Here is a 46,808-nt window from a genome sequence, read left to right on the forward strand (position 1 = left end):
GACAGGGAACAACTTGCCCGGCCCAAATTTATCGGAACTGATGTTGACTGCTTTGACGGAATCATAGGAGGCCGCCACTTCGTGTAAATTATCATAGGAGAGATCGGTTTTATACAACAGAATAACCGGAACCGTCACGACCAATACGGCCAACAGAAACACGACCGGTTTTTTGACGGAGGCGGAAGAAACGGTTTCCCACAGCCGGTTGCGCTGATGGCCTGCGCGGGGCTTTGTGGGCCAGAAAAGCCGCGGACCAAGCAGGCGCATGAAGCACGGCAGCAGGGTCGTCAGCTCCAACAACAAGATTACAACTGCGATTGCAACCGCCGAAACCGCCTGATAGATTGAAAATTTTGCGAATCCGAGGACGGCAAACCCGATCAAAACCGTGAGCGAACTTAAAAATACGGTTTTGCCCGCTGTTCGATAGGTGCTCACAATGGCATCCTCTACGGATTTCATTTTCAATTCTTCCCGGAAGCGCATCATCAGCAGGAGTGTATAATCCGTCCCGATGCCGAACAGAACAAGAATGAGGAACGTCGATGTGGAGGACGAATACGGAAAATTCAGCTTATCCGCCAGCTGCGTGACAATGCCCTGCGAGCAAAGAAACGTGAGGGCAATCGAAAACAGAGAGACAATGGGGGCGACCGGTGAACGGAATACCAGAAGCAGAATTAGGAAAATGGCCGCAAAGGTGAAAAGCTCCGTTTTTTTCGTGCCCGCCTGCGAAGTGGCAATCATGTCGTTGTTGATGAGGTCGCCGCCCGTCAGGTAATGTTTCACGGAGACAGAGGAGAGGGCCTTGTCGATGCCATCCCGGATGGTGTCGATGCTGGTGCCGGTTTTATCAATATCCAGACTGACCAGAACCGTCGTCCCGTCTTTTGAAACCATCTCATCTTTGAGGTCACTGTTATCGAAATAGTCCGTTACATTGGTGATATGTAGCGCCTTTTCGTCCGTTTTCAGATCATCAATGCCTTGGTGGATGGCGTCAAGCTCGCTGTCCGTCAGCGCCTTTTTACTGTTGAATACCACAAGGAGATTGGATTCCTTTGAGCCGCTACCCACATTGTTCTTCCGGTTCAATAGTTGACTTCCGGTATAAGACGTATAGCTGGAGGGAATTTGCGGCTGACCCTTGTCAATGGCAAGTTGCGTCAAGTCGGGCATGAGGTGGTTAAGTACGATGGCCAGGATGATCCAGACGCCTAAAAGCAGCCATCGGGACTTGATGATCTTTTTCATGAGGAGCCCCCCTGTTTGGTTTGGACTTGTCGGTCGCGACCAGTCGGTCTACACTTTTGCCTATCATGGCACCACAATCTGTGGATGTCAACGCATACCCTTGTAAAAAGAAACGAGGATAGAAAAAGAGCTATTGCTGTTGCAAGACGTATGGATGTATAATAGGCAAAAAAAGGGTGGTTATCGTGCCAAACAAAACCTTTGATCATCTGCCAAACGAAAAAAAAGAGGCGGTCATTCGTGCCGCCCTGAGAGAATTTACCGCGCATGATTTTACATCCGCATCTTTAAATGACATCATCGCGGGCATTGGTATTGCCAAAGGAAGCTTTTACCGATATTTCAACAAAAAGCAAGAGCTGTACGATTACCTGATCAGTTACGGCCTTGAAAAAAAGATACAGTACGTAAAGCGAGGCAAAGAACCGGCTGATGATCTGTTTCAATTAATTCAGCGCATGGTAGGCAGTTATATTCAGTTCAATTTAGAAAACGCGGAGCTGGCCGCATTTATGCAGAAAGCAGCCGGTGAAAATACCGCCGTGCGCGATGACTATTTGTTTTTGAAGAACGGCAGAAAAATACTATCGGGAAAAATTAAAGAGAGCCAAGAACGTGGAATGATAAGCACCCGGTTCAGTGAAGATTTCGTATTTTTTTGCATTTCTCAGTTGTTAATGGGCTCCTCCGACTACATCAAGAATAAATATTTGCGAGAAAGAGATATTTCTGAATACCTGCTTCATCCATCTGATGATCAAATAAAGGAAGGAATTGTACTTCATTACCAACAGCTTGTTGAATTTTTAAAAAACGGATTTGAGTCTTCTGAAGAAAATAAAAAATGAATTGGCGATTGCTTGAGGATCAGCAGGATTGACGGAGAACTGTGCCTGACCCTTGACAGGTCGAAGGGCATTACATATGTCACGATGTTTGACATGCTCAACGCGTGGCAAAAAGAGGCTGAAAAGCTGAAAAGTGGAGAAATCACCCAAGAGCAATACGATGCTTGGCGCTACACTTACCCCAAAATGGAAGCGGAACGCTCCATGGCAAAGCTGGATGCCATACGGGCCGAGCAAAAAGCCCATCCCGGTGAAGAGGAATAAAGGCATATAAAAAGAGCGAACTGACCAGAAAATCAGTTCGCTCTTTTTCTATGGATAATGAAGCTTATGTTGCCAAACCGTTGCCACAGAGCTTCACGGGTGCCCGCGAAGCCGCTTCAGCATTGGGTTTGCACGGATTTCCAGATCATTCCCACTCGATGGTGGCCGGCGGCTTCGAAGTCACGTCGAGGACGACGCGATTGACCTGCCGGCACTCGTTGGTGATCCGCGTGGAGATCGTCGACAGCACGTCGTAGGGGATGCGGGACCAGTCGGCGGTCATCGCGTCCTCGGAGCTCACGGGGCGCAGAACGATGGGCATGCCGTAGGTCCTTTCGTCGCCCTGGACGCCCACGGAGTGCACGTCGGCGAGCAGCACGACGGGGCACTGCCAGATGTCCCGGTCGAGGCCGGCCCGCGTCAGCTCCTCGCGGACGATGGCGTCCGCCTCCCGGAGGATATCGAGACGCTCGCGGGTGATCTCCCCCACGATGCGGATGCCGAGGCCCGGTCCGGGGAAGGGCTGGCGCCAGACGATCTGGTCCGGCAGGCCGAGCTTCGTGCCGATGGCGCGGACCTCGTCCTTGAACAGGGTGCGCAGAGGCTCGATGAGCTCGAACTTGAGGTCCTTGGGCAGGCCGCCGACGTTGTGGTGGGATTTGATGTTCGCGGCGCCGTCGCCGCCGCCGGACTCGACGACGTCGGGGTACAGCGTCCCTTGCACGAGGAAGCGCACCTCGGAGCCGGTGCGCCCCGCCTCCTCGATGACCTGCCTCTGGGCCTTCTCGAAGGTGCGGATGAACTTCTCGCCGATGATCTTGCGCTTGCGCTCCGGCTCGCTCACGCCCCTGAGGGCGTCGAGGAACTCGTCGGAGGCGTCTGCCTCGATGAGGCGGATGCCCGTGGCGGCGACGAAGTCGTGCCTGACCTGCTCGGCCTCGCCCTTGCGCAGCAGGCCGTGGTCGACGAACACGCAGGTGAGCTGGTCGCCGATCGCCCTGTGGACCAGTGCCGCCGCGACGGCGGAGTCCACTCCCCCGGACAGCCCGCAGATGACCTGGGCGTCGCCGACCCGACGGCGGATGGAGGCGACCTGCTCGTCGATGATGCTCGAGGCGTCCCAGTCGGAGGGCAGGCCGGCGCATTCATGGAGGAAGGTGTCGATAAGGCGCTGGCCGAGGGGGGTGTGCCGCACCTCGGGATGCCACTGGACGCCGTAGAGGCCACGGGACCGGTCCTCCATCGCGGCGACGGGCGCCCCCTCGGTGTGGGCGAGCACGTCGAAGCCCTCCGGCGCGCTTTCGACGGCGACACCATGGCTCATCCATGCGCTCTGGTCGGCCGGCGACCCCGCGAGGATGCCCTCGGCCCGGTCGATGCTGGCATGGGTTTTCCCGTACTCCCCCATCGCCGCGCGGTCGACCTTCCCGCCGAGCTCGTAGGCCATGACCTGGAAGCCGTAGCAGATGCCGAGCACGGGAACGCCCGCGGAGAACACCCGCGGATCGATGCGCGGCGCCCCCGGCTCGAACACCGAGGCCGGACCGCCGGACAGGATAATGGCTCTGGGGTCCTTCGCCAGCATCTGGTCGACCGACATGGAATGCGGCACGAGCTCCGAGTACACGTTCGCCTCGCGCACCCTGCGCGCGATGAGCTGAGCGTACTGGGCTCCGAAATCGACGACAAGAACAGGACCCCTGGCCATGGCTCTCCTCCGGGACGATGGGACGGACGGACGCCGGCCGCCCGACGCCGCCGACATACGCGACACCGTCCCATTGTGTCCGGCGAAGCCGACAACGACCGGGCCCCGGCGCGGAACCCCATCCCGCTTCACCCACGGAGGGACCATCACCATGACACGCGGGGACGAGGGAACGGCCATGGGCGCCTCACCGTCATGCGGAAGAATCCGCACAGGGATGTCGGATGCGACCGAACAGGGGCGAATCCGCATGACGGCGCCGTTTTCGTCATGCCCTCACCGAGCGTCGAACGGCGTCGAGATGGCCGGAGCATGACGTACAAGGAAACAATTCCGAACACAGCAGCAAAAAAAACGCCAAAAGTCGCAAGTCCCCCGTACGATGAACATCGATTGGACGTGGATGCCCGTGGCACATCCGGTGTCCCGGGCCCCGCGACCTACCACCAACAACCAATCGCATGGCGCCGTCCGGAGCCATGCAGGAGTACAGGAGTACACATGACGAGTCCTGTTATCGGCACCCCTTGGAAGAAGCTCGATGCTCCGGTTTCCGAGGAGGCCTTGGAAGGCGTTGACAAGTACTGGCGCACCGCCAACTATCTTGCCATCGGCCAGATCTATCTTCGTAGCAACCCCCTGATGAGGGAGCCCTTCACCCGCGAAGACGTCAAGCACCGCCTTGTGGGACACTGGGGCACCACTCCTGGCCTGAACTTCCTCATCGGACACATCAACCGCCTCATCGCCGAGCACCAGCAGAACACCGTCATCATCATGGGACCCGGCCACGGTGGCCCCGCGGGCACCGCGCAGTCCTATCTGGACGGCACGTACACCGAATACTTCCCGAAGATCACCAAGGACGAGACCGGACTGCAGAAGTTCTTCCGCCAGTTCTCGTACCCCGGCGGCATCCCCTCCCACTACGCCCCGGAGACCCCCGGCTCGATCCATGAGGGCGGCGAGCTCGGCTACGCGCTCTCCCACGCCTATGGCGCGATCATGAACAACCCCAGCCTGTTCGTGCCCGCCATCGTCGGCGACGGCGAGGCCGAGACCGGCCCGCTGGCCACCGGCTGGCAGTCCAACAAGCTCGTCAACCCCCGCACCGACGGCATCGTGCTGCCGATCCTGCACCTCAACGGCTACAAGATCGCCAACCCCTCCATCCTGTCCCGCATCTCCGACGAGGAGCTCCACGAGTTCTTCCACGGCATGGGCTACGAGCCCTACGAGTTCGTCGCCGGTTTCGATGACGAGGACCATCTGTCGATCCACCGCCGCTTCGCCGATCTGTTCGAGCAGATCTTCGACGAGATCTGCGACATCAAGGCCGCGGCCCAGACCGACGACATGACCCGTCCGTTCTACCCGATGATCATCTTCCGCACGCCCAAGGGCTGGACCTGCCCGAAGTTCATCGACGGCAAGAAGACCGAGGGCTCATGGCGCGCCCATCAGGTGCCGCTGGCCTCCGCCCGCGACACCGAGGCCCACTTCGAGGTCCTCAAGCACTGGCTCGAGTCCTACAGGCCGGAGGAGCTCTTCGACGAGAAGGGCGCCATCCGCCCCGAGGTGACGGCCTTCATGCCCAAGGGCGAGCTGCGCATCGGCGAGAACCCGAACGCCAACGGCGGCCGCATCCGCAAGCCGCTGAACCTCCCGAAGCTCGAGGACTACGAGGTCGGCGAGGTCAAGGAGTACGGCCATGGCTGGGGCCAGCTCGAGGCCACCCGCCGTCTCGGCCTGTACACCCGCGACATCATCAGGCTGAACCCGGACTCGTTCCGCATCTTCGGACCCGACGAGACCGCGTCCAACCGTCTGCAGGCGGCCTACGAGGTCACCAACAAGCAGTGGGACGCCGGCTATCTGTCGTCCCAGGTGGACGAGCACATGGCCGTCACCGGCCAGGTCACCGAGCAGCTCTCCGAGCATCAGATGGAGGGCTTCCTCGAGGGCTATCTGCTCACGGGCCGCCATGGCATCTGGAGCTCCTACGAGTCCTTCGTGCACGTGATCGACTCCATGCTCAACCAGCACGCCAAGTGGCTTGAGGCGACCGTCCGCGAGATTCCGTGGCGCAAGCCGATCTCCTCGATGAACCTCCTCGTCTCCTCCCACGTGTGGCGTCAGGACCACAACGGCTTCTCGCACCAGGACCCGGGCGTCACCAGCCTGCTGCTCAACAAGACCTTCAACAACGACCACGTCATCGGCATCTACTTCCCGGTGGACGCCAACATGCTGCTCGCGGTCGCCGAGAGGTGCTTCACGTCGACGAACATGATCAACGCGATCATCGCCGGCAAGCAGCCCGCCGCCACCTGGCTCAGCCTTGACGAGGCCCGCAAGGAGCTCGAGAAGGGCGCCGCCGAGTGGACCTGGGCGTCGAATGCCAAGTCCAACGACGAGACCCAGGTCGTGCTCGCCTCCGTCGGCGACGTCCCCACCCAGGAGACGATGGCCGCCGCGGACAAGCTCAGCAAGCTGGGCGTCAAGTTCAAGATCGTCAACGTCGTGGACCTGCTCAAGCTGCAGTCCGCGAAGGACAACGACGAGGCGCTCTCCGACGAGGAGTTCGCCGATCTGTTCACCGCGGACAAGCCGGTCCTCTTCGCCTACCACTCCTATGCGCATGACGTGCGCGGACTCATCTACGATCGCCCGAACCACGACAACTTCAACGTTCACGGCTATCAGGAGCAGGGTTCCACGACCACGCCGTACGACATGGTGCGCGTCAACGAGATCGACCGCTACGAGCTCACCGCCGAGGCGCTGCGCATGGTCGACGCCACGAAGTACGCCTCCGAGATCGACAAGCTCGAGAAGTTCCGCACCGAGGCCTTCCAGTTCGCCGTCGACAACGGTTACGATCACCCGGACTACACCGACTGGGTGTGGTCGGGCGTCAAGACCGACAAGGCCGGAGCGGTCACCGCGACCGCCGCGACCGCCGGCGACAACGAGTGACCTCGTGACGCAGGAGCCGGAGGTCTGAGGGTTCCCGGTTCTCAACGCGGAGGGGATGCACGGCAGTGCATCCCCTCCGTCGTTGTTGTTCCCCTCGTCGTCGTTCTCCCTTTTCGTCAGCGCTTCTCTTCCCGCTCCCCACTCGTCTCCCTCGCCCACCATCCTTCGCACCCCATCACCGGCCGTCGGGGAGCCCCGCACGACGTGGCGGAACCTGAACCCCTCGGGCCCTCCGGGACTCGCAGGACCCGGCGGCGGTCGGCGGGCCCCACCAGGACGATGACGGTCCCGCGGACCCGTCACGGACGCAGCCATCCCCTATGGCCGGAGCATCCCGTGAAGCAAGCTCGAACGGGGAGGGCCCGTCGCCGCGCCCGGACCGCCGGGTCGCAGGGCATACAATGTGGGTGATTCACGGAGGTTCAGCGTTGATCCCCCGGCGAGCAGCGGACTAAGGAGCGAAAAGTGACGCAGGCCATCTATATCGCCAGCCCGGAGGGACGCAGCGGCCGCAACGCCGTGGCATTGGCCGTGGTCGATTCTCTGGCGCGTTCCGGAGAGAACGTCGTCGTGCTTCGCCCGGTCGCCCCCGAGAACGATGCTCTGGGACGCGGTCTGGCCTCCGTTGCGCATCCTGACGCCCCTCGCGAGGCCCTTGCGAACGGCGTCACGGCACGGGACGTCAGGGCGGATCCCCTGTCCGCCAGGTCGGACGTCATGTCCGCCGTCCATCGTCTGGTGAGATCCGCATCCCCCGATGTCATTGTCGCCGTGGGAACGGATGGACCCGCCGATTTTCTACCCGACGCCTTCCGCCTTGACTGCGCCATGGCCGCCGACCTCGGAGCGCATGTGCTTCTCGTCATCTGCACCCGGCATCGCTCCCCCGGCCAGCTGAGGTCCAGCGTGGACTCCTGCCTGGCGACGGCATCGCAGGAGGGGTCCTCCGTGACCGCGATCGTCGTGACGGGATGCGCCGATGACGGACAGGCGCAGACCCGGACCGTCCTGGCCGACATCGGTCTGCCCGTCTGGATCGTGCCCCCCACCGACGTCGAGCTCGGCGACACGTCCTCCGAAGAGGCGGCGATCCGCCTCGTCAGGAGCATCATCCCGTCGGAGGACATCGTGCGGCTCGTCGCATCCCCCATCAGCAGGGTGATGACGCCCGTCGCCTTCCAGCAGGACCTCATCCACCGCGCCTCCCTGGACCGCCGGCGCATCGTGCTTCCGGAAAGCGGCGAGGAGAGGATCCTGCGCGCCGCCGACTATCTTCTCGCCCACGACATCGTCGACGTCACCCTTCTCGGGGACCGCGACGAGATCATGGACCACGCCGGTGCGCTGGGACTCACCTGCCTCGGCGGCGCCGAGGTCGTGCCCATGGACGACGCCATCCTGCTCCCCGCCTTGACCGACCGCCTCTGCGAGCTGAGGGCACGCAAGGGCATGACCCCGGCTCAGGCCCGCGAGCTTCTTGCACGGCCGAACTACTACGGGACCATGCTCGTGGAGACGGGTCGGGCGGACGGACTCGTCTCCGGGTCGATCACCTCCACGGCCGACACCGTGCGCCCCGCGCTGCAGATCATCCGCACGCGTCCGGACGCCTCGGGCGTCTCCGGAGCCTTCATCATGTGCCTGCCCGACCATCCGGTCCTGTTCGCCGACTGCGCCATCATGACCAATCCGAACGCCGAGCAGCTGGCCGACATCGCCATCCAGTCGGCGCACACCGCCCGGGCCTTCGGCATCGAGCCCCGCGTCGGCATGCTCTCCTACTCGACCCTCGGATCGGGAAGCGGTCCCGACGTCGACCTCGTCACCGAAGCGACCCGGATCGTCGCGCTGCGAAGCCCCGACCTTCCCGTGGTCGGTCCCATCCAGTTCGACGCCGCCTGGTCACCGACCGTGGCGGCGACGAAGGCGAGGGGGAACGAGGTCGCCGGCCATGTCACGGTGTTCGCCTTCCCCGACCTCTCGGCCGGCAACATCGCCTACAAGGCCGTGCAGCGCTCCTCCGGCGCCCTGGCCATCGGACCGGTTCTCCAGGGCCTCAACAGTCCGGTGAACGACCTGTCCCGCGGCGCAAGCGTGAAGGACATCATCAACACCATCGCGCTCACGGCCATAACCGCCCAGCACTGAATAGGCGCCCAGTACTCATCGGCGGCGCCTCGCGGCCGGAGCATCGCGTGGATTCCGCATCCAGGCGTCGGGATTCCCCGCCACACGTATCCTCCCCCGCGGGTATCCTCGTGCTCGGTAGCCGTGCCCCACGCGCGGATGTCCCAACAACACAATGGAGGAAGCCCGTCATGGCGAAAACCGTCCTTGTCATCAATTCCGGATCCAGTTCGATCAAGTACCAGCTGGTCGACCTCGAAACCGGCGAGGGTCTGGCGTCCGGTCTGGTCGAGATGATCGGCGAGCCGACCGACGGCCATTACAAGCACGAGTATCGCGGCGAGAAGCATGAGCTCCGTGAGCCCATCCACGACCACGAGCAGGGACTGAAGCGCGTCCTCGGACTGTTCGACGAATACGGCCCGAAGCTCACCGAGGCCGGCATCGTCGCCGTCGGCCATCGCGTCGTCCAGGGCGGATACGTCTTCCCGAAGCCGGCCCTCGTCAACGACAAGACGATCGGCAAGGTCAAGGACCTCGCCGTGCTCGCCCCCCTGCACAACGGTCCTGAGGCCACAGGCGCCGAGGTCATGCGCTCCCTTCTCCCGGACGTCCCCCAGGTGTTCGTCTTCGACTCCTCCTTCTTCTTCCAGCTTCCCCCGGAGGCCAGCACCTACGCGCTGAACAAGGAGATCGCCGACCGCTACCACATCCGCCGCTACGGCGCCCACGGCACCTCCCATGAGTACATCGGCTCGGTCGTTCCCGGCATCATCGGCAGGCCCGCCGAGGGACTCAGGCAGATCGTCCTGCATATCGGCAACGGCGCCTCGGCGTCCGCGCAGGTCTCCGGCAGGCCCATCGACACCTCCATGGGCCTCACCCCGCTCGAGGGGCTGGTCATGGGCGGCCGCACGGGCGACATCGACCCGGCCGTGGTGTTCCACCTCATCCGCAACGCCCATATGAGCGTCGACGAGCTGGACACCCTGTTCAACAAGCGCTCCGGCATGACCGGCATGACCGGCTTCGGCGACATGCGCGAGGTGCACCGCCTCGTCGCCGAGGGCGACGAGAACGCCCGGCTGGCGCTGGGCGTGTACATCCATCGCATCGTCGGCTACATCGGGAACTACACCGCGCAGATGGGCGGGGTGGACGTCATCACCTTCACCGCCGGCGTCGGCGAGAACGATGACATCGTGCGCCGATTGGTCTGCGAGAAGCTCGCGCCTTTCGGCGTGAAGCTCGACAAGGAGAAGAACGAGACCCGCTCGAAGCAGCCGCGCATCATCTCCACGCCGGACAGCTCGGTGATCATCGCGGTCATCCCCACGAACGAGGAGCTGGCCATCGCCCGCAAGTCCGCCGAGATCGCCAAGGTCGGCAGGGACTCCTACGGCAACGAGTTCACCCGCTGAACGTCCCGGACCGGCCCTTCGCTGAATGACTGGCGTCGTGCGCCGCCCAGGCCGTGACCGTACGAGGGCCCGCCCCTTATCAGGGGCGGGCCCTCGTCGTATCCGGCGCATGGTCCTGCGCCGGCGGTGCCGCGCAGCGTCCTCCCCGCGGACCCGCTCCTGCGCGGCTTCTCGTGGGGTGGATATGAGAGTCGACAATTCGGCCGTCAGCCCCGTACGGCCCCGATCATGCGCGCCCACATGCCGGTGAAGTCGGGGATGGTCTTGCGCGTCGTGGCGATGTCCCGCACCCGGATTCCCGGTATCGCCAGTCCCAGCATGGCGGCGAAGGTGGCCATCCGATGGTCGGCGTAGGTCTCCATGACGTCCGGGTGCAGCCGTTCCCATGGCACGGGGGTGATGGCGACGCCGTCCTCGAGCTCCTCCGCTCCGGCACCCACGCGGCGTATTTCGGTCACCATCGCGGCGAGCCTGTTGGTCTCGTGCCCCCGCAGATGGCCGATGCCGACGAGCTCGGTGGGCGAGTCGGCCAGCGTCGCCAGAGCGGCGATGCTCGGGGCGATCTCCCCCGCGGCCGACATGTCGAAGCGGCCGAGTCCGAGGATGTGCCGGCCCTCGGCATGGGCGGCCAGCACGCCGTCCGCCGACGTCACCTGCGCTCCCATCCGTTCGAGTATCCCCGGCAGCAGGCCGCCTGGCTGGGTGGTGGATGCGGGCCATCGGGGGACGCGCACGGTGCCGCCGACGACAAGGGCGGCGCCGAGGAAGGGCGCGGCGTTGGACAGGTCGGGTTCGACGGTGACCTCGACGGGCAGCTGCAGGTCGGCATGCTCCACGATCCAGGTGGCCGTGCCGGTCATGCGCACGGTGCCGCCGGCGGCCTTCACATCCGCCATGGTCATGCGGATATGCGGCAGGCTGGGCAGGCTCGCACCCGTATGCCGCAGCCCGAGACCGTGCGGAAGACGGGAGGCGACGAGGAGCAGTCCCGAGATGAACTGGGAGGAGGACGAGGAGTCGATGGAGACGACGGGTCTCGCGCCCGACCATCCCTCAGGAACTCCACCCTCCCCCGCCAGGGTGCCATCATGCATGGCGTCCGGGTCGTCGCGCCCGTCCTCCGGAGGCGTGACCACGAAGGGAAGGAAGCCGGGTCGTCCCTCGTAATCGACATGGGCTCCGAGTTGCTCCAGTCCATCCAGAACCGGCTTCATCGGACGCCGGTAGGCCTGCCTGTCGCCGTCGAAGCGCAGCGGGCCGTCGGCGAACAGGGACAGCCCCGGCAGGAAGCGCATCACCGTCCCGGCAAGTCCGCAGTCCACCGTGCGCCCGCCATGGAACCGACCGGAGGGGGGAGGCGTGACGCGCACCGATATGCCCTGCGCGTCGAGTCCCTCGATGGTGACGCCGAGCCCGCGAAGCGCGGCGATCATGAGATCCGTGTCCCGTGACCGCAGCAGACCGCCAAGCGTGACGGGTCGGCGCCCCAACGCGGCGAGAAGCAGGTAGCGGTTCGACAGGGATTTGCTTCCGGGGACCTCCACGGTGGCGTCGAGGGGACGCGTCGGCGTCGGGGCCGGCCATGCCGTCTCCGAAGGGGCCGACGGCGGGGATTGCAGGGAGCTCCGGGACGTCGGAGCGGGGATGCCCGAGGGCTGGCTGAAGGTCATAGCCGCCATTCTAGAGCCGTCGTTCCCAAGACGTCGTGGAGGCTCCTTCGAGGGCGCCGCCTCGCGGTCCCAGACGTCCACGCGGGCCTTCGCCTTGGACGTCCCCCTCGGCCAGAGCCGGTCGACGAGGACGCGCCATCCGTCCGAATCCTGCGGCGGGTCGTACACGCATCTGACGCTGATGTCCGTCATCCTTCTCCTCCCCCCATGCCGCCGGCCGGCCTATGGGTCACGCCATCCGCGCGTGGCGGATCCGCGATCCATAGGCCCGCCGATCCGGGACCCTGACACTCAGGCCTTGGCGAACTGCCTGACGAGGGCCGTCATCCAGTCGATGAGGTCGTCGTACCGGCTGGGCATCTGCTCGGTGAGGTTGACGATGGGGACGTCGTTGGTCCTGGCCGACGTCGTGATGGTGTCGGTCACGCTGTCCGCCTCCTGCGTGTTGACGATGAGCATCCGGATCGCCCCCTTGGCGAGCTCCTTCTGGAAGGAGGTGATGTCGGAGGCCGACGGTTCGCCCTCGTTCGCCACCGCCTGGGCGTAGCCGGAGGGCGTGGCGTCCGTCATGCCGAGGTCGTCGGCGAGATACCAGGCGACGGATTCGGTGGCCGCGTACTCCTTGCCCTTCGTCGTCGACCGCGTGGATGCGATCAGCTTGTCCAGCGCGTCCTCGCGCTTGTGCCAGGCGGCGTTGAGACTGGAATACCGGGACGCATGGTCGGGGTCCGCCTTCCTGTACGCCGTGGTGATGGCGTCCGCTGTCCTGCTCCGCACCGTCGAGGAGAACCACACGTGGGGGTTGTCCCCGGACGACTTCCCGCCCGCGGTGGCGGCGTCGACGAGATCCGCCGACGTGGAGGACGCGGCCTTGGACGCCCAGGAGTCGTAGTCCGCGCCGTTGACGACGACGACCTTCGCCGAGGAGAACCTCGCGACGTCCTGCGTGGTGGGCTCGTAGTCATGCGCCTCGACGTTCGTGTTGGTCATGATGCTGGTCACCGAGACAAGGGAGCCTCCCAGGTCCCTGGCCATCGACCCCCATTGGTTGATGCTGGCCACGACGGCGAGCCCGTCGGAGGCCGCGGCGTCGGTCGACGCCGCCGATCCGCATGCCGGCAGAACCAGCAGCGAGAGCGCCGCGGACGCCGCAAGGATCCCTCTTCGGATCCGGCGAACGAGCGCGGCCCGCAGCGTCCGGTCCCCGTCTGCGCACATTCCGGGTGTTCCTCGCCTGTCTTCGGAACCGCTCATGCTCCCTCTTCCTGTTCGGGGCCAGGTCTTGCCTCGTCGTTCTCCAGAAACCGTTCCCGGCTCATGGTCCCATCATACACTGTTGAGAATCGTTATCATTTATTGCGTGTTCCGACAGGCCGTTTCAACGCCCAGAGCTCGCGGCTATCATGCCAGTGCAGGAAACATCGTCATGCCATGGATGGGAAGGGGCGTTATGGACACACTCGCCGAACCGCTCTCCCGGAAGCGGATCCGATCCTGCAAGGACGTCGAGGAAACCCACGGCGCACCCTCCCTGCACCCTCCCACGTCGAGGTCGCTCTCGGCTTCGACGCTGTGGCTGGTCCTGGGCGTCCCGCTCGTCGCCTTTCCCATCGCCGCCGCCCCCGCCATCCAGTCGCGGCTGGGCTGGCTTCCCCTCAACTCCATCGTCCGCGGCGTCGCGGGACTGCTGCTTCAGGCCATCCCCTTCGTTCTCATCGGCGTGCTCGTCTCGGCCGCCGTGGAGACATGGGTGAGCCCCTCCACGCTTCGGCGCCATCTGCCTCGGACGACGGTGGGAGGCATGGCCGTGGCGCTTCTCGCGGGACTGCTGCTGCCCGTATGCGACTGCGTCATCGTGCCCACGTTCGCGGGGCTCGCCCGGCGGCGCCTTCCGCTTCCGACGGCGGTCACCTTCCTGTGCGCCGCCCCGGTGATGAACCCAGTCGCCCTCTGGTCGACGTGGTACGCCTTCCCGCATGCCCGATGGATGGTCGCCGCACGCGTGGGCATGGGGGTCGCGGTAGCGCTGGCAGCAGGCGCAGGCATGGCGGCTCTGCCTCCGCGCACGTCTACGGTGAGGACCGAGGCCCACGGGGACGTCATCCCCGACCACGATGCGCCCGACGGCAGGGCGACGAACGCCGGAACGGATCCCGGACTCCCCCGCCGCACGCCGCTGCGGGCGCTGGGCGACTTCCTCGTGCACGTCCACGCCGACTTCCTTCGACTGATGCCCATCGTCCTGGCCGGCATCGTCATCGCCGCCTCGCTGCGCACCGCGATGGGATCCGACCCCTCCTCCCGCTTCGGCGGCCTGGGGTTCCTTGCGGCCATCGGGCTCATGATGGCCTTCGCCTATGTGGGCTCGATCTGCTCGTCCTCCGACGCCGTCATCGCGGCGAGCCTTGCAGGGGTCTTCCCCGCATCGGCCATCCTCGCCTTCCTCGTCCTGGGTCCGATGCTGGACGTCAAGAACACGCTGATGCTCGTGCAGGAATGCCACCCACGCTTCACGATCCGGTTGATGGGCACGATCGTCACGTTATGTCTGCTAGCGGCCGTGGTCGCGCAGCTGCTGCTCACGGCATTCGGAGCGACGATCACGGCGGGAGCGGCATGACGACCACGTCCTGCGCATGCACGACTCCCAGGCCCCCAACCGAAGGCGCCTCGCCGAGACCGGCCTTCGCCGACATCGTCGAGGCGGCGGTTCTGGCCGCGTTGGACGCAACACTGATGTGGGCGACGGCCTCCGGCTCCTACAGCGGCTTCGCAACCCCGCGCACCAGGCCGTATCTCATCCTGGCGTGCGTTCTCCTCGGCCTGCTTACCCTAGCCGCCGCATCGGGGCTGTTCCATGCGACGGCCGAAGGCCTCCGGCGTCTTCTCGCCGCCGTCGCCGTCCCCGCGCTGCTGGTGGTCATCCCCCTGGCGGCGGCGCAGCAGTCCTCGGGCTTCGACTCCTATGCGGGGGGCCGTGCCATCGCCATCACGACGCTGGACGGCCGGGGGCTGCACGGCCTGGACGCGTCGGCCCGCACGCTGACGATATCCGACGACGAGTTCGGCGACTGGTACGAGACCATCGACCATGACCCGGCACGGTATCTGGGATACACGGTGACGGTCACCGGCTTCGTCAGCAGGGATTCGACGACCGGGTCCGGCGAGTTCGACGTCTCACGGCAGTACATGTCCTGCTGCATCCTCGATATGACGCCCTTCGGCTTCACCGCGCGTGGCGCCACGTCGAAGCTGCGCACCCATGCATGGGTGACGGTGACGGGCGTCCTCTCCCAGGGGACGACGGGATCCGCCGGACATCAGCGCCAGGGCCTGCTGCTGCGGGTATCGTCCGTCGCCTCCGCCGACGCCCCCAGCGGGTACTTCTACCAGTCGTAGCGATATGCCGCGGCTCTGCCGTGACTTCCGGGACGACTCAGCGCCACGGCTTTCCCGGGAGGTCTGCAGGCAGGACCATCACAGCGGCGCCCCGGGGGCGCCCCGCTCTTACCGGCAGCACCACGCAGTCCCTGCCAATTCCGTGGCCGGTACCGACGTTTTCCGTACGCACCGCCTTCCCTCCCGCCGTTTCCAGACGGGGATGGCACAATATCCGGCATGACACTGACGATCATGGACATGATTGGGACCGTCCTGGAGACGGTGTGGACGGCGTCGGCGACGCGCTCCGCCGCACCCTCCTCCGAGGAGGTCATCACATGCGTCATTCTGGCCCTGCTGGCGGTCGCGGTCACCCCTCTCTGGCGCATCACTCGCAACGCCATCACCATCGCCCATGAAGGCGGCCATGCCCTGGCGGCGAAGCTGACGGGCCGCCGGCTTCAGGGGGTGGCCCTGCACGCCGACACCTCCGGGGTGACGGTGAGCTCAGGCCGAAGCCGGGGCCCGGGGCTCGCCCTGACCCGGTTCGCCGGATACGCCTCGCCACCACTATGGGGGCTGGGCTGCTCGGCGCTGGTCGCCGCCGGATATCCCACGGCCGCCCTCTGGCTGCTGGTCATACTGCTCGTGCTGCTGCTCGTTCGCATCCGGAACGGATACGGTCTGCTTGCGGTCCTCGCCGCCCTGCTCATCGTCATCGGCGTCTCATGGTGGGGCGACGAGCGGCTGCGGACGATGGCGGCCTGCACCCTCGCCTGGTTCCTGCTGCTCGGAGCGCTCAGGCCTCTGGCCGAGCTGCAGCATCAGCGTCGCACGGGCCAGGCGCAGGGGTCCGACGCCGACCAGCTCGGCGCCGGCGGGATCCCGGCTGGCGCATGGATTCTGCTGTGGGCGCTGATGGGCCTTGGTGCTCTCTGGCTGGGCGGCACATGGATGACGGCGACGTTCGGAGGCTATCCCGGCCTATGGGCCGGCATCGAGGGATTCTCTCTCTGATTCGGGCCCTCGTTCCCCATGACATGATCATGGCCGCGTCGGAGCCGGCTTCCTCCGTGGTTACGCCGTCGCCTCCGGCAGGATCCGTCCGTCCCTCATCGTCAGCACCTGGTCGCAGGAGCCGAGCAGGCGGGTGTCATGCGTCACCATCACCACCGCACGACCGTTATGGTGCGCCTCGTCGGCGAGGATGCGCACCACGTCGAAGGCACGCTCCGAGTCCAGGGCCGCCGTGGGCTCGTCCGCGAGGATAAGCGGGGGCTTCAGATACATGGCGCGGGCGATAGCCACGCGCTGTCGCTCCCCGCCGGAGAGCTCCTCGGGGTACTTCCCGGCAAGCGCCGAAACCCCCAGTCCGTCGAGCAGCGCAAGCGCCCTGTCCCTGCCGTCGCGGTGCAGAATCCGGTCGACGAGCCGGAACTGCTCGAGCACGGTGAGGAAGGGAACGAGATTCGCCCCCTGAAGCACGAAGCCGATGCCCGTCAGCCTCATCCGGGCCCTCTGCCTTTCGCCGGCGGAGCTCAGGGGTCGATCCCCCAGAAGGACGCGTCCGGCCGAGGGGGTCCGCAGTCCGCCGGCGATGGACAGCAGCGTGCTCTTGCCCGAGCCGGAGGGCCCGACGACGGCGACGAAGCTCCCCGCCCTCACGCCCAGACTGGTGTCGTGCAGGGCGTGGATGACCTCATCCCCGTCCCCATACGATCTGCTGACGTGGTCAAGGGTGAGGACCCGGGCGCCGAAGTCCCGGGGTCCGTCGGAACGGACGGCGTCCCTTGCCGGAACATCGCCGGCAGGCATCCGCACCGGGACGTCGGACTGACCGCCAGGGGTCATCTCGTGCTCGTGAACGCTCATGCGATCGCCTCCACAGGATCGACGTGCGCGACGGCCCGCGCCGAGAACGCGGATGACGCCACCGCGGACAGCACCATCAGGACCGTCGCAGCGGCAAGAAGCGGGACATCGGACTGGAACGGCACCGCATCGGGAAGCACCAGGGCCGTCCCCAGAGCCAGGGCCCCTCCCACCACGACGCCGCACACCGAGAGCAGCAGCGTCTGCACCACCACGGAACGCGACAGAAATCCGGTGGAGACCCCCTGCGCCTTGAGCACCCCGAAGACCGACCTTTTCTGCAGGGTCAGCACGTAGAGGAAGACGCCGATGACGACGGCGGCGATCACCACGAGGAAGCCGATCATGAAGCCGAAGGTGAGGACCTGCGCGCGATACCCGGGCAGATCCTGGATGAAGTCCGCGATGGATACGACGTCCACGCCCTTCGGGACGCTCTTTACCCTGCCCCGGGTGATGACGGCGCTGACGGCATCGGAGGACCGGGAGAGAATTCCCGACACCCCCAGACGGCGGAATCCCGCCTGCGACATGTACATGACGGGCGAGACGCTGAGCTGGGCGTTCGACGTGAATCCGACGACCTTCATCGTCCTGTCGGTGCCGGAGAAGGCGAGACGGTCGCCCAGGCGGATCCCGTCGCGGGTGGCCAGCGTCGAGTCGACGACGGTCTCCTGGGACGTGCGGAACATCCTGCCCTCCGAGATGGCCGGGGCGAGGAATCCCGAGGCGTCGATGCCCAGAAGACGGACGTCCGTCCCGTCTGCGGACCCGGCGCCGGCCTGATGGGTGACCGATGCCGACTGCAGCAGCGTGGCCTTGCGATCGGCGCGGACGGCCTCGGCCTTATCGCCGCTGATCGACGACAGGGCCAGACCGCCGTTCGCGTCATCGGAGAGGATCACGTCGTCCGCATCCCAGTGGTCGACGGCAGAGCGGTTCTCCTGTGCCAGTCCATAGGACAGACCGGTGAGAAAGGTGACCAGGTACGCGACGAGCGCCATGACGACGACGACGAGCGCATAGCGCAGCTTCGAATGGCGTATCTCGCTGACGGCCAGGAACATGGAACCCCCGTATCCGGCCCCGCCGCGAATCGACGAGCACCCATATCAGCATCCTCGGTGTCACCGGTGCGCCCGGTGAATCAGCTGCAGGCGCAATCTCGAGGAGACCTCGGTTCATCCCTTGGAACAAGGGGACGAGGTCCGGGTCCGATGATCACCAGGCGAACGGCTCGTTGTACATCCGCGACGCCGGGACTCCGCGACGCCGAAGGAAGCGCATCCATATCCTCTGCATCCGGGCCGGTCCGGCCACGAGATACACGGCCCCGGGAATCACCGTGGTCTCCATCCGGGAGGCGTTGAGTCTGCCCTCCTGAATGATGGTCCGACCCCCGGATCCGCGGACCAGACGTCTCAGACCTTCGGCGGCGGGCAGCAGACTTCCCCGTTTCGCCGTGTACACGACCAGGGCGGTGCGAGCCGCGAAGCCTTCGACGACGGCAAGCATCGGCGTGACTCCGATGCCACCGGCGATGATGACGATGGGGGCGGCCGGATGCTCCTCGAGGAAGCGCTGGATCCTGCCGAACGGCGGAAGAAGAGTCACCCTGCTGCCGGGCGTCATGACGCCGGCCCTGCGCGTGAAGTCGCCATCCTCGCGGATGTCGAAGGTCCAGACGACCTGCCTCATGCCCCTCATCGACCGTCTGCCGTTCGCGCCCATCGATGCGCTGCGGCGCGGCGCATCGACGATGGAGAACGGATGGTACTCGCCCATGCCCTCGATGCCGGGGAAGCGCAGGAAGGCGAAGTCCCCCGCCTCCCACCTCATCGCCGTCGGGACGTCGACCCTGATCCTGATCTCATGGACCCGAGGCGCCACCACGCGACTGGAGAGGAGAACCCCCGACAGGGCCGTGGTGCGCATGCGGATCTTTCCGGCCACGTACACCAGCAGGGTCGCCGCGGTCATGACGTCGAAGACGACCATGAACCAGCGCAGCGAGGAGATGTACGTGATGAGCTGGACGTGGGTGAAGACGAGCAGCACGGCCACGAGGTTGAGCCGATGCAGCCACACGGACAGCTCATGATGGGCGAGACGCTCCGCCAGGGAGCGTATCCGGGCGAGCAGGGGGATGCGGGAGGTCAGCCATCCGGACATGAAGACCACGGACCAGCATCCCAGGCCGATAAGAAGGATGAGCGCCATGGTGCCCGTCTGCTTCACGAGGCCGGTGGACGAGGACAACTGGTCGTGGACCAGCGCCGCGACGATGGCGAACAGCGCGATGCCCCCGTGGATGGCGTACAGATGCGGAAGACCGACGGATCTGTCGAGCCAGCGCGGGCGCACGGACAGGACCACGGCGGCAAGCATCCAGGCGTAGGCCGCGACGCCGATCTGCATCGCGGCTATGCGCCCCAGATAGATGGTGGGCAGCTCAAGCGACAGAGCGAGCATCAGGGGCATGGGAACGACGACCGCGGCCACCACCCACGTCAGGTAGCGCGCGGCCATCGACGCCGCAGGGGACTCCCGTCTCCGAACCGCCCCATCCACAGGGCGGAAGGAGGGGATCACGGGGCTTTCACGGGTCACTGGCGTCATCGGGGGATCTCCTGGTCGTCGGATCGTCGGGCTGGAATACAGGACGCCATCGCGTCGTGAGACGGGTCGGCGGCCTCGGTCGTCGACGCGGGGACGCCATGGACGTCGCCTGGACTCATGACGTGGGCATTGACGGGATCCACCGGCGACCCCGCGGCATAGTCGCGCACGTCCCCCTGGGACATCACCAGAAAGGCCGTCAGCGAATTGTCGGCGACCAGACGGTCAAGCTCCGCCGCCGGTGCGCCGAGCAGTGCCGTCGCCCAGACGTCGGCGTCCACCAGGCTTTCCGCGACAACCGTGGCCTGCAGCACGTCGTGATGGCGCCGGACGACATGCTCGCCCCGTTCGCTGGTCCCCGAAGTCGCCACCGCGCCCGATCGGATGTCCATCGCCGCGACGTACGATCCACGGTCGTGCGGGTCGACGATGCCGACATGCCACGACTCGCCTCCCCGCCGCGGAAGCAGTAGCATATCGCCTCCGGCATTGATGCCGGTGGGCGGCAGCCGTCCGGAGGACACCAGCGGCATCAGGATCCCGGACACGGCCCTGTCGACGGCCCACCCCTTGACCAGTCCCGTGGGATCCCAGACGCCACGGAAGTAGGGGTCGAAAAGCCCGTCGGTTTCGGCGCGCGCAAGAAGCGAGAGCATGTAGACGTCCGTGAAGTCCGCGTCCCGCGTCATCGTCCTGTCGCCCCTCTGGAAGCGGCTGACGAGGGAATCATCCCGGAACGGGGAGAAACGCCGATCGACGTCGACGAGCAGGTTCCGCACACCGTCCACGGCCCTGTTCATGCCGGCGATGGCGCCCGGCGTCTCCACGCTCTTGCCACGAGGGCATTGATCGTCATCGACGGCGATGGTGAAGGGAAGATTCATGACGTTCAGTGTGACGTATCGCATGGCGCTACCGTCCCGCCTGCGCAATGGCGTCCTGCAGGGAGCCAGTGAAGCCGTCGTAGGTCTCCGTGGCCCCGCTCACCACCTGGATCGAGGAACTCTGGGCGGCAAGCGCCTCCTTGACGTAGATGGGGATGACCTGCGCGTTGATCGAGGAGGACGTGGGGTTGTCCTGGGGGTACTGGACGGCATCGACGGCGGTGACCTTCCCGCCGGAGACGGTGATGCGCACCTGCACGTCCCCGCGGCGCGTCATGGTGACCGACCCCGTATAGGTTCCGTCCTGCAAGGATGAGGCGGATGACGATGAAGACGAGGAGGAATCCGAGGAGGATGACGAAGACGAAGACGACGACGACGAATCCGAGGGGGATTCCCCCGACGAGGCCCCGGTCGACGACTGCGATCCGGCGACCGCCGTGGTCTGCGCGAGAACCGTCTCACTGCGCTGGATGCGCAGCTTCGGAACGATCACGACGGCGGCGAGATCCACCGCCAGCGCGGCCATCGATGCCGCGGCGATCGCCGTTCTGCCGAGTGTGTTCACTGTGTCCTCCACTGATGTCGTTCCTGCATATCCCCATCGTCGTCCGATGGATGAGGCTCCCCGGCTACGCGTCCCTGCCGTTGCCCACATCGTAGGGACGTCCTCGTGGACGATCGGTGGACGTTTGCTGAACGTTCCCCGAACGAGAGCCAATCGTCGAATGCGCGATTCGTCGTCATCCGGCGCCGGCGGGACCACTTCGCGCATGCTCTTCACCGACGGGTTATGCTCCCGGGGAAATCGCCGTCAGGAGCGTCGGGATGTCTGGTCGCGCATCCCCTTCGGCCGGAACTGGTCAAGCTCCGTGAAGCAGGTGCGGTAGATGCGGGTCATGATCAGCGCGTCGGCGAGCAGGGTGAGCGCCGCGATGGCGGTGAGCACGACGAACTGGTACTTCGCCGCCTCCAACGGATCCCCTCCGGCGATGACCTGCCCGGCCATCATGCCGGGGATGGTGACGATGCCCGCCGAGGACAGGGACGCCACGGTGGGCAGCAGACCCAGGGCCATCGAGGAGACGATGGAGGGCCTGGCGCATTCCCACGACGTCGCTCCCAATGCCAGCATGGTGCCGATCTCGTCGCGGCGCTCGTCCATGCTTTCGTAGAAACGCGTCATGGCCACGGCGATGGCGGACACGCAGTTGCCCAGCATCATGCCGGTGAGAGGCAGCAGCAGCTGCGGCGCGTACCACGGGGTGGGTCTGACGATGAGTTCGGCCACGACCCCGACCATGACGAGCATCGTGATGGCGAGGGTAAGGAAGACGGGGACGCCGAGCCCCCTGGGTATGCCATGCGCCCTCGAGAACGTGATCTGCACGGCGGCGACGAGCATCACCGAGGCCAGGGCGAGCACCAGCCAGGGGTTCCCGCTGCGGATGATGGCCTTGAGGATGAGGCCCATCGCCAGCAGCTGAAGCAGTGCGCGGCATGCGGCGAGAAGAAGGGAACGGCCGACGCCGAGTCGCATGAGCGCGGAGACGCCCGCCGACAGCATGGTCATCCCCAGGGCGATGAGAAGACCCACGAGATCGATGGAATAGTCCCCGGCGCTCATCGCAGCACGCCGTCCCTCAGCTCGAGAGTCCGCTCCGCCAGCCCGTCCGAGGCGCGGTGGCGGACCCTCAGCACCGCCATGCCGGATGCCGCCGCCCTCGTCATGGCCCGACCGACGAGAGCGGCGCTGTCGTCGTCGAGACCGGCGTCGACCTCATCGGCGAGCAGAACCCTCGGATGCGCGAGAAGGGCGCGGCACAGGGCGACGCGCGCCCTCTGCCCCCCTGACAGATCATGGGGCTGGCGCCCGAGTTCCACGTCCGAACAGCCCAAAGAATCGAGCATCCCTCTCATGGCGGCATCGGAGGGACCCCATGTCCTCGCCAACCGAGACCGTCGATGCGAGATGACCCCTGAAACAAGGGCATGCCAGCCCCGTCTCGTCTCGGACCGCCGCACCGCGTACGTCCACGGTGCGCGGATGGCGTCGGCGACCGTTCCTCCCAGCAGACGAGGCTCCTGAGGAAGATACATGACGCAGGCGCGCCACAGCTGCGGCGTGAAGGATGAGGAGTCTCGCCCCTGGAAGGATAGAGACCCCTGCGCCTGTGGGCTGAGAAGCGCCAGAGACATGAGTAGGCTGCTTTTGCCGCCACCGGAGGGGCCCGTCAGATCCACGATCGATTCGGCGGCGAGATCGAGGTCCACATCGCGGAACACGAGGGCCCCGTCGGAGTCGTCGGCGGATGATGTCTTGACGAAGGACATGCCCGCGGCTCGCAGCAGGGGGGCATGAGGATTCGCGGACATGCGAGCCACACTAGGCCCTGCCTCGGAAGGCGCGAAGCCCGGCGATTCGGACGAACAGGAGTCAGTCGCCGACGGCTGATGCCGACGGCCGGCGCAACGAGACCCCTTCAGTCCGCGTCGTCGATTCCGGACACGGCCATCGTCGGACCGTCAGTCGCGACCGTGGCCCTGATCCCGTCCGTCGGCCTGTCGATAAGAGCCGTGAGAGCCCACAGGATGCTCGCCACGTCGATCGCCTCCTGAAGAATCGCGCCGACGATGGCCGGGATGAGGCCGAAGCCCGCGACCACCATGCAGACGACGGCGGCGATGAGGCCGCCGTAGACGGCCTGGAGCATGACGTGCCGCGTCTGCCGGGATATGACCATGGCCGTGGGAACCATGGCGATGTCGTCGTTCATGATGACCACCTGGGCGGATTCGCTGGCAGCGGTGGAGGCTCCGTCCGTCATGGCCACGCCGATGTCGGATGCGGCGAGGACGGGAGCGTCGTTGACGCCGTCACCGACCATCATGGTGATCTCCCCGCGGTCGGGCAGGCCGATCATGCCCTTGACAAGGTCGGCGATCCTGACGATGAATCCGCGTCGGCTACTGCCGGGCGCCACGGACGCGGGACGATGAGCCGCGGCGACCGCGTCCACCTTCCCTTCGGGCAGCAGCTCGGCGCGCACGTCCTCAATCCCGACGGCGTCGCCGACGATCGTGGCGGACCCGGACTTGTCCCCGGTGAGCATGGTGACCTGGGAGACGCCGAGCGCGCGAAGCCTGGCGATCGTGCTCCGCGCGTTGTCGCGCGGGAAGTCCTTGAGGACGATCCTCCCGGCCAGCTCGCCGTCCACGGACACGAAGGTGACCATCTCGTTGTCCGCCAGAGGACCGAAGTCTCGTTCGACGTCGGCGGCGGTGGCGCCCAAGGCCACATAGGAGAGGCGACCGACGCGGATGCGTCGCCCGTCGATAACGCCTTCCACGCCGTTGCCCGTGTCCTCGCACGCCTCGGAGACATCGGGGCGCTTGAGACCATGGGCGTGGAGAAGATCGACGGCGGCATGCTCGACGCCTCGGGCGAGGATGTGCGAGGAGTAGGTCTCGAGCATCCCGGCGTCGACGAGCAGCGCGTCCGCGTCAAGCTGCGCCGTGGTCCAAGGGGCGAGCTCGACCCGGTCGACCTGCGGCTTCTTCCGCGTGAGGGTTCCGGTCTTGTCGAAGAAGACATGCGTGACGTCGCCCAGCTGTTCGAGGATGTCCTGCGCCTTGATGACGATGCCGGCCTTGGCCAGTCGCCCCGTGCCGCCCATGAACGCGACGGGCGCGGCGATGAGCAAGGGGCAGGGGGTGGCGATGACGAGCACCTCGGCGAAGCGCAGCGGATTGCCGGAGGCCGCCCAGGCGATGAAGGCGATGGCGAAGGACACGACGGTGAAGGGCACGGCGAGCAGATCTGCCGTCTTCACGGAGACGGAACGGGACTCCTGGGCGGAGCGGACGAGACCGACGATCCTCTGGTACTGGGAGTCCGTGGACAGGGCGATGGAGCGGAGGACGAGCGGGGCGGCGCCGTTCACCGCTCCCGAGGCGACCTTGGCACCCTCGTACACGTCGACGGGCAGCGGTTCGCCGTTGATCATCGACATGTCCAGGGTGGCCTGCGGGCTGAGGAGGATGCCGTCCACCGGAACCGTCTCACCGGGCTTGACCAGGAGGACGTCGCCGATCGTCACCTCGTCGACGGTGATGGTGGTCCATGCCGCCGAGTCCTCGGAGTCGGCGGAATCACGACGATGAGCCACCGACGGGGCGGCCTCGACAAGGACGGCGAGGTTGCGCTGGGCCCGGGATTCGGCATACTCCTCGATGGCCGCCCCCGAGAAAATCATGACGACGACGATCCAGCTCGCCCAGAACTCGTGCACCACCAGCGTGGACATCAGAGCGACGACGGCGAGGATGTCGACGCCGACGTGGCCCTTGCGAACGTTGCGTATCATCTCCCACACGGAATGGGCGACGGTGAGAACGGCGGTCACGACGAGGATCACCACGGCGACGCGATTGGAGGGTCTCCAGAGGATGCCCGCGACGAGGCCGATGACGAGCGTGAGGATGAGGGTGGGCCGGCCTCCCGTGAGAACGGGGGCGAGACGCCGTGCGAGGGCCATCGTCCTTTTCGCCATTCCTTGGCCTCCTGTCGTCAGGCGAACATCGTGTCCGCTTCGGGTAAACCCCGCCAGCATAGGCCAAAAAACGTTGAAATTCCAACGTTTTAAGTTCTATGGGGCGAACATGGAACTACGCGTCTTCGAAGTTGGCGCGTGTCATGGGTCCCGTGAGTCATCCCCAGATGCGGAAGCGGTCCGACCGGACGCCCTTCGCGGGATGGCAGATGGACGACAGCCCATGCGTCATCACGACGGTCCCACGCCTGGTGACGATCAGGCCGTCGACGCCCGGAAGGGAGTCGACGAGCTGCATGCCCTCCTCGAGACCGAGGACGAGAACCGCCAGCGCAAGGGCGTCGGCGAAGCTGGCGCTGGACGCGACGATGGTGGCCGCCGCGAGGTCGCCGGAGACCGGAAGCCCGGTTCGGGGATCGATCGTCGCCGAGACGCCCAGGACGTGACGGCCATGCGAACCCGCAACCGAGGGACCCAGCATCCTCGTGACGACAGCCAGGCCCCTGCCCGCCCGGGATCCCCGATTCGTCGGGTCCGCTTCGGATCGTGACCCGGAAAGCCTAAGCGTGGCGAGGCGTCGATGAGCAGGTGGGGCGATCGACGCGGCGGAGCGAGGACCCCCGGGACGCGTCAGGGCGTGCGAGGCGTCGTTCGGGTCGGGAACCGCCAGACTCCATGGTCCGTGACCCGGATGAGGCCCGATGATGCGGATCCGTCCGCCGACGTTGACGAAGGCCGAGGCCACGCCGGCACGTCCGTACGCGTCGACGAGATGGTCGGCGGCGAAACCCCGGGCGAGACCGGCGAGGGAGAGGGACTGGCCGCGCTCGAGCCTGACGGTTCGTGAGTCGCCGTCCAGCCTCATTCTCGATCCGTCCACCAGACGAGCGGCGTACTCCAGAGCGTCGGAGGAGGGGACGCGGCCCGCGGCGCCGCACCGACGCCACAGATCGGTCACGGGGGCGACGGTTGGATCGAACGCGCCGGCCGACAGGCGGTACATCGTCCGGGCCTCGGCGAGCGCTGCGTACGTCAGTTCGCCGACACGACGGGAATCCCCCTCGAATCCCACGCATCGGGCGACGTCTCCGAAGGGAACGCCACGGTCCAGGGCGGTCTGAACGTTCGCAAGAACGTCATCGCCCTCCCGGAACAGCGAGTCCGCCTCGATCCGGGTCGCCACGTCCACGCACTGCGCGACGAGGGTCCCGAGGGCGACGCGATGCGTGGAGAACATGGTCATGTCCGTCGATCCGCTCCATTCCCCATCGTGCCCGGCGACCCCATTCCGGTCATCCCCCCAGTCGGCTCCAATGCCGGTCATAGCGACTCCAAGCACCGGACATCATACGCGGAGGAATGCGAAAAGACTGGAATGATGGCCTATGAAGGAATCGCCGTGGGGATGATATGAGGCGACCCCACCGTCGAATGACGAAGGCGAGGCCGCTGGACGTCTTTCCCGCTTCCTCTGACGTCGTTCTCAATCCTCAAGAAGAGACTCAGCTCTCGAGGGTCCTCTTGATGGCGCCGACGAAGTCGTCGAGGTCGTCGGGCTTGCGGGAGGTGATCAGACGCCATCCCTCAGCGTCGTCCACATGCACGGGCTCGTCGACGTATGTGGCGCCGGCGTTCTCGACGTCCTTCGCGATGTACCGGGTGCTGGACAGCGTCTTGCCCTTGAGCAAACCGGCGTTGACGAGCAGCCATGCTCCATGGCAGATGGCGGCGATGGGCTTGCCCTTCTTCGCGAAGTCCTGGGCCAGCGCGATGGGCGCGGCGGACACGCGCAGACGGTCGACGTTGGTGGTGCCGCCGGGCACCACGAGCAGGTCGTAGTCGTCGGCCTTCACGTCGTCGTACGTCGTGTCGGGCTCGACGGTCTCGCCGGGGAAGCGGTCATGCTCCAGGGTTTCGACGGGCTTGTTCTCGGCGGCGGCGAAGGTGACGTGGGCACCCGCGGCCTTGAGGTCGCGCAGCGGGCGAGTGAGCTCGGTCTCCTCGATTCCCCAGTTCTGCGTGATGATAAGGACCTTGGCATCGGAGATCTTCGCGGTCATGGCATGCTCCCTTGGCATTCGTGATGGTTCATCGGCATGACGCTGCGGCCCTGGGTGGCCCTGGCTCATGGCCGGAGCCCAATGACCGCCGTCATGGCCGAGTCTACGTTTCCACTGTGTCGAACGCCGCCGGCGTACGCTCTGGGTGGACCAGGCAGAGGTCCCGTCTCCGATCCCCCACGTCTCTCTGGCCGTCCGACCCCCCTCAGACGCATTCCTGACGAAGGATGAAGCGCGCGAAAGCATCATGTGTATACGAACATATACAATGGGGATTGTATACGTTCATCTACAGCCATATGATGCTTGTACGCCGAACCTCGTTGCACGGTCATCCTGGGCACGAATCCGGCACTGGGGGGAGGACCATGAAATCATCAATCAGGACCATGTACGACATGGGCCTCGTCATACGCCAGCGCCGCACGTTCCTCGGCCTTTCGCAGGAGGCCCTCGCCAAGCGCGCCGGCGTCTCGCGCAGCTGGCTCGCCAAGGTCGAGCTCGGCAAGGCGTCGTTCGACTTCAGGCGCATCCTCATGGTCTGTTCGTCAATCGGGCTCCACGTGAGCGTGGACGATGAGTGACCGTATCCTCGAAATCCTCATGGATGGACGATTCATGGGCGAACTTCGCATGAGCCAATCGGGTTCTCTGTCGTATGAATATGACAAGACATATGCGAACGAACAGGGCGCCACCCCTCTCTCGCTGTCGATGCCGTTGGGACAGAGCCGACACGGGAACCATGTCGTCCGTCCTTTCCTTGAGGGGCTGCTCCCAGACAATCCCCTGGCGATTCAGGCGATGTCCACGAGATATCAGGTTTCCGCGCAATCGCCCTTCGCTCTGCTTGAACATGTCGGTCATGACGTCGCCGGGGCGTTGCAGATAATCCGCCCTGGGGAGAAGTCAGAGGATTTCACCGCAGACAGAACGACCATGACCCCCATCGATGATCATCGTCTGTCTTCGATGCTGCGTGAGATCCTGAACGTGTATGACTCCGGAACGACATGGGACGGCAGCCAACGAATGAGCCTGGCGGGCGCACAGGCAAAGATTGCGCTGACGAGGACAGCGGATGGGCGCTGGGCGGTGCCCCAGCGAGGTACTCCGTCGACGTGCATATTCAAACCCCTGCCAATTGGGACAGGAGCATTCCCCGATGCCGATATCGTCGAACTCTTCTGTCAGAACGTCGTTGCGGCCATCGGACTGCCGGCGGCACGATCGACGCTCTGGACATCACCGGACGAAAACATCAGAGCCGTGGTATCCGAAAGATACGACCGTGAGCGACAAAGAGACGGCACCTATCGACGTCTGCATCAGGAGGATCTCTGCCAGGCGATGTCGGTGCCGCCGGCTCGAAAGTATCAGAGACAGGACGGCGGTCCCGGAATCGGCCAGATAGGACGACTTTTTGCAACACGCCTGGGACCGGAGTCGATGCACGAAGTCAGCGAATCCTTTCTGAAAGCCGTTACGGTCAACGCCGCACTACTCAATACCGACGCACACGCGAAGAACTATTCACTGATGCTGTCCGGAACCAGTGTGACGCTCGCACCCCTTTATGACGTGGTGTCCATCGGTGCCTTCCTGAAAGAGGATGAGCATCCGCTCTTCCCGATGCGTCTCGGAACCACCTTCGATCTGGAACAGGTGTTCCCGGAAACGCTCGTCGCTTCGGCGCGTTCCCTGAGAATCGCGAAAGACGAGGGAATAGGGATCGTTGAAGCAACGCTTTCATCGTTGGCCGCGCAACTGGACTTCGTCGCCGAGAAAATGGCCGATCTGGATGTCGATGGCATCATCTCACGAACTGTTGAAGCCATACGACGGCATTCATCTCTTCTGAAGTCGATGCATCACGAATAACCGAAAGGGCTCAGACGTCTGCGTGCCATCACCGCACGGCGACGGCACGCAGACGGCGGTAGTCGGCGACCCAGCAGCCGCGTGACGCGTCCCAGAGGTCGTCGCGAAGCCCGTCCTCGACCTCGGCGATGACGGCCTGTCGCTCGTCCTCGTCGACCTGCGCGAGGTCATCGGCGTAGAACTGCCTCAGCCAGCTCGAAAGACCCGCCTCTCCCCCGCCCAACGGCGTGGGACGGTCGTAGGACGTCACGTCGATGCCGCGGAATCCCGCACTGTCAAGACTTCTGCGGAACTCGTCGTCCCCCGGGAAGGTGAAGCGCACGGCGATGTCCAGTCCGCGCCGCCGCATCGCCCGTCCCATGGCGGCGTCGATGCGCGCGATGTTGCCTCGCGCCCCGAACTCGCAGACGAGCCGGCCTCCGGGACGCAGCGTGCGCCGGACGTTGGCGAGCAGCGTGCCGTGGTCATGGATCCAGTGGAAGACGGCGTTGGAGAAGACGACGTCGAAGTCACCGTCATACGGCAGGTCAAGCGCGTCGGCGACGTGGAACTCCACGCCGGGGTGCTCGCGTCGGGCGCGGTCGATCATCGACGTGGAGGCGTCCACCCCGACCACATGCGGGATTCGTCGGGCCAGCTCGGCGGTGAGCGTGCCCGTCCCGCAGCCCAGGTCGAGAAGAGCACCGGCATCATCCGGAACGAGGCTTTCCAGCGACCTGCCGTACGCGCTCACGAAGCCCTGGTCGCGGTCGTAGCGATCGGCATCCCATGTCATGCGATGGTCATCGTCCTTTGTCGGTCATTCCGTTGCTGCCCGCTCTCTGCCGACTACGCCCTCGCCGACTACCACTCCTTGCGCAGCGCGAGGCTGACGGCTCCTGGCAGCACGGCGAGCGAGGAGCCGGGAAGGAGGATCTTCGAGGCCCGGATGCCGCTGCCTATGAGCACCTCGTCCTGCGCGGCGAGCCTCTCGTCAACGAGGATCGGCCAGTCGGCGGGCAGTCCGACGGGGGTGATGCCGCCGTACTCCATGCCGGTGAGGTCCACCGCCGTCTGCATGGGCGCGAAGCTGAGCTTGTGCACATGCAGCGCGCGACGGACGACGCCGTTGATGTCGGCGCGGGCGTCGCCGGCGACGACGACGGCGGCATGGCTGACGACTCCCGCGTGCCTGCCTTCGACGATGATGCAGTTGCCGGTCACGTCGAGGCCGATGCCGTAGTGCTCGCAGAACGCGTCCGTGTCGGACAGCTCCGGGTCGATGGCGGCCACGCGCAGCTCGGGCACTGCGGACGCGACCTTTGCCGTCGAGGGGGCGACGAGGTCGGCGTCGGCCACGGGGTCGAAGTCGTGGAATGCCAGTTTTCCAAGGTCCATACCGTGCATGGTAGACGCCGGGGGTCACGGAATCGTGGCCCCGTCCGTCCCGCGGACGTCCCATGGCCGCTCCGGGGCCGGAGGCCTCGTCGAGAAACGCCCTGGAGCCCTGGCGCCCGGCGTCCATAGGGACGATCGGACGCCAGGGCTCCAGGGGAATGGGGCCTCGGACCGGCGGTTCTACTTCTGCCAGCCGATGTCCTCAGGACGGATGGTCGCGAATCCCGACACCCCGTAGTTGGCCAGACCCTTCTTGGTAGCCACGAAGCTCGCCGGCGTGGACACGGGGATGGTTCCGAACAGCTTCAGAGCCGCCTTCTCCGCGGTGTTCGTGGCCTTGACCTGGTCATCGTACTCGGAGTAGTTTCCGGCCTTCTTGAGAAGGGCGTCGATCTTCTTGGTTCCGACGTACGTGAAGTTGCTCGGCCCGTCCGAGGTGTACAGCTGAGGAGCCGAGGAGATGAACCCGTAGGCGCTGTTCGCCTCCCACGCCATGGGAAGCACCTCGTAGTCACCGCCGGTGACGGTGTCGGAGAACTTGCTCTCGCTCTTGTTGACGACCTTCACCTTGATTCCGGCCTTCTTCATCATGGCCTGGTAGGCCTCGGCGAGCGCCTGCTGGGTCGCATTCGTGCCGAAGTAGGTGTAGGAGACCTGGAGGTCCTTGCCTCCCTTGGCGTAGTAGCCGTCGCTGCCGAGCTTGTAGCCGTCGGACTCGAGGGTCTTCTTGGCGTTGGCGACGCTGTAGTCGCCGCTGGAGGGACGGTTGTTCTCGTATCCCTTCTGGAACGGCGCGAGCAGCTCGGAGCCGGGCTGGGGCGCGTTCCATCCGAGACCCTTGTAGTGGATCTTGTTGTACGTGGACACGTCGAAGGCCTGGGTCAGGGCCTTACGGACCTTGACGTCGTTCAGAGGCGCGGACTTGCCGTTGTAGTTGATGACGTCGGTGTCGGTGCTGTATCCGAACCGCAGGACCGCATCGGAGACGCTGCGCACCGTCTTGACCTGGTCGCTGGTCGTCACGTCGCTGTCCGCGTCGATCTCCCCGTTCTCGAAGGCGTTGAGCTCCGCAGTGGTCGTCATGAGCTTGTAGACGACCTTGTCAAGCTTGGGCTTGTCGCCCCACCACTTCGGGTTGGGGGTGAAGGTGACCTGCGAGTCGCTGAAGGAGGAGACGATGTACGGGCCGGCCGCCCACTCGTTATGGGGGTTGTTCGTCCAGCCGGAAGTGAAGGTCTTGGCGTTGCCGGCCTTCGGATTCACGAGGTTCGTGAACACGAGCTGCCAGGGATAGTAGGGCGTCGAGTAGGTGACGATGACCTGCTTGGCGTTGCTGCCCTCCTTGACGCTTGCGATGCGGTCGAATCCGTCGGTGCTGGGCGGGTTGTAGTCGGTGTCCTTTCCGTTGCACGCGACCCAGGTCGCCTTGAAGGCCGTCCAGTCGATCGCGGATCCGTCATTCCAGGTCGCCTTGGGGTTGATGTCGTACTGGACCACCATGGGGTTCTTGCTCACGAGCTTCATGTCGGTGAGGTAGTCCTTGTTGACGGACAGGGTCTTGCCCGTGACATCGTTGCCCGTGGTGATCAGACTCGGCTGATACCAGCTCCACAGGGTGTTCATGTACGTGGTGTTGCCGTCGCTGCTGAGAAGGTTCCAGTTCGGCCCGATCTCGCTGATCGCCAGATTCAGCGTGCCTCCGTCCTTGACGTTGCTGCGCTGCTGCTCGTTGTAGTAGCCCTTGGTGGCCACGGGAGTCGGCAGGGCTCCCTTGTAGGAGGCCGGGATTCCGCTTGAAAGCTCCTTGTAGGTGGTGGTTCCCGCATTCGACGACCCGCCGCATGCGGACACGAGCATGCCCACCGCGGCCATGATGGCTACCGCGGCGACCAGCCGTCCTTGTCGAGCTGTCATTTTTTCTCCTCTCATTGTCCCGGGGAATTCCCCGGGAGACCGACGGACGATGCCGCCCGCCGTTTCCTGCCATCGCACCGCGCGGTTTCCCGCGATCCGGTGACGACGACGTCTGTGCTTCCCCTCGTCGGAGCGTCGTGGGGCCGATGCCGCGCCCATCACGAGACGCCATCCCCGACGGAGGCGAAATGGCATGCGACACGATGGTCATGCCCCGCCGCGTCGCCGGCGACGGCGAGCCCGGGACGCTCCTGGAGGCACCTGCGACGGTTCTCGGGGCCGAGGGCTGCGAAAAGCGGGCAGCGCCCGGCGAAGGGGCATCCGGTAAAGGTCTCCGACGGGCTGGGGAGCTCGCCCTGGAGGACGACATGGCTCCGGGTGCGTTCGATCCGGGGGTCCGGCACGGGGACGGCGGACAGCAGGGCCCGGGTGTAGGGATGCATGGGGTGGAGGAAGACCTCGTCCGCCGATCCGCTTTCCACGATCCGCCCCAGATACATGACGGCGATCCGCTGCGCCATGTGCCGGACGACCGACATGTTGTGCGCGACGACGAGATAGGCGATGCCCAGCCTGTTCTGCAGGTCCTCGAGAAGATTGAGGATCCCCGCCTGGATGGACACGTCCAGAGCCGACACCGGTTCATCAAGCAGAAGCAGCCGGGGGTCCACGGCGAGGGCGCGGGCTATGGCGATGCGCTGACGCTGCCCTCCGGAGAACTGGATGGGGAAGCGGTCGACCTGGTCGGGGTTGAGGTCGACCAGATGCATGAGCTCCTCGATGCGGTTCCGGATGCGGGTGCGGTCGAGATGCTGGACCCTCAGGGGCTCGGCGAGGATGTCGTAGATCGGGAGCCGTGGGTCCAGGGAGCTCATGGGGTCCTGGAAGATGTACTGGACCAGTCCGGCGAGCTCGCGCCGACGCCTGCGGGAGAGGGACCGGTCCACCGTGGTCCCGAAGATGCTGATCGACCCCGCCTGGGGCGGCCGCAGACCCATGATCTCGCCGAGAGTCGTCGACTTCCCCGACCCGGACTCCCCGACGAGCGCCAGGGTCTCGCCCTCGCGTATCTCGAGGTCCACGCCGTCGACCGCATGGACCTCCCCGATGCGGCGCCGCAGGAACCCTCCCGTCGTGAGCGGGAACGTCTTCACCAGGCCTTTGACGTCGAGGACGACGGCCCTCTTCTCCCGCGGCACCCCCTGGAACTTCGAGACCTCGCCCTTCCCGACGGAGAAGACGTCGGAGAAGGTGAGCCCCCGGTCCACGATCTCCCCGGTGCGGTGGCATGCGGTGAATTGCCCCGCCCGACCGGGCACCGGTCTCAGGGGCGGCTCCTCCTGCCTGCAGCGGTCGACCGCCATGGGGCATCGTTCGGCGAAGGGGCATCCCTTCGGCAGGTCGGCGAGATTCACGGGGGATCCCGGGATGGGGACCAGACGCCCGGACCGGCGCCGGTCCGGGCGAGGGACCGATCCGAGCAGCCCCATCGTGTACGGCATGGCGGGATGCAGGAAGATGTCGTCGACGGGAGCGTTCTCCACGGGCCGCCCCGCGTACATGACGATGATGTCGTCGGCGATGCCGGCGATGACCCCGAGGTCATGGGTGATGAAGATGACGGCCGCGCCGGTCTGGCGCTGCACCTTGCGGAGCACGTCGAGCACCTGGGCCTGGATGGTGACGTCAAGCGCCGTCGTCGGCTCGTCGGCGATGATGACGTCCGGGTCGTTCGCGATGGCCATGGCGATCATGACCCTCTGCCTCATGCCCCCCGAGAACTGGAAGGGATAGGACTTCAGCCGCCGCTCCGGATCGGGGATGCCGACGAGGTCGAGTAGCTCCACGGACCTGTCATGCACCTGCCGGGCTGTCATGTCGGGGTTGTGGACGACGAGCGCCTCCCTGATCTGGTCGCCGATGGAGAACACCGGCGTCAGGGCGGACAGCGGGTCCTGGAAGACCATCGAGATCCCCCGGCCGCGGATCGCGCTCATGTCGACGTCGCTCATCCCCAGCAGCTCGCAGCCGTGCCAGCGGATAGACCCCTCCACGTGGGCGTTGCTGTCGAGAAGCCCCATGATGGCGAGCGAGGTCACGGATTTCCCGGAACCCGACTCCCCCACGATCCCCAGGGTCCTGCCGCGATGCAGGTCGAGATCCAGCCCTCTGACGGCATGGACGGTCCCCGCCTCGGACGCGAAGGAGACCGTGAGCCCCCGGACGCTGAGGACCGGCTCGTCATCGTCAGGTGATCCCGTCGGGCGGGCGAGATCCTCGTCCGATGCCTTGGTCATGGCTCCGCTCCGTTCCGTGGTCGTCGCTTCGGTCATCCTTCAGCCCTCCCTGCCGAGCGCGAATACGGGTCGATGGCGTCGCGCAGCCCGTCGCCGATGAGCTGGACGGAGAAGGTGAGCAGTATGAGGACGAGCGAGGGGAAGAGCAGCACCCAGGGGGCGGTGAGTATGACGTCCTGCCCGTTGTTGAGAAGGGTCCCCAGCGAGGTGTCCGGGGCCTTGATCCCCAGGCCGAGGAAGCTCAGGGCCGTCTCGCTGTTGACGGCGGCGACGACGCCGAGGACGGTGTTGATGACGAGCACGGATCCGACGTTGGGGATGAGATGGCGCAGGATGATCCTGAAGGACGAGACGCCCATGTACCGGGCGGCCCGGATGTACTCCCTCTCGCGCAGGCTCAGCGTCAGCGTCCGGAGGGTCCTCGCGTAACCGACCCATCCGAACGCCGTCAGGCCGAAGATGAGCCAGAGCCAGTCGTTGCCTCCCGACGACCCCCCGATGATCAGCGCGATGAGCAGGAAGGAGGGGACGACCAGAAGGGTGTCGAGGATCCACATGCCGATCTTCTCGACGATGCCCTCGAAGTAGGCGATGGCGGTCCCCACGAGGGCCGCGATGATGGTGATGGCGATGGAGCTGATGAAGCCGATGGACAGCGACCGTCCCAGACCCCGGATGATCAGGGCGTAGAGGTCGGATCCCCCCGTGGTGGTCCCGAGCCAGTGCTCCGCGCTGGGCGGTTCCGACAGGGCCAGGAAGTCGGGCTCGTCATAGCTCCATCTGCCGAAGCGTCCGCCGAACACCGCGAAGAACACCAGAATCCCGAGCATGACGAGTCCGACGACCGCGGAGGGCCGCCGCATGAAGCGGCGCGCGTACAGCGTCAGTCGTCCGGTGCGTTTGAAGCCTGTGTCGCGCGACATGCCATCCCCCTCAGCTCAGACGGATTCTGGGGTCGATGCACGCCGAGAAGATGTCGGCGAGAAGCGCGCCCGCCAGGGTGCATGCCCCGCCGAACGCGGCGATGGCGACCGACCCGTTGATGTCGTTGTCGTTGATGGTCTGAACGAAGTAGCTGCCAAGGCCGTTGATGGCGAAGACGGTTTCGGTGATGACCGCCCCGGTGAATATCCCCGCTATGGAGAACGCGACGTCCACGGCCGTGGGAATCAGCGAGGTGCGGAGCGCGTGCCTCCGGATCGCCTTGTTCAGGGTCAGCCCCTTGGCCCGGGCTGTCCGCACGTAGTCGGCGTTCATGGTGTCGAGAAGATAGGTGCGCTGCGTGAGATGGTATCCGACCATGCCGGGGATGGTCATGACGATGGTCGGCAGGACGAGATGCTGGAGGAAGTCGGTCACCCACAGGAGGGGGTTGCCGCCGCCGTAGGAATGCAGTCCGGTCACGTAGAAGATGCGCTGGCCGAGAAGGTTGTTCGCGCTGATCGCCAGGTAGACGACGACGAGAGCCAAGACGGCCGTGGGGACCACGAGGAAGAAGGTGGCGAGGGACCCGAGGGCGCGGTCCTGCCACTTGTACTGCCGTATCGCCGTGTACACGCCGATCCCCACGCCGAAGACGATCGATAGGATCGTCGCGATAGTGACGAGCTGGACGGACGCCCAGATGCGGGTGGCGATGGCAGGACCGACGGGCGCCTGCTCGGGGCTCAGACCCCAGTTCCATTGGGTCACGATCCCCCGGAGCCATCTGGCGTACCGAAGCAGGATGGGGGTCTTGTCGTTGATGTTCGCCAGGTCGAGGGAACGGTCGATGGAGGCTATCGGAGGGTGGGGATGGCGGGACATGTAGTTGGAACGCGGGTCCATGAAGGCGCTGGCCAGGAAGTAGGTCAGCGACGTCGCGATGAAGAGCATGACCACGTAGTTCGCGCAGCGCCTGAGGATGTATCGGATCAAATCGGCAGCCTCCTTAGCCCGGTGACGTCACCCGTGTCCGTGTCCGGGACGGCGCGTCCGTCTGGTATGGGATGGGCTCCCGTCGCGGTCGGTTGGAATTATATGGATGGCACGATTTCCGAGGACGCCTCATTCGGTCCACGCCAAGGCAATCGCCTCGCATCTGTATTGGCAGAATGGCGGAATTCCAACGAAAGACGAAAACGCCTCCGCGACGGCGGGAGCGGGAAACTATGAAGTCGAGAAGATCCGCTGAAAATCCGTCACCCCTCTTTCGCCCGAATCGGCTTGATTCCATGAAAGGGACGATCTCAAGGATTTCATTCGTGTAACCATAGGGAAACACTTGGCGCGGATTGGCGGTAGATTTCTCATGAAATACCGCATCGAGGACCATATTCCGGACGTGTCCTGAGTATCCGGCGCCCGAGGGAATCGGAAGGAGACCAGACGATGAACGACGACCGGCAGCAGGTCCCCGACCTCTTCGAGATCGACGATGCACGGATGGTCCGGATCATCTCCCAGCCGGTACGGTACGAGGTGCTCGAGGAGCTCTTCCAGCTGCAGGAGCCGAGGACCGCAACGGAACTCGCCCGCAGCGTGGGCATCTCCCCGAGTCTGATGAGCTACCACCTGCGCGAACTGGAGAAGGTGGGAATCGTACGCCGCCGCTCCTCCGCCAGGGATGGCCGCGAGGCGCTCTGGGTGCCGAGCGCGCGGCACTACCGGGTCACGGTGAGCGCGGAGCCGCGCCCGCGGGTGCGCATGCGGCTCATGGATGCGATGCTGGCGCCTCTTCGCCGCCGCATCGGCCTTATGCTGCAGCGACGCACGGAGCGGAGACGACAGGGTGATTTCACCGATGATGAATTCACGCTGCTCTCGATGGGGACGCTGATCCTCACGCATGAGGAGGCCTTCAGGGTGCGCGACGAGATCCGCGAGGTGTGGAGCAGGTATGAGAGGCTGAGCGAGGGGCGACGACCCGAGGACTATCCGGTGAACGCGGTCTACGTGTGGTCGTGCCTGCCCGATGACCGTTCGCAGGCGTCGGACCAGACGGCCGACCAGGAGGAGGGACGGCCGCACTGACGTCACGTTCCGGGGCGGCGCACGCCAACGCCTCTCCCATGCTCACCCTGGCCACCGCCCTGGGATCCCTGGTCATGGGCAGTCCGATCACGGCGTCCGAAGTCGTCGAAGGCATGGTCATCGTCGGCGGGGTGACGCTCACGTCATTGTCGGGCGGAAGGCGCAGGGACGGCGACGGAAGGTTATGGGGCGGATGAAGGCCACACGCTGAGAAAGGACTCAACGACTCCCTCCGATTCCGTCGTCTGCGACGAATCAGCAGACGACGGAATCGGAGGGATCTGAGTCACACCCGCACGGGGAGCCGTTTCCCGACTTTCCCGCCGCGGGGTTTACCGCATCGGAGGAACGATGCGCGTCGATGCCGCAGGCCTCGCCACCGGTCCCTCAAGCGCCTCGCCGGCGGTGTGAAGGGACAGCGTCAGGGGGACTGCGCGCGGAGCGGCCGACGCGGAGGCGGAGACCTCGGACGGCGCGTCTGCCACGGAAGCGGCGTCGACGGCGACCGGCGACGCCTCGGCGGACACGGCCTGGGCATCCTCCTCCGAGTCGTCCCAGGTCTTGCGCCCGTAATACAGGTCGTCATCGAGACGCTTCTCGGTCGCCGCGACGATATAGGCGGTGTTGGCTGCACCGGCCACGTTGACGGCCGTGCGTCCCATGTCGACGATCTGCGAAATCGGCTGGGCGACGGCGATGAAGGCGACGGGCAGACCCGCGGAGGCGAAAAGCGCCGTCGCCGTCACGGTGGCGGTTCCGGGGACTCCCACGGTTCCGATGGAGACGAGCAGCGCGAGCACGACGAGCAGCACATACTGCCCGATGCTGTAGTTCAGGCCCTGCGAGTTGATGGCGAAGACGGCGAGAAGCACCGGCCAGACGCCGGCGCATCCGGGCATGCCGAGATTCGCGCCGAGGGTCGCGGCGAAGGAGGCGATGTCCTCGGGGACGCCGCTGCTGCGCAGCTGGCGGACGGTGACAGGGATGGTGCCGATGCTGCTTTCGGAGGTGAACGCGACTACCCCGGCCGGTCCGTACGCCTTGAAGAAGTACAGCGGGTTGACGTGTGCCGCCGCGGCCAGGATGAGCGGCTGGACGACGAACAGCTGGATGGCCAGAGCGATGTAGGCGACGCCGAGGACGGCGAGCAGCGGCAGCAGAGCGGCGACGTCGCTGTTGCTCACGGCCGCGGCGATGAGGGCCAGAGTCGCGTACGGGGTGAATCCGACGACAATCTGCGTGGCCTTGGAGAACACCACGTTCCCCGCGTTCGCCAGGTCGACGAACGGGGCGACGGCCTTGCGCCCGCGGTCGGTAGCCGGGGCCTTGTTGACCGCGATGGCGACGAGCAAGGCGAAGAGGATGACGGGGACCACCTGGTTCTCGGACCAGTTGCCGACGAAGTTCGACGGGAAGAGCCCCTCAAGCGTGTCCAGCACGCCGGGGACATCCCTGGTCGCGGTCTTCGTGGGCGTCCAGTCGAAGCCCCGCCCGACCTGGAACAGCTCGGCGAGGAGCAGCGCGAGAACGGCGGCGGTGAGGGTGTTGACGAGGAGGAACACGACGGTTTTGACGCCGATCCCCTTCAGACGCACGGACTGGCCGAGGCCGGTGATGCTGGCGATGACGCTGAAGACGAGCAGGGGCACGACGATGGCCTTGATGGCGTTCGCCCAGACGTCGCCGAAGGCGGCGACGTAGCTCACGTGGTCCTTGAAGACCACCCCTATGGCGATGCCGAGCGCCGTGGCCACGATGACCCGGATGCTGAAGTTCAGATGACGGCCGCGGTGCAGCCAGGCCAGGCCGGCGAACAGGACGACCGTGACCGCAAGCGCGGTCCAGTTGAGGGCAAGATCAGACACGATGGCTCCTTTCTTTCAAGGCGACACCGTATCCCACGGTCCGGGCTCGGCACCCGGTCGCGTATCGGAAGATGCTATGGAGCGTTATCACGCCGCCTTGCGTCCGATCGGACATCCGTTTCCCATCCGCGGCGCCGACGATTCGACCGGTGGGCATTCCCGGCATGTGCGTGCATCACCACACGTCGCGATCATGCGCGATTCATCCACGGAAAATCGATGACGAACATCAACCAAGGAATCCATGCCTTCGTGATGCGTCACTATTCACTCCCAGCGGTCAAGGATTCCGGACAATCTCGATCTCGTTCTTCGTGATGTAGTCCAGAACGGCCACGGTCAGCTCTCCCCCACGCCCAGCCCCATGAACCTCCTGAAGAACGCGCTGAGCTTCTCCACCACGCGCTGCTTCTTCTCCGCGTGGCCTCCGCCGGCGGTGAACCGCGACGTCGGCGGCAGGATCGTGGTGATGACGGTGCCGCTGGTCTGCAGGGCGCCGTCACGGAAGGCGTTGCGCATGAAGTTCTCGGTCTGTTCCGGCTTGAGGCGCTCCTCGCTGATGATCTCCTGGAGCTCCTGGTCCCGCCGCCGGTCGACGAACCGCCGCCATTCCTCGTCCACCGCGCCGGTGAAATCCTCCCACGTGGGCAGCGTGACGCTCATCATTCGCCCTTCCCGTCGATCATGCGCATCGCCAGCGCGACCATCATGTCCTTCTCCTCCGGGCGGCTCATCGACACCATCAGCGTGAGAGCCGTCAGGGCGTCACCGCTGATCCTTGCGGTCCCGGACCCGTCGGCGGCCATGCCGTTGCGGTCGAGGAACGTCATGAACAGCGCGGCCGCTGTCCGCTTGTTCCCGTCGGCGAGCGGATGGTCCTTGACGGTCAGGTACAGCAGGTTCGCGGCCTTCTCCTCGACGGTGGGATACAGGTCATGCCCGCCGAAGCTCTGGTAGATGGAGCCGATGACCGCCTCGAGGCCGCCCCCGCGCTCGTTGCCCAGAAGATCGTCCTCGGGGAAGGCCGACCGGAGTCCGGCGATCACTTCGCGCGCCTCCCCGATCGTCAGGGTCCAGCGCGGCGTGGCCCTGGGCGAGGCGCTGATCTCTCCCGCGTCATAATCCCGCAGCAGCCTCAGACTGGGCAGATACGCCGAAAGGACGTCCGCCGCGCCGGCGACCAGCGGGTCCGTCGAACGGGAGAGGATACGCACGACCTTGCCGATGGCGTTAAGCCTCCGCTGATTGATGACGGCCCCCTCAATCAGATAGCGTTTCAGGACGTCGTTCGCCCAATGTCGAAAACGGATACCCTCGGCCGACTTCACCCGGTATCCCACGGAGAGAATCATGTCGAGGTTGTAGTGTTCCATCTGGCGCTCGACGAGCCGTCGCCCCTCCCTCTGAACTGTCGCAAATTTTGCGACAGTTGCGGAACCAGCGAGCTCCTCCCGCTTGGCGCTAGCGATATGCTTGCCGATAGTTTTGACGTCACGACCGAACAATGCAGCCATCTGCTGCCGTGTCAGCCAGACGGTGTCCCCATCGGTGTGCACGTCAAGACGCACCGACCCATCGGGCGATTCGTACAGTGCTATGACGTCGGAATGGACTTCACCGGCCTGAGTCTCGCCGAAGGAACGTGGTTGCATCCGTAATCCTGGGATCTTGTCATCCATATGATTCCTCCGCCGTGTGGAGCCTGCATCCAGACCCCGTCTTGTCATCCGGAAGCCGCTCGTAGTCGAAATCGGGGTTGCCGGCCTCATGCTCGCCGCGGTTGATGTACGACGTGAGGTTCTCGCTAATGTACCGGTAGAAGAGAAGACCGAGCACGTAGGACTTGAAGTCCCAGCCGTCCACGGAGCCGCGAAGATCGTTGGCGATCCTCCAGATCATCCGATGCAGCTCGGAACGCTGGCCTTCCTTCGTCGACGGAGTCACCCGGCACCCTTCCCATTCCCTCGTCCCATGCGGTGGCGCGACATCGCGCTTCACTCATCGTAGAGCCGAGGAAGGTCGGGAACATGCCGGATCCGTCGGGCCGGCGGGATTTGAACCCGCGACATCCTGCTCCCAAAGCAGGCGCGCTACCAAGCTGCGCTACGGCCCGAAGCCCTCTGCAGGGCACGGTTGACCATACTACCGCAGAGGGGGGCGCAGACCGGGAAGGCGGCACGCAGGAACGGGAAGCGACTCCACGAAGATCGGAACGTCACCACGATGGGCGGAAGATCACCACGCGGAAGGAGAACAGGCAGATCCGACGGAACCCGGCATGGACATCACCAGCCCCGGACTCCCCCGGCCGGTAGACTGGCCACGAGCGGGGAGGCAGCATGGGACGTCATCAGCGGGCCGAGACGGCCGGGCTCATCTCGAGCTTCGTCTGCGCGCTCGTCGGCTGGACGGGCATGACCCTGTTCCTGCGGTACGCCCCCGCCATCTGGCAGGTCAGCCAGCGCCTGTATATGGCATGCTCAGCCATCATCGCTGCCTGCGGCACGATGTCCTTCGCCATCGGCTACGCCCGCGAATCCCGCTCCTGGAGCCTGCGCTACGGATGGCTGGCCCCGATCCGCCGCGTCGTCGAGATCCTCGCCCTGTCCACCGTGTACGCCGCCACGCTGTTCTTCACGTCCTTCATGACCCTGCGCATGATGAACTATCTCTTCGGCCGCTCGGTCAACGACCTTCTCGCAGGGTTATGCGCCGGATTCGCAGCCATCAGCGGCTATCTCACCTTCGTCCAGGCCGAGCTCATGGACGCCAAGACCCTGGCCGGGCTCCTGCCGCTGTTCGTCGTCTCCGGCGTGAGCACGGCGGGTCTGACGAGCGACGATCCGTACTGGTCGGGCAACAACTTCTCCCAGCTCGGCGACCGCACCACCTTCGCCGCGCGGATGTTCAACTCCACCCTCATCCTCGCCGGCGTCTGCGTCATCATCATCAGCTACTTCGCCGTCACGGAGCTTGTCACCACGCATAGGCTCCACCGGATGCGCGACGGGAGCGCAACGGACTCCGGCGAGCCCAGGCATTTCCCCCTGCGTACGGGCATCCTCACGACGCTGCTCATGCTGTCCGGAGTCGCGTTCATCGGCGTGGGCGTCTTCCGCTACACGCCGCATCCCATCCTGCACAACGTCTCCGCCCGCAGCCTTCCCGGCATCATGGGCATCCTCTTCCTCGCCCTGCCATGGCTGGCCCCGCAGCTCTCGCGCGTCGTCTACGTCATCTCCGACGCGGCCATAGCCCTCTGCGCGGTGTCAGGAGGCCTGTGGCTCGCCGGGCGCACCACGCTCACGACCGTCGAGGGCCTGGCCGGAATCCTGTTCCTCGGATGGTTCATCGTCTTCTCACGGCAGATAGCCGCCATCGAGGCCGACCGCGTGGAGGGCAGCCTCATCGCCGCCCAGTCAGTGGGTTCCGTGGAATCCGCGGATTCCGTCCCTCGTGGTGGGCCCGCCGTCTCCGCGAGGGACGGGACGGCGTCCGCCGCCGAGGGGAGCGTCACGGCCGGAGGACCGTCCGCCGCAAATGCCGGGCAGGAGATCATCGAAAGGCTGCGCGTTCTGCCGCAGGGACGGCTGCCGCAGGGACCGGCGGGCACACGGAACCGGTAGGGAGCCGGCCGTCGGTCGGATGCCGGCCGCTGCCTCCCTGTCTGCATGCGCAAGCGGCCGCATGCACGAGCGGACCCCCTAGAACTCGACGGGCTGCTCCGGCTTCGTGGCGCTGCGCAGCAGCAGGAAGCTGCGGGACTGTGCGGTGATGGCGAAACCGGCCTCATAGCTGAGCTCCGGCCCCTTGGGGTTGTGCGTGTCGACGACGAGCTGCCATTTGCTGCCGTAGCGCTCGTCGGGAAGAGTGAACATCATCGGCTCGTAGTGCGCGTTGAAGATGAGGATGAAGTCGTTGTCGACCATCCTGTTGCCGTACCAGTCGACCTCGGGGATGTCGGATCCGTTGAGGAAGATCATCACGGAGAAGGCATGCGTGTTCTGCCAGTCCTCCATATCCATGATCCGCCCGTCATGGTCGAACCATTCGACCTGCGGGATCTTGTCCTTGTCGTCGCCGGGCTCGCGGCCGGTGAAGAAGCGACGCCGGTGCAGCACGGGATGGTCGAGACGCAGATGGATGAGCTTGGAGACGAACTCGAGCAGGTCCTGACGGGCCGGGCTCGCCTCCCAGTTCGTCCACGAGATCTCGTTGTCCTGGCAGTAGGCGTTGTTGTTGCCCTGCTGCGTGCGGGCCACCTCGTCTCCGCCGCAGATCATGGGGATGCCCTGGCTGACGAGCAGAGTGGCGAAGAAGTTGCGCATCTGGCGCTGACGCAGCTCGATGACGTCCGGCTCGTCCGTCGGCCCCTCGACGCCGCAGTTCCACGAGCGGTTGTTGCTTTCGCCGTCGCGGTTGTCCTCGCCGTTCGCGTCGTTGTGCTTCTCGTTGTAGCTCACGAGGTCGTTCATGGTGAAGCCGTCATGCGCGGTGATGAAGTTCACCGAGGCGACGGGCCGGCGGCCGTTCTGCTGGTAGAGGTCCGAGCTGCCCATGAGGCGGCTGGCGAACTCCGGAAGCGTGGAGGGCTGCGAGCGCCAGAAGTCGCGCACGCAGTCGCGGTAGCGTCCGTTCCACTCCGACCAGCTCGACGGGAAGCCTCCCACCTGGTAGCCGCCTGAGCCCAGATCCCACGGTTCGGCGATGAGCTTGACGCGGGAGATCACCGGATCCTGCTCGACGATGTCGAAGAAGGCGGAGAGCTTGTCGACCTCCTGGAACTGGCGGGCCAGCGTGGCCGCCAGGTCGAAGCGGAAGCCGTCGACGTGCATCTCCGTCACCCAGTAACGCAGGCTGTCGGTGATGAGCTGCAGCGCGTGCGGCGAGCGCATCAGCAGCGAGTTGCCCGTGCCGGTGGTGTCGAAGTAGTGCCGCTCGTCACCGTCGACGAGACGGTAGTAGGACTTGTTGTCGATGCCGCGGAAGCTCAGCGTGGGGCCTCGGTCGTTGCCTTCGGCGGTGTGGTTGTAGACGACGTCGAGGATGACCTCCATGCCGGCGCGGTGATAGGCCTTGACCATGGACTTGAACTCGTTGACCTGCTCCCCGCGCTGCCCGGAGCTCGAATAGGAGTTCTGCGGCGCGAAGAAGCCGATGGTGTTGTACCCCCAGTAGTTGCTCAGCCCCTTCTGCTGGAGGAACGAGTCGTTGACGAACTGGTGGATCGGGATGAGCTCGATGGCCGTGATGCCGAGGTCGTGCAGATAGTCGATGACGGCGGGATGCGCGAGTCCGGCGTAGGTGCCCCGGAGGTCCGGGGGGACGAGCGGATTGAGGTTGGTCATCCCACGCACATGCGCCTCGTAGATGACGGAGTCGTGGTACGGGATGAAGGGATGCTGGTCGCTTCCCCAGTCGAAGTACGGGTTGATGACGGCGGCCTTCATGGTGTGCGCCGCGGAGTCCAGGGTGTTCATGGACTTCGGGTCGTCGGGGTTGTCGAACCAGTAGGAGTACAGGCTCTCATCCCCGTCGATGTTGCCTTCGATGGCCTTCGCGTAGGGGTCGAGAAGCAGTTTGCTGGGGTTGCATCGCAGTCCGTGCGCCGGGTCGTAAGGACCGTGGACGCGGTATCCGTAGAGCTGCCCCGGCTGGATCCCCGGGATGTAGTTGTGCCAGACGTACGAGTTCTGCTCGGTCATCTCGATGCGGGTCTCATAGTCCTGGTCGTCGAAGAGGCAGAGCTCCACCTTCTCGGCCACCTGGGAGAAAAGGGCGAAATTCACGCCTGCACCGTCGTAGCTTGCTCCCAGAGGGAACATCGATCCGGGTCTGATCTGCATAGGAACCAGTATCGCACGCGGCCGCGGGCGAGGTCCCCCGACCGGGGAAAGGGGTGGAAACCTCCACCGACGCCTCCGCCCGCTTCACGCGGAGCCGATCATCGCGACGCCGCCGAGGGGTCCGCGGTGATCGGTCCCACCGGCAGGTCCTCCGCGCCGCGGACGCGCCGCAGCAGCCTCTCCTGGAGGATGGCGATAAGCGAGTTCGAGGCGGCGACGTGCGCGGCGAGCAGCTCCGGCCAGCTCACCCACGCGGACTCGACATGCTCACTGTCGTCGAAATGCGTGGCGGCGACGTCGAAGCGACGCAGACGGACGATCATCACATGCGCAAGCTCGTCCGTCATGCCCTCTGAGGAGTAGCAGTCGGCGACGCGTTCGATCGTCACGTCCGCCGGCTCGGTCCTGACGCCCGTCTCCTCCGCCAGCTCGCGCAGAGCCGCATGCCTGACGTCCTCCCCCGGGTCGATAAGCCCTGCGGGCAGCCCGTTGACGAAGCCGCCCGAACCGACCCGGTATTCGCGTTCGAGCAGATAGCGGTCGCTCGCCACGTCATGGACGAGCATGACCACGCAGGGCGCATGGCGGATGAGCTGCCGGCGGATGCGGTCCGTCCCGACGCCTCGGGTGGGCAGGTCGATGAGCACGTCGTCGACGGCGAAGATCGGGCCGGCGTACACCGTGCGCCTGTCGACGATCCGCGCCTCGGCGGACATGTCCACGCCGTCGGAGGAGGAGGCGAGACGCCTCGCCAGACCCGACGGGCCCGACGGCTCCGCGCTCCTCCCGGTCATCGCATCCTGCGTCATCCCCACGGCTCCCTTCGCGTCCGGCCGTCCGGTGCGCCGCGATGCCCATCGCACCCGTTCCGCCGGCGTCCCGTACCATACGCATGCCGTCTCCATGCTAGGACCGGGCCCGGGAAGCGGGGTTTCGCGCTCGGCCATACGCGGGCGAACGGTTCCGCGAC

General features: G+C 65.4%; 38 protein-coding genes, 1 tRNA gene and 1 pseudogene. 13 read left to right on the plus strand and 27 right to left on the minus strand.

Annotated elements, in window-relative coordinates; genetic code table 11:
* Positions 1-1,257, minus strand: a 1,257-nt coding sequence (locus RWX87_RS02045) for an MMPL family transporter (RefSeq protein WP_314686365.1), incomplete at its 3' end; no start/stop codon positions are given.
* A 185-nt stretch (positions 1,258-1,442) separates the two neighbouring features.
* Here RWX87_RS02045 and RWX87_RS02050 point away from each other — a divergent pair.
* Together RWX87_RS02050 and RWX87_RS02055 are read left to right on the plus strand one after the other, a co-directional pair.
* Complete coding sequence (locus RWX87_RS02050) at positions 1,443-2,105, plus strand: TetR/AcrR family transcriptional regulator (RefSeq protein ID WP_314686367.1); 663 nt, start codon at positions 1,443-1,445, stop codon at positions 2,103-2,105.
* Positions 2,106-2,189: 84 nt separating this feature from the next.
* Entirely contained in the window at positions 2,190-2,369 is a 180-nt protein-coding gene (locus tag RWX87_RS02055; RefSeq protein WP_314686369.1) for a hypothetical protein, read from the plus strand.
* 145 nt (positions 2,370-2,514) lie between these two features.
* Here RWX87_RS02055 and guaA read toward each other — a convergent pair whose 3' ends face one another.
* The gene (gene guaA / locus RWX87_RS02060; RefSeq protein ID WP_314686372.1) at positions 2,515-4,077 is read right to left on the minus strand and encodes a glutamine-hydrolyzing GMP synthase; all 1,563 of its coding nucleotides are present in this window, start codon (positions 4,075-4,077) and stop codon (positions 2,515-2,517) included.
* Between the two features lie 501 nt (positions 4,078-4,578).
* Between guaA and RWX87_RS02065 the strand changes: the two genes are divergently transcribed.
* The 3 genes from RWX87_RS02065 (at position 4,579) to RWX87_RS02075 (ending at position 10,604) form a co-directional block, all read left to right on the plus strand.
* Positions 4,579-7,056 carry a phosphoketolase gene (locus RWX87_RS02065; RefSeq protein WP_314686374.1) on the plus strand — a complete coding sequence of 826 codons (2,478 nt, stop codon included), beginning with the start codon at positions 4,579-4,581 and terminating at the stop codon, positions 7,054-7,056.
* 465 nt (positions 7,057-7,521) lie between these two features.
* On the plus strand, positions 7,522-9,204 hold the full coding sequence (pta, locus tag RWX87_RS02070; protein WP_314686375.1) for a phosphate acetyltransferase: 1,683 nt from the start codon (positions 7,522-7,524) through the stop codon (positions 9,202-9,204).
* Positions 9,205-9,374: 170 nt separating this feature from the next.
* Entirely contained in the window at positions 9,375-10,604 is a 1,230-nt protein-coding gene (locus RWX87_RS02075) for an acetate kinase (RefSeq protein WP_314686378.1), read from the plus strand.
* A 206-nt stretch (positions 10,605-10,810) separates the two neighbouring features.
* On the opposite strand, the gene RWX87_RS02080 is transcribed toward RWX87_RS02075, so the two are convergent.
* Together RWX87_RS02080 and RWX87_RS02085 are read right to left on the minus strand one after the other, a co-directional pair.
* Positions 10,811-12,466 carry a 3-phosphoshikimate 1-carboxyvinyltransferase gene (locus RWX87_RS02080; RefSeq protein WP_314686379.1) on the minus strand — a complete coding sequence of 552 codons (1,656 nt, stop codon included), beginning with the start codon at positions 12,464-12,466 and terminating at the stop codon, positions 10,811-10,813.
* 99 nt (positions 12,467-12,565) lie between these two features.
* Positions 12,566-13,492 carry a metal ABC transporter solute-binding protein, Zn/Mn family gene (locus tag RWX87_RS02085; RefSeq protein WP_314686382.1) on the minus strand — a complete coding sequence of 309 codons (927 nt, stop codon included), beginning with the start codon at positions 13,490-13,492 and terminating at the stop codon, positions 12,566-12,568.
* Between the two features lie 232 nt (positions 13,493-13,724).
* On the opposite strand from RWX87_RS02085, the gene RWX87_RS02090 reads away from it, so the two are divergent.
* The 3 genes from RWX87_RS02090 (at position 13,725) to RWX87_RS02100 (ending at position 16,675) form a co-directional block, all read left to right on the plus strand.
* A complete protein-coding gene (locus tag RWX87_RS02090; RefSeq protein ID WP_314686383.1) occupies positions 13,725-14,894 on the plus strand; it encodes a permease in 1,170 nt (389 codons plus the stop codon).
* Entirely contained in the window at positions 14,891-15,676 is a 786-nt protein-coding gene (locus RWX87_RS02095; protein ID WP_314686385.1) for a TIGR03943 family putative permease subunit, read from the plus strand. The genes RWX87_RS02090 and RWX87_RS02095 overlap by 4 nt, the downstream gene beginning before the upstream one ends.
* Positions 15,677-15,895: 219 nt before the next feature.
* Entirely contained in the window at positions 15,896-16,675 is a 780-nt protein-coding gene (locus RWX87_RS02100) for a M50 family metallopeptidase (protein ID WP_314686386.1), read from the plus strand.
* A 60-nt stretch (positions 16,676-16,735) separates the two neighbouring features.
* Here RWX87_RS02100 and RWX87_RS02105 read toward each other — a convergent pair whose 3' ends face one another.
* From RWX87_RS02105 to RWX87_RS02150, 10 genes are all read right to left on the minus strand, one after another.
* Positions 16,736-17,530, minus strand: a complete 795-nt coding sequence (locus RWX87_RS02105; protein ID WP_314686388.1) for an ABC transporter ATP-binding protein — start codon at positions 17,528-17,530, stop codon at positions 16,736-16,738.
* Positions 17,527-18,597 (minus strand): ABC transporter permease, encoded by a 1,071-nt coding sequence (locus tag RWX87_RS02110; RefSeq protein ID WP_314686390.1) that lies wholly within the window; start codon positions 18,595-18,597, stop codon positions 17,527-17,529. The genes RWX87_RS02105 and RWX87_RS02110 overlap by 4 nt, the downstream gene beginning before the upstream one ends.
* 154 nt (positions 18,598-18,751) lie before the next feature.
* Positions 18,752-20,149, minus strand: coding sequence for a ferric reductase (locus RWX87_RS02115; protein WP_314686391.1), 1,398 nt, complete (start codon positions 20,147-20,149; stop codon positions 18,752-18,754).
* A complete protein-coding gene (locus RWX87_RS02120) occupies positions 20,146-21,057 on the minus strand; it encodes an FAD:protein FMN transferase (RefSeq protein ID WP_314686393.1) in 912 nt (303 codons plus the stop codon). The genes RWX87_RS02115 and RWX87_RS02120 overlap by 4 nt, the downstream gene beginning before the upstream one ends.
* Before the next feature lie 4 nt (positions 21,058-21,061).
* On the minus strand, positions 21,062-21,601 hold the full coding sequence (locus tag RWX87_RS02125; protein ID WP_314686394.1) for an FMN-binding protein: 540 nt from the start codon (positions 21,599-21,601) through the stop codon (positions 21,062-21,064).
* A 246-nt stretch (positions 21,602-21,847) separates the two neighbouring features.
* Positions 21,848-22,660 (minus strand): ABC transporter permease, encoded by an 813-nt coding sequence (locus tag RWX87_RS02130; protein ID WP_314686395.1) that lies wholly within the window; start codon positions 22,658-22,660, stop codon positions 21,848-21,850.
* Positions 22,657-23,409, minus strand: coding sequence for an ATP-binding cassette domain-containing protein (locus RWX87_RS02135; RefSeq protein ID WP_314686397.1), 753 nt, complete (start codon positions 23,407-23,409; stop codon positions 22,657-22,659). The genes RWX87_RS02130 and RWX87_RS02135 overlap by 4 nt, the downstream gene beginning before the upstream one ends.
* Positions 23,410-23,516: 107 nt before the next feature.
* A complete protein-coding gene (locus RWX87_RS02140; protein WP_314686399.1) occupies positions 23,517-25,586 on the minus strand; it encodes a heavy metal translocating P-type ATPase in 2,070 nt (689 codons plus the stop codon).
* A gap of 157 nt (positions 25,587-25,743) precedes the next feature.
* On the minus strand, positions 25,744-26,823 hold the full coding sequence (locus RWX87_RS02145) for an FAD:protein FMN transferase (RefSeq protein WP_314686400.1): 1,080 nt from the start codon (positions 26,821-26,823) through the stop codon (positions 25,744-25,746).
* A gap of 265 nt (positions 26,824-27,088) precedes the next feature.
* Positions 27,089-27,646 (minus strand): type 1 glutamine amidotransferase domain-containing protein, encoded by a 558-nt coding sequence (locus RWX87_RS02150; protein WP_314686402.1) that lies wholly within the window; start codon positions 27,644-27,646, stop codon positions 27,089-27,091.
* Positions 27,647-28,014: 368 nt separating this feature from the next.
* Here RWX87_RS02150 and RWX87_RS02155 point away from each other — a divergent pair, with 368 nt between their 5' ends.
* Together RWX87_RS02155 and RWX87_RS02160 are read left to right on the plus strand one after the other, a co-directional pair.
* The gene (locus RWX87_RS02155) at positions 28,015-28,230 is read left to right on the plus strand and encodes a helix-turn-helix domain-containing protein (protein ID WP_314686404.1); all 216 of its coding nucleotides are present in this window, start codon (positions 28,015-28,017) and stop codon (positions 28,228-28,230) included.
* A gap of 19 nt (positions 28,231-28,249) precedes the next feature.
* Positions 28,250-29,527 (plus strand): HipA domain-containing protein, encoded by a 1,278-nt coding sequence (locus tag RWX87_RS02160; protein ID WP_314686432.1) that lies wholly within the window; start codon positions 28,250-28,252, stop codon positions 29,525-29,527.
* A 28-nt stretch (positions 29,528-29,555) separates the two neighbouring features.
* Here the strand turns inward: RWX87_RS02160 and RWX87_RS02165 are convergent, their stop codons facing one another.
* The 6 genes from RWX87_RS02165 to RWX87_RS02190 form a co-directional block, all read right to left on the minus strand.
* On the minus strand, positions 29,556-30,302 hold the full coding sequence (locus tag RWX87_RS02165; RefSeq protein ID WP_314686405.1) for a methyltransferase domain-containing protein: 747 nt from the start codon (positions 30,300-30,302) through the stop codon (positions 29,556-29,558).
* A 68-nt stretch (positions 30,303-30,370) separates the two neighbouring features.
* Positions 30,371-30,904 carry a YbaK/EbsC family protein gene (locus tag RWX87_RS02170; protein WP_314686407.1) on the minus strand — a complete coding sequence of 178 codons (534 nt, stop codon included), beginning with the start codon at positions 30,902-30,904 and terminating at the stop codon, positions 30,371-30,373.
* A gap of 180 nt (positions 30,905-31,084) precedes the next feature.
* A complete protein-coding gene (locus RWX87_RS02175; protein WP_314686409.1) occupies positions 31,085-32,818 on the minus strand; it encodes an ABC transporter family substrate-binding protein in 1,734 nt (577 codons plus the stop codon).
* A 158-nt stretch (positions 32,819-32,976) separates the two neighbouring features.
* Entirely contained in the window at positions 32,977-35,115 is a 2,139-nt protein-coding gene (locus tag RWX87_RS02180; protein WP_314686410.1) for an ABC transporter ATP-binding protein, read from the minus strand.
* A 32-nt stretch (positions 35,116-35,147) separates the two neighbouring features.
* Entirely contained in the window at positions 35,148-36,038 is an 891-nt protein-coding gene (locus RWX87_RS02185; protein WP_314686413.1) for an ABC transporter permease, read from the minus strand.
* Between the two features lie 10 nt (positions 36,039-36,048).
* Positions 36,049-36,990 carry an ABC transporter permease gene (locus RWX87_RS02190; protein ID WP_399552272.1) on the minus strand — a complete coding sequence of 314 codons (942 nt, stop codon included), beginning with the start codon at positions 36,988-36,990 and terminating at the stop codon, positions 36,049-36,051.
* A gap of 495 nt (positions 36,991-37,485) precedes the next feature.
* On the opposite strand from RWX87_RS02190, the gene RWX87_RS02195 reads away from it, so the two are divergent.
* Together RWX87_RS02195 and RWX87_RS02200 are read left to right on the plus strand one after the other, a co-directional pair.
* Complete coding sequence (locus tag RWX87_RS02195) at positions 37,486-38,127, plus strand: winged helix-turn-helix domain-containing protein (protein WP_314686416.1); 642 nt, start codon at positions 37,486-37,488, stop codon at positions 38,125-38,127.
* 38 nt (positions 38,128-38,165) lie between these two features.
* Entirely contained in the window at positions 38,166-38,324 is a 159-nt protein-coding gene (locus RWX87_RS02200; protein ID WP_314686417.1) for a hypothetical protein, read from the plus strand.
* 135 nt (positions 38,325-38,459) lie between these two features.
* On the opposite strand, the gene RWX87_RS02205 is transcribed toward RWX87_RS02200, so the two are convergent.
* The 5 genes and pseudogenes from RWX87_RS02205 to RWX87_RS02225 form a co-directional block, all read right to left on the minus strand.
* The gene (locus RWX87_RS02205; protein ID WP_314686419.1) at positions 38,460-39,992 is read right to left on the minus strand and encodes a dicarboxylate/amino acid:cation symporter; all 1,533 of its coding nucleotides are present in this window, start codon (positions 39,990-39,992) and stop codon (positions 38,460-38,462) included.
* A gap of 339 nt (positions 39,993-40,331) precedes the next feature.
* Positions 40,332-40,658, minus strand: coding sequence for a type I restriction endonuclease subunit R, EcoR124 family (locus RWX87_RS02210; protein ID WP_314686421.1), 327 nt, complete (start codon positions 40,656-40,658; stop codon positions 40,332-40,334).
* The gene (rhuM, locus tag RWX87_RS02215) at positions 40,655-41,671 is read right to left on the minus strand and encodes a RhuM family protein (RefSeq protein WP_314686424.1); all 1,017 of its coding nucleotides are present in this window, start codon (positions 41,669-41,671) and stop codon (positions 40,655-40,657) included. The genes RWX87_RS02210 and rhuM overlap by 4 nt, the downstream gene beginning before the upstream one ends.
* A gap of 43 nt (positions 41,672-41,714) precedes the next feature.
* Positions 41,715-41,891, minus strand: a pseudogene (locus tag RWX87_RS02220) (type I restriction-modification system subunit M N-terminal domain-containing protein); the annotation flags it as partial.
* A gap of 140 nt (positions 41,892-42,031) precedes the next feature.
* A tRNA-Pro gene (locus RWX87_RS02225) sits at positions 42,032-42,105 on the minus strand.
* A gap of 226 nt (positions 42,106-42,331) precedes the next feature.
* Between RWX87_RS02225 and RWX87_RS02230 the strand changes: the two genes are divergently transcribed.
* Complete coding sequence (locus tag RWX87_RS02230; RefSeq protein ID WP_314686427.1) at positions 42,332-43,618, plus strand: ABC transporter permease; 1,287 nt, start codon at positions 42,332-42,334, stop codon at positions 43,616-43,618.
* A 78-nt stretch (positions 43,619-43,696) separates the two neighbouring features.
* On the opposite strand, the gene glgX is transcribed toward RWX87_RS02230, so the two are convergent.
* A complete protein-coding gene (glgX, locus tag RWX87_RS02235; RefSeq protein ID WP_314686434.1) occupies positions 43,697-45,817 on the minus strand; it encodes a glycogen debranching protein GlgX in 2,121 nt (706 codons plus the stop codon).
* A gap of 119 nt (positions 45,818-45,936) precedes the next feature.
* On the minus strand, positions 45,937-46,632 hold the full coding sequence (locus RWX87_RS02240) for an NUDIX hydrolase (RefSeq protein WP_314686429.1): 696 nt from the start codon (positions 46,630-46,632) through the stop codon (positions 45,937-45,939).
* Between the last annotated feature and the right edge of the window lie 176 nt (positions 46,633-46,808).

The organism is uncultured Bifidobacterium sp. (genome assembly GCF_963540075.1).
Taxonomy (GTDB): domain Bacteria; phylum Actinomycetota; class Actinomycetes; order Actinomycetales; family Bifidobacteriaceae; genus Bifidobacterium.

Excerpts from the sequence above, each read along its gene's own strand:
- RWX87_RS02055 (WP_314686369.1), top strand. The coding sequence starts at position 2,190 with ATGTTTGACATGCTCAACGCGTGGCAAAAAGAGGCTGAAAAGCTGAAA.
- guaA (WP_314686372.1), bottom strand. The coding sequence starts at position 4,077 with ATGGCCAGGGGTCCTGTTCTTGTCGTCGATTTCGGAGCCCAGTACGCT.
- RWX87_RS02065 (WP_314686374.1), top strand. The coding sequence starts at position 4,579 with ATGACGAGTCCTGTTATCGGCACCCCTTGGAAGAAGCTCGATGCTCCG.
- RWX87_RS02075 (WP_314686378.1), top strand. The coding sequence starts at position 9,375 with ATGGCGAAAACCGTCCTTGTCATCAATTCCGGATCCAGTTCGATCAAG.
- RWX87_RS02080 (WP_314686379.1), bottom strand. The coding sequence starts at position 12,466 with ATGACGGACATCAGCGTCAGATGCGTGTACGACCCGCCGCAGGATTCG.
- RWX87_RS02085 (WP_314686382.1), bottom strand. The coding sequence starts at position 13,492 with ATGTGCGCAGACGGGGACCGGACGCTGCGGGCCGCGCTCGTTCGCCGG.
- RWX87_RS02090 (WP_314686383.1), top strand. The coding sequence starts at position 13,725 with ATGGACACACTCGCCGAACCGCTCTCCCGGAAGCGGATCCGATCCTGC.
- RWX87_RS02095 (WP_314686385.1), top strand. The coding sequence starts at position 14,891 with ATGACGACCACGTCCTGCGCATGCACGACTCCCAGGCCCCCAACCGAA.
- RWX87_RS02100 (WP_314686386.1), top strand. The coding sequence starts at position 15,896 with ATGACACTGACGATCATGGACATGATTGGGACCGTCCTGGAGACGGTG.
- RWX87_RS02105 (WP_314686388.1), bottom strand. The coding sequence starts at position 17,530 with ATGAGCGTTCACGAGCACGAGATGACCCCTGGCGGTCAGTCCGACGTC.
- RWX87_RS02110 (WP_314686390.1), bottom strand. The coding sequence starts at position 18,597 with ATGTTCCTGGCCGTCAGCGAGATACGCCATTCGAAGCTGCGCTATGCG.
- RWX87_RS02115 (WP_314686391.1), bottom strand. The coding sequence starts at position 20,149 with ATGACGCCAGTGACCCGTGAAAGCCCCGTGATCCCCTCCTTCCGCCCT.
- RWX87_RS02120 (WP_314686393.1), bottom strand. The coding sequence starts at position 21,057 with ATGCGATACGTCACACTGAACGTCATGAATCTTCCCTTCACCATCGCC.
- RWX87_RS02130 (WP_314686395.1), bottom strand. The coding sequence starts at position 22,660 with ATGAGCGCCGGGGACTATTCCATCGATCTCGTGGGTCTTCTCATCGCC.
- RWX87_RS02135 (WP_314686397.1), bottom strand. The coding sequence starts at position 23,409 with ATGTCCGCGAATCCTCATGCCCCCCTGCTGCGAGCCGCGGGCATGTCC.
- RWX87_RS02140 (WP_314686399.1), bottom strand. The coding sequence starts at position 25,586 with ATGGCGAAAAGGACGATGGCCCTCGCACGGCGTCTCGCCCCCGTTCTC.
- RWX87_RS02145 (WP_314686400.1), bottom strand. The coding sequence starts at position 26,823 with ATGTTCTCCACGCATCGCGTCGCCCTCGGGACCCTCGTCGCGCAGTGC.
- RWX87_RS02150 (WP_314686402.1), bottom strand. The coding sequence starts at position 27,646 with ATGACCGCGAAGATCTCCGATGCCAAGGTCCTTATCATCACGCAGAAC.
- RWX87_RS02155 (WP_314686404.1), top strand. The coding sequence starts at position 28,015 with ATGAAATCATCAATCAGGACCATGTACGACATGGGCCTCGTCATACGC.
- RWX87_RS02160 (WP_314686432.1), top strand. The coding sequence starts at position 28,250 with ATGGATGGACGATTCATGGGCGAACTTCGCATGAGCCAATCGGGTTCT.
- RWX87_RS02165 (WP_314686405.1), bottom strand. The coding sequence starts at position 30,302 with ATGACATGGGATGCCGATCGCTACGACCGCGACCAGGGCTTCGTGAGC.
- RWX87_RS02170 (WP_314686407.1), bottom strand. The coding sequence starts at position 30,904 with ATGGACCTTGGAAAACTGGCATTCCACGACTTCGACCCCGTGGCCGAC.
- RWX87_RS02175 (WP_314686409.1), bottom strand. The coding sequence starts at position 32,818 with ATGACAGCTCGACAAGGACGGCTGGTCGCCGCGGTAGCCATCATGGCC.
- RWX87_RS02180 (WP_314686410.1), bottom strand. The coding sequence starts at position 35,115 with ATGACCAAGGCATCGGACGAGGATCTCGCCCGCCCGACGGGATCACCT.
- RWX87_RS02185 (WP_314686413.1), bottom strand. The coding sequence starts at position 36,038 with ATGTCGCGCGACACAGGCTTCAAACGCACCGGACGACTGACGCTGTAC.
- RWX87_RS02190 (WP_399552272.1), bottom strand. The coding sequence starts at position 36,990 with ATGCTCTTCATCGCGACGTCGCTGACCTACTTCCTGGCCAGCGCCTTC.
- RWX87_RS02195 (WP_314686416.1), top strand. The coding sequence starts at position 37,486 with ATGAACGACGACCGGCAGCAGGTCCCCGACCTCTTCGAGATCGACGAT.
- RWX87_RS02200 (WP_314686417.1), top strand. The coding sequence starts at position 38,166 with ATGCTCACCCTGGCCACCGCCCTGGGATCCCTGGTCATGGGCAGTCCG.
- RWX87_RS02210 (WP_314686421.1), bottom strand. The coding sequence starts at position 40,658 with ATGATGAGCGTCACGCTGCCCACGTGGGAGGATTTCACCGGCGCGGTG.
- rhuM (WP_314686424.1), bottom strand. The coding sequence starts at position 41,671 with ATGGATGACAAGATCCCAGGATTACGGATGCAACCACGTTCCTTCGGC.
- RWX87_RS02230 (WP_314686427.1), top strand. The coding sequence starts at position 42,332 with ATGGGACGTCATCAGCGGGCCGAGACGGCCGGGCTCATCTCGAGCTTC.
- glgX (WP_314686434.1), bottom strand. The coding sequence starts at position 45,817 with ATGTTCCCTCTGGGAGCAAGCTACGACGGTGCAGGCGTGAATTTCGCC.
- RWX87_RS02240 (WP_314686429.1), bottom strand. The coding sequence starts at position 46,632 with ATGACCGGGAGGAGCGCGGAGCCGTCGGGCCCGTCGGGTCTGGCGAGG.